The 53,107-nt window shown below is 62.8% G+C and carries 45 protein-coding genes and 1 pseudogene (1 of these 46 running past the window's edge); 24 read left to right on the top strand and 22 right to left on the bottom strand.

The annotated features are described in order from the left end of the window. Positions 1–58: 58 nt before the first annotated feature. Together BQ8794_RS12145 and BQ8794_RS12140 are read right to left on the bottom strand one after the other, a co-directional pair. Positions 59–1,855, bottom strand: coding sequence for an acyl-CoA dehydrogenase (locus BQ8794_RS12145; protein ID WP_077377373.1), 1,797 nt, complete (start codon positions 1,853–1,855; stop codon positions 59–61). 296 nt (positions 1,856–2,151) lie between these two features. Next, positions 2,152–2,613, bottom strand: coding sequence for a MerR family transcriptional regulator (locus tag BQ8794_RS12140; RefSeq protein ID WP_077377370.1), 462 nt, complete (start codon positions 2,611–2,613; stop codon positions 2,152–2,154). 478 nt (positions 2,614–3,091) lie between these two features. On the opposite strand from BQ8794_RS12140, the gene BQ8794_RS12135 reads away from it, so the two are divergent. The 4 genes and pseudogenes from BQ8794_RS12135 to BQ8794_RS12120 all read left to right on the top strand — a co-directional run. Next, positions 3,092–7,087 carry a peptidoglycan-binding protein gene (locus BQ8794_RS12135; protein ID WP_077377367.1) on the top strand — a complete coding sequence of 1,332 codons (3,996 nt, stop codon included), beginning with the start codon at positions 3,092–3,094 and terminating at the stop codon, positions 7,085–7,087. A gap of 191 nt (positions 7,088–7,278) precedes the next feature. After that, positions 7,279–8,202, top strand: a complete 924-nt coding sequence (locus tag BQ8794_RS12130) for a sulfite exporter TauE/SafE family protein (RefSeq protein ID WP_077377364.1) — start codon at positions 7,279–7,281, stop codon at positions 8,200–8,202. Beyond that, entirely contained in the window at positions 8,202–8,993 is a 792-nt protein-coding gene (locus BQ8794_RS12125) for a TIGR02186 family protein (protein ID WP_077377361.1), read from the top strand. Before BQ8794_RS12130 ends, BQ8794_RS12125 begins: the two co-directional genes overlap by 1 nt. 108 nt (positions 8,994–9,101) lie before the next feature. Beyond that, positions 9,102–10,355, top strand: a pseudogene (locus BQ8794_RS12120) (Hsp70 family protein); the annotation flags it as partial. Between the two features lie 8 nt (positions 10,356–10,363). Here BQ8794_RS12120 and BQ8794_RS12115 read toward each other — a convergent pair. Then, positions 10,364–11,266, bottom strand: coding sequence for a LysR substrate-binding domain-containing protein (locus tag BQ8794_RS12115; protein ID WP_077377358.1), 903 nt, complete (start codon positions 11,264–11,266; stop codon positions 10,364–10,366). 279 nt (positions 11,267–11,545) lie between these two features. On the opposite strand from BQ8794_RS12115, the gene BQ8794_RS12105 reads away from it, so the two are divergent. The 3 genes from BQ8794_RS12105 to BQ8794_RS12095 are packed head-to-tail and all read left to right on the top strand — an operon-like array spanning position 11,546 to position 16,155. Next, positions 11,546–14,479 (top strand): molybdopterin oxidoreductase family protein, encoded by a 2,934-nt coding sequence (locus tag BQ8794_RS12105; protein ID WP_077377352.1) that lies wholly within the window; start codon positions 11,546–11,548, stop codon positions 14,477–14,479. Continuing rightward, on the top strand, positions 14,476–15,210 hold the full coding sequence (locus tag BQ8794_RS12100) for a 4Fe-4S dicluster domain-containing protein (RefSeq protein WP_077377349.1): 735 nt from the start codon (positions 14,476–14,478) through the stop codon (positions 15,208–15,210). Before BQ8794_RS12105 ends, BQ8794_RS12100 begins: the two co-directional genes overlap by 4 nt. A 9-nt stretch (positions 15,211–15,219) precedes the next feature. Continuing rightward, positions 15,220–16,155: a dimethyl sulfoxide reductase anchor subunit family protein gene (locus BQ8794_RS12095; protein ID WP_077377346.1), complete on the top strand. Its 936-nt coding sequence runs from the start codon at positions 15,220–15,222 to the stop codon at positions 16,153–16,155. 6 nt (positions 16,156–16,161) lie between these two features. Here BQ8794_RS12095 and pdeM read toward each other — a convergent pair whose 3' ends face one another. The 6 genes from pdeM to BQ8794_RS12065 all read right to left on the bottom strand — a co-directional run bounded on the left by pdeM (position 16,162) and on the right by BQ8794_RS12065 (position 22,935). Next, on the bottom strand, positions 16,162–16,878 hold the full coding sequence (gene pdeM, locus BQ8794_RS12090) for a ligase-associated DNA damage response endonuclease PdeM (protein WP_077377343.1): 717 nt from the start codon (positions 16,876–16,878) through the stop codon (positions 16,162–16,164). Next, on the bottom strand, positions 16,875–19,397 hold the full coding sequence (locus BQ8794_RS12085) for a ligase-associated DNA damage response DEXH box helicase (RefSeq protein WP_077377340.1): 2,523 nt from the start codon (positions 19,395–19,397) through the stop codon (positions 16,875–16,877). Before BQ8794_RS12085 ends, pdeM begins: the two co-directional genes overlap by 4 nt. A 247-nt stretch (positions 19,398–19,644) precedes the next feature. Continuing rightward, positions 19,645–20,010 (bottom strand): endonuclease domain-containing protein, encoded by a 366-nt coding sequence (locus BQ8794_RS12080; RefSeq protein ID WP_077377337.1) that lies wholly within the window; start codon positions 20,008–20,010, stop codon positions 19,645–19,647. A 189-nt stretch (positions 20,011–20,199) separates the two neighbouring features. Further along, positions 20,200–21,060, bottom strand: coding sequence for a C40 family peptidase (locus tag BQ8794_RS12075; RefSeq protein WP_077377335.1), 861 nt, complete (start codon positions 21,058–21,060; stop codon positions 20,200–20,202). 93 nt (positions 21,061–21,153) lie between these two features. After that, a complete protein-coding gene (locus BQ8794_RS12070; RefSeq protein WP_023802155.1) occupies positions 21,154–21,504 on the bottom strand; it encodes a MarR family winged helix-turn-helix transcriptional regulator in 351 nt (116 codons plus the stop codon). 66 nt (positions 21,505–21,570) lie between these two features. Then, positions 21,571–22,935, bottom strand: a complete 1,365-nt coding sequence (locus BQ8794_RS12065) for a leucyl aminopeptidase family protein (protein ID WP_077377332.1) — start codon at positions 22,933–22,935, stop codon at positions 21,571–21,573. Positions 22,936–23,057: 122 nt separating this feature from the next. Here BQ8794_RS12065 and BQ8794_RS12060 point away from each other — a divergent pair, with 122 nt between their 5' ends. Continuing rightward, positions 23,058–23,879 (top strand): tetratricopeptide repeat protein, encoded by an 822-nt coding sequence (locus BQ8794_RS12060; RefSeq protein ID WP_077377542.1) that lies wholly within the window; start codon positions 23,058–23,060, stop codon positions 23,877–23,879. 113 nt (positions 23,880–23,992) lie between these two features. Here BQ8794_RS12060 and BQ8794_RS12055 read toward each other — a convergent pair whose 3' ends face one another. The 9 genes from BQ8794_RS12055 to BQ8794_RS12015 form a co-directional block, all read right to left on the bottom strand. After that, positions 23,993–25,009: a type II secretion system F family protein gene (locus tag BQ8794_RS12055; RefSeq protein ID WP_077377329.1), complete on the bottom strand. Its 1,017-nt coding sequence runs from the start codon at positions 25,007–25,009 to the stop codon at positions 23,993–23,995. Between the two features lie 12 nt (positions 25,010–25,021). Continuing rightward, on the bottom strand, positions 25,022–26,035 hold the full coding sequence (locus BQ8794_RS12050; RefSeq protein WP_077377327.1) for a type II secretion system F family protein: 1,014 nt from the start codon (positions 26,033–26,035) through the stop codon (positions 25,022–25,024). 29 nt (positions 26,036–26,064) lie between these two features. Next, on the bottom strand, positions 26,065–27,576 hold the full coding sequence (locus BQ8794_RS12045; protein WP_077377324.1) for a TadA family conjugal transfer-associated ATPase: 1,512 nt from the start codon (positions 27,574–27,576) through the stop codon (positions 26,065–26,067). Between the two features lie 29 nt (positions 27,577–27,605). Beyond that, positions 27,606–28,889 carry a CpaE/TadZ family protein gene (locus BQ8794_RS12040; protein ID WP_077377321.1) on the bottom strand — a complete coding sequence of 428 codons (1,284 nt, stop codon included), beginning with the start codon at positions 28,887–28,889 and terminating at the stop codon, positions 27,606–27,608. A 26-nt stretch (positions 28,890–28,915) separates the two neighbouring features. Further along, entirely contained in the window at positions 28,916–29,638 is a 723-nt protein-coding gene (locus BQ8794_RS12035) for a CpaD family pilus assembly protein (protein WP_077377318.1), read from the bottom strand. A gap of 14 nt (positions 29,639–29,652) precedes the next feature. Further along, complete coding sequence (locus BQ8794_RS12030) at positions 29,653–31,194, bottom strand: type II and III secretion system protein family protein (RefSeq protein ID WP_077377315.1); 1,542 nt, start codon at positions 31,192–31,194, stop codon at positions 29,653–29,655. After that, positions 31,191–32,003 carry a Flp pilus assembly protein CpaB gene (cpaB, locus tag BQ8794_RS12025; protein WP_077377312.1) on the bottom strand — a complete coding sequence of 271 codons (813 nt, stop codon included), beginning with the start codon at positions 32,001–32,003 and terminating at the stop codon, positions 31,191–31,193. Before cpaB ends, BQ8794_RS12030 begins: the two co-directional genes overlap by 4 nt. 224 nt (positions 32,004–32,227) lie before the next feature. Then, positions 32,228–32,746, bottom strand: coding sequence for an A24 family peptidase (locus tag BQ8794_RS12020; RefSeq protein ID WP_077377309.1), 519 nt, complete (start codon positions 32,744–32,746; stop codon positions 32,228–32,230). 155 nt (positions 32,747–32,901) lie between these two features. After that, a complete protein-coding gene (locus tag BQ8794_RS12015; RefSeq protein WP_077377306.1) occupies positions 32,902–33,072 on the bottom strand; it encodes a Flp family type IVb pilin in 171 nt (56 codons plus the stop codon). A 344-nt stretch (positions 33,073–33,416) separates the two neighbouring features. On the opposite strand from BQ8794_RS12015, the gene BQ8794_RS12010 reads away from it, so the two are divergent. From BQ8794_RS12010 to BQ8794_RS11955, 12 genes are all read left to right on the top strand, one after another. Continuing rightward, complete coding sequence (locus tag BQ8794_RS12010) at positions 33,417–33,839, top strand: pilus assembly protein N-terminal domain-containing protein (protein ID WP_077377304.1); 423 nt, start codon at positions 33,417–33,419, stop codon at positions 33,837–33,839. A 154-nt stretch (positions 33,840–33,993) separates the two neighbouring features. Continuing rightward, positions 33,994–34,551, top strand: a complete 558-nt coding sequence (locus BQ8794_RS12005) for a TadE/TadG family type IV pilus assembly protein (RefSeq protein ID WP_077377301.1) — start codon at positions 33,994–33,996, stop codon at positions 34,549–34,551. A gap of 36 nt (positions 34,552–34,587) precedes the next feature. Continuing rightward, positions 34,588–35,208 (top strand): TadE/TadG family type IV pilus assembly protein, encoded by a 621-nt coding sequence (locus BQ8794_RS12000; RefSeq protein WP_077377298.1) that lies wholly within the window; start codon positions 34,588–34,590, stop codon positions 35,206–35,208. A 249-nt stretch (positions 35,209–35,457) separates the two neighbouring features. Next, the gene (locus tag BQ8794_RS11995; RefSeq protein ID WP_077377295.1) at positions 35,458–36,696 is read left to right on the top strand and encodes a phosphopentomutase; all 1,239 of its coding nucleotides are present in this window, start codon (positions 35,458–35,460) and stop codon (positions 36,694–36,696) included. Beyond that, complete coding sequence (mutM, locus tag BQ8794_RS11990; protein ID WP_077377292.1) at positions 36,689–37,591, top strand: bifunctional DNA-formamidopyrimidine glycosylase/DNA-(apurinic or apyrimidinic site) lyase; 903 nt, start codon at positions 36,689–36,691, stop codon at positions 37,589–37,591. Before BQ8794_RS11995 ends, mutM begins: the two co-directional genes overlap by 8 nt. Before the next feature lie 82 nt (positions 37,592–37,673). Further along, on the top strand, positions 37,674–38,447 hold the full coding sequence (locus BQ8794_RS11985; protein ID WP_077377289.1) for an enoyl-CoA hydratase: 774 nt from the start codon (positions 37,674–37,676) through the stop codon (positions 38,445–38,447). A 203-nt stretch (positions 38,448–38,650) separates the two neighbouring features. Next, positions 38,651–38,917, top strand: coding sequence for a 30S ribosomal protein S20 (gene rpsT / locus BQ8794_RS11980; protein ID WP_077377539.1), 267 nt, complete (start codon positions 38,651–38,653; stop codon positions 38,915–38,917). Between the two features lie 922 nt (positions 38,918–39,839). Next, on the top strand, positions 39,840–41,312 hold the full coding sequence (gene dnaA, locus BQ8794_RS11975; RefSeq protein ID WP_244554924.1) for a chromosomal replication initiator protein DnaA: 1,473 nt from the start codon (positions 39,840–39,842) through the stop codon (positions 41,310–41,312). Between the two features lie 323 nt (positions 41,313–41,635). Further along, on the top strand, positions 41,636–42,754 hold the full coding sequence (gene dnaN, locus BQ8794_RS11970) for a DNA polymerase III subunit beta (protein WP_077377283.1): 1,119 nt from the start codon (positions 41,636–41,638) through the stop codon (positions 42,752–42,754). 176 nt (positions 42,755–42,930) lie between these two features. Beyond that, positions 42,931–44,082, top strand: coding sequence for a DNA replication/repair protein RecF (recF, locus tag BQ8794_RS11965; RefSeq protein ID WP_077377536.1), 1,152 nt, complete (start codon positions 42,931–42,933; stop codon positions 44,080–44,082). A gap of 91 nt (positions 44,083–44,173) precedes the next feature. Continuing rightward, positions 44,174–44,929 (top strand): molybdopterin-synthase adenylyltransferase MoeB, encoded by a 756-nt coding sequence (locus tag BQ8794_RS11960; protein WP_077377280.1) that lies wholly within the window; start codon positions 44,174–44,176, stop codon positions 44,927–44,929. 3 nt (positions 44,930–44,932) lie between these two features. Beyond that, positions 44,933–45,415: a GNAT family N-acetyltransferase gene (locus BQ8794_RS11955; protein WP_077377276.1), complete on the top strand. Its 483-nt coding sequence runs from the start codon at positions 44,933–44,935 to the stop codon at positions 45,413–45,415. Positions 45,416–45,443: 28 nt separating this feature from the next. Here the strand turns inward: BQ8794_RS11955 and BQ8794_RS11950 are convergent, their stop codons facing one another. Then, positions 45,444–46,445, bottom strand: a complete 1,002-nt coding sequence (locus tag BQ8794_RS11950; protein ID WP_077377273.1) for a 2-hydroxyacid dehydrogenase — start codon at positions 46,443–46,445, stop codon at positions 45,444–45,446. A gap of 158 nt (positions 46,446–46,603) precedes the next feature. Here BQ8794_RS11950 and BQ8794_RS11945 point away from each other — a divergent pair, with 158 nt between their 5' ends. Beyond that, positions 46,604–47,161: an SH3 domain-containing protein gene (locus tag BQ8794_RS11945; RefSeq protein WP_077377533.1), complete on the top strand. Its 558-nt coding sequence runs from the start codon at positions 46,604–46,606 to the stop codon at positions 47,159–47,161. Between the two features lie 76 nt (positions 47,162–47,237). On the opposite strand, the gene irrA is transcribed toward BQ8794_RS11945, so the two are convergent. Further along, entirely contained in the window at positions 47,238–47,669 is a 432-nt protein-coding gene (gene irrA, locus BQ8794_RS11940; protein ID WP_077377270.1) for an iron response transcriptional regulator IrrA, read from the bottom strand. A 230-nt stretch (positions 47,670–47,899) separates the two neighbouring features. Here irrA and fabA point away from each other — a divergent pair, with 230 nt between their 5' ends. From fabA to fabI, 3 genes are all read left to right on the top strand, one after another. Beyond that, on the top strand, positions 47,900–48,418 hold the full coding sequence (gene fabA, locus BQ8794_RS11935) for a 3-hydroxyacyl-[acyl-carrier-protein] dehydratase FabA (protein WP_023802127.1): 519 nt from the start codon (positions 47,900–47,902) through the stop codon (positions 48,416–48,418). Positions 48,419–48,546: 128 nt separating this feature from the next. After that, complete coding sequence (fabB, locus tag BQ8794_RS11930; RefSeq protein ID WP_077377267.1) at positions 48,547–49,767, top strand: beta-ketoacyl-ACP synthase I; 1,221 nt, start codon at positions 48,547–48,549, stop codon at positions 49,765–49,767. A 12-nt stretch (positions 49,768–49,779) separates the two neighbouring features. After that, the gene (fabI, locus tag BQ8794_RS11925) at positions 49,780–50,592 is read left to right on the top strand and encodes an enoyl-ACP reductase FabI (RefSeq protein WP_077377262.1); all 813 of its coding nucleotides are present in this window, start codon (positions 49,780–49,782) and stop codon (positions 50,590–50,592) included. Between the two features lie 40 nt (positions 50,593–50,632). Here fabI and BQ8794_RS11920 read toward each other — a convergent pair whose 3' ends face one another. After that, complete coding sequence (locus BQ8794_RS11920) at positions 50,633–51,646, bottom strand: class I SAM-dependent methyltransferase (protein WP_077377259.1); 1,014 nt, start codon at positions 51,644–51,646, stop codon at positions 50,633–50,635. A gap of 167 nt (positions 51,647–51,813) precedes the next feature. Then, on the bottom strand, positions 51,814–53,107 hold the 3' portion of the coding sequence (gene pnp / locus BQ8794_RS11915; protein WP_077377256.1) for a polyribonucleotide nucleotidyltransferase. 854 nt of this gene lie beyond the right edge of the window; only the last 1,294 of its 2,148 coding nucleotides appear in the window; its start codon lies beyond the right edge, outside the window; the stop codon is at positions 51,814–51,816.

Genomic DNA, 53,107 nt, shown 5'->3' with positions numbered 1-53,107 from the left:
CTGGAATCCTCCCGGCCCTTCGGGCCACCCTCCCCTCGAGGGGGAGGGAAAATCGAGCTTAGAACGCTTCCGCCGGCAGCGCCATTAGCGTGTCCGCGCCGCTGGAGATGCGGGCGAGGTGCGCCGACGTTTCCGGCATGATCCGCTCCATGAAGAAGCGCGCCGTCACCAGCTTGCTGTCATAGAAGGCCGAAGAACCATTGGCGCCATTCGCCAATTTCGTCCCAGCTGCCTTGGCCATCTGCGCCCACATGTAGCCCAGCGCCACCAGGCCGAAGAGATGCATGTAATCGGTCGAGGCGGCACCGGCGTTGTCGGGCTTGGCCATGCCGTTCTGCATCAGCCACATCGTCGCCGCCTGCAGATCGTTGAGGCCCTTCTTCAGCGCCCTGGTGAAGGGCGCCATCTTCTCGTCAGTGCGGTTCTCCTCGCAGAACTCGCCGACCTCCTTGAAGAACGCCTGCACGGCGCGGCCGCCATTCAAGGCCAGCTTGCGGCCGACGAGGTCAAGCGCCTGGATGCCGTTGGCACCCTCATAGATCATGGCGATGCGGGCATCGCGCACGAACTGGCTCATGCCGTGCTCTTCGATATAGCCGTGCCCGCCGAACACTTGCTGCGCCATCACCGCGTGGTCGAAACCCTTGTCGGTGAGCACGCCCTTGACCACCGGCGTCATCAGGCCGGTGTAGTCGTCGGCGGCCTGGCGGTCCTTGTCGTCACTGGCGCGGTGGGCGATATCGGACTTGATCGCGGTCCACAGCGCCAGTGCGCGGCCGGCCTCGTTGAAGGCCTTCATGGTCATCAGGCTGCGGCGGATATCGGGGTGGACGATGATCGGGTCGGCCTTCTTGTCCGGCGCCTTCGGCCCAGATAGCGAGCGTCCCTGCAGGCGATCCTTGGCATAGGACACAGCGTTCTGGTAGGCGACCTCCGACACAGAAAGCCCCTGCAGCCCGACGCCGAGCCTCGCTTCATTCATCATCGTGAACATGGCTTTCAGCCCGCCATTCGTCTCGCCAAGCAGCGTGCCTTGTGCCTCGTCATAATTCATGACGCAGGTCGAATTGCCATGGATGCCCATCTTATCTTCGATCGAGCCGCAGGAGACGGTGTTCTTCTCGCTAGGATTGCCTGATGCATCGAGCTTGAGTTTCGGCACGATGAACAGCGAAATGCCCTTCACGCCTTCCGGCGCGCCCTCGATGCGGGCCAGCACCAGGTGGACGATGTTGTCCGACATGTCGTGCTCACCGGCCGATATGAAGATCTTCTGGCCTGAGATCCTGTAGGTGCCGTCGCCGTTGGGAACCGCCTTGGTGCGCAGCAGGCCGAGATCGGTGCCGCAATGCGGCTCGGTCAGGTTCATGGTGCCGGTCCAGACGCCTTCGACCAGCTTCGGCAACCAGATCGCCTTCTGCTCGTCGGTGCCGTGGGTAATGATCGCGGCGATCGCGCCCTGCGTCAGGCCGGGATACATCATCAGCGACATGTTGGCCGAAATCATATATTCGGCGACCGCGGTATGAACCGCGTAAGGCAGGCCCTGCCCACCGAACTCCACAGGTGCGGCTAATCCCATCCAGCCGCCCTCGCGATATTGGTCGAAGGCCTCCTTGAAGCCTGCCGGCGTCGTCACCGAGCCATCGTCATGGCGCACGCAGCCTTCCATGTCGCCAACGCGGTTCAGCGGCTGCATGACATTTTCAGCGAGCTTGGCGCCCTCCGCGAGGATGGCCTCGACCACGTCCAGCGTCGCGTCGGAAAATCCGGGAAGATTGGAATAGCGCTGGTAGCCCAGCATTTCGTTCAGCACAAACAACGTGTCCTGGACCGGCGCCCTGTAGATCGGCATGCGTTTCCTCCACCATGCGGCCTTGACCCCGAATCCCCAATGTGAAGTCAGAGGGGCATGCGGACCAATGTTCAGGTTGGAATAGCAAACGTTGACGTTTGCGTAAACGTCAATTTTTTGATGCGACAAATTATCCCCGCCGCTCGCTCACAAGCGTAACGGCGCTGGCCGTAGCCAGTCCGAACAGATTGAAAAAAATTCGTCCCGACGCAGCCGCAAGACAACAGAAAGAGCCGCGCAGCCAAGGCCCACGCGGCTCTCTCCCATAAGGCCGTTAACCGGAAGCCGGCGAAGAATTATCCGGCGACGCTGGCCTGCGGCGCCGAGCGTTCGCTCAGCATCTGACGCACCGCCGCCATCGAGTTGCTCAACTCGTTGATGGCATCGTCGATCAGCGCCCGCTGTTTCCGCAGACGGGCAAGCTGCTTTTCCGACTTGTCGAGCGTCAGCCGCAACTGCTTGGTGTTGGAGCCGGTTGGGTCATACAGATCCATCATCTGCTTGACGTCGCGCAGCGAGAACCCGACCTTGCGGCCGAGCAGGATCAGCTTCAGCCGCGCCTTGTCGCGGCGCGTGTAGAGACGGGTAGAGCCGTCGCGCTGCGGATTGAGAAGGCCCTTGTCCTCGTAGAAACGCAGCGTACGCAGCGTTACTCCGTATTTCTTGGCCATCTCGCCGATGCGGACAAGATCCTCGCCGGCTTTATCGGACATGTCATTGGTATTGGCCGCGGCTTCGCCGGGCGAAACAAGTTTCATGGTCACTGGCTTTCCCCATCTGGTGGCGCCGCGGTTCTGGACCGTGCGTCGCCTGAGTCGAAGCGGGGGCGTGCTTCCACTCGTGGTTTCAACAAACAAATCGCAAACGGCACAGTCTTGCACCCTTACGTTTACGTCAATTCTATAGCGATAGCCGCCTCACGAAGCAAGGGGGCGTCGTGCGGGAGGAACTTTTTGCCGCATCCGCCAGCGCATGGCCCGGCGGCGCTTCAGGCGCTCGTCAACAACGTTGTAACTTCTTAAGCTTGGTTAACGCGTTGTTTACCACGTTGGGCGAAATGTGCGCATGTCGGTTACCCGTGTTTATCCTGTAGCGAATTTTTTCACGGTTTTTCGGAGCGGGGTGAACCCCGGGAAGCTGGTCTTCCACCGCAGCAAAGCCGCGCGGCCTTCGTTTCCGGCAGGACTTTGGGAACACTGGTCACAAAGCCAGCAGTGAAACTGAACGGGCGCATCGATGAACAGCAAGCGGTCCTATCTCGATACACTCAACGCCGGCCGGCAGCGTAGGCCGTACACCACGCTTGAACAGCTCAACCGTTCCCTGGAAACGCTGGAGCAGCGGCTGGAGCGGACGCGCGAGGACTTGAGCGAACGTCCCGATCTGCGCCGACCGGGCGCGGAGCCGCGCTATGCCAGCGCCCGGCCCTATGAGGATCCGCGCCCGGCGCAGCCGCCGAAAAGCCCGGAGCCGGGTGCCTTTGACCAGAATTACCAGGCGATCGCCCGCGACATCGACCGCGTACGCGGCCAAGAAGACGGCGTCGCCGTGGTCGGCAAGATCGCCGGCGAATTGCGCGGCCTGCGCGAGGAACTGCGCCACCAGATGACCGCCGGCCTGCAGCGCGAATTCGAAGCGCTGCGCAACGACATCGAGCGGGCTTTCCAGGCAAGCACCCAGCCGGGTGGCCAATCGGCGGGAGGCAAAGGCAGCGCCGAACTCGGCGTCGAGTTCGAGCGGCTTTCCGGCGCCATCCAGTCCCTGGCCGAAAAGAGCGACGACAGAAGCGTCAACATGCTCCGGCTCGATCTGGAGCAGGTCAAGGCCGCGCTCGACACATTGGCGCGCGAGGAGAGCGTGCAGGCGGTCGGCCGCCGCTGGGACGAATTCGACCGCCGCTGGACCGCGTTCGAGGATCGTGTCGATGCCGATCAGCGACAGCGGTCGGACGCACCCGGTCTTTCGATGCTGACCGAACGGCTTGAACAGATCAGCAATGCTGTCAACAATCTGCCGGAATCGCTGTCGCTGCGTTCGCTCGAAGAGAAGGTCCGCACGCTTGCCGGCGCGGTCGATCATTTCGCCCGCCAGCAGGACAGTCTCGGCAGCAGCACATTCGCAATGATCGACGAGCGGCTGGACGAGATTTCCCGCGCCATCGTCGCCTCGACCGTCGCCGCGCAGGCCAATTCATTCGACCCCGAAGCATTCGAGCGTATCGAGAAGCGGATCGCCTCGCTTGCCGAACAGATCGAGGAAGTGACGCAAGTCCACCCCAGCGGCGAGGTTATCGACCGCCTCAACATGCTGTCGAGCCGGATCGACGATCTTGCCAGCCGGGCCAATTTGCCTGAGCAGGCGATGGAGCGTCTCGACAAGCAGATCGCGCTTATTGCCGACAAGATCGACCGGGCGCCTGCCATGCCGGACGCCGACTATATCTTCCAGGGGCTGGAACAGCGTTTCGACGTGCTGGCCGGTATGATGGAGCGCCGCCAGGGCGACGCGATCGAACAAGGCAACATGCTGTTTCGCGATCTCGAGCGCCGGCTGGACGAAGTTGCCGACAGGCTGGACCAGCGCATGCCGCAGATCGACGGGGCCGGCATCATGGACGCCCTCGACGCCCGCTTCAGCGCGCTGACCAAGCGCCTGGAGACTCGCGTTCCCGATCACGCAGGTGAAGCGGCGATCCGTGGCCTGGAAAGCCGGCTCGAAGACATTTCAATCCGGCTGGATTCATCCGCGGCACAAGTCGCCGGCATCGACCCGGCCCTGATCCGCAGCCTGGAAGCGCAGGTCGCGGGCCTGTCGGCGCATCTTTCGAAACCCGGCGCGCCACTGCCGGAATTGGAGGATATCAGCCCTCGTCTCAACGAAATCGAGAAGTCGCTGGCTGGCACCCGCGATTCCATCCTCAGCGCGGCGCGCGAGGCAGCCGAGAGCGCCGTCCGTTCGTTGGCGGGCTCCAGTGCCAACACGGCGGCCGTCTCTGGCCTCGCCCAGGATCTGAAGACGCTCGAAGCACTGACGCGCCGTTCCGACGAGCGCAATTCGAGGACCTTCGAAGCCATCCACGACACGCTGCTCAAAATCGTCGACCGGCTGGGCTCGCTGGAAACCGACGAGCCGACCGACGCTGTGAGCGAACTTCTGAATACGCAACCGGCCGAGCCGGACAGCTGGCGCCGCGTGCGATCGTCAAAGATGGCCGTACGTGACGCGCCGTCCATGGACATCGACCAGCCATTGCCGCTGACGGAAGACCTGGCCGACCTCGACAGCCATGTCTCTGCCATGATCAGCGATGAACCAGGTTCGCGTAGCGAACCGGGCACGCGTGGCGAACCGGGCACGCGTGGCGACCTGGGCACGCGTACGCCGGCCGAAGCCGCCGCGGCCGCGGCCATGGCGGCGCTTGGCTCGGACACGGCGGAAAAAAGCCAGCCGACCGGCGCCCGGAAGTCGATGCTCGGCGGACTGGCGCGCGCCTTCAAGGCCAAGAAGGAGACAATCGTTCCACCGCTTGCCGGCTCCGCGCCTGATGTCGAGTTACCGATCGCCGATCTCGACGAGCCGCTGGACCCGAAGGTCGCCAACCGGCCGCTGGAGCCCGGCTCCGGCCCACCTGACCTCAACGCCATCATGAAGCGCGTGCGCGACGAACGCGGCCCGCCCGTCAGGGCCGGCAATGCCGATGCATCGAAATCCGACTTCATCGCCGCAGCCAGACGCGCGGCGCAAGCGGCCGCTGCCGAGGCCGACGCTCTCAAGCGGCAATCGACGATGAGGGGGCCGGTAAAGGCGCTCAGGATCGGCGACTTGCTCAAGGCGCGACGCAAGCCGATTCTGATGGCAGCCGCCGCGGTCATGCTGGCGCTCGCCGGCCTGCAATTGGGCAAGGCCTTTGTCTCCGACCCGGTCGAAATGGCCAGCAACGATACGGCGCCCATGGCGGCCGCGCAGCCAGCGGAAACCGCAACGAACGGTACCGTCAGCGAGCCGAAGACGGACGCACAAACCGCAGGGGATAGCGCACCAGACCACGCCGTCCGGCAGGCAGAGCCATCCGAATCGGTAGCCGAGGACGACATGCCGGCGCAGGCCGGCATCGCCACGCCGTCGGATAACGAAATATCGGCGGATGCCGAAACGCCGATGGACTCAGGGTCCGCGGCCGAGCCTGTTCCTGCACCAATGGCTTCAACGACGTCGCCCGATCCGGCGGCGGCAGATGCGACAGCTTCGGCACCTGCGGACCCGACGGCTGCGGACGCCGAACCAATGGCCACGGAGCCGGACGCCACCCCCGCGACCCGGGACATGACCGGCACGGTCACACCCGCGGATGCTTCGACGGCAGCGGCCACTGCCAAGATCGACATTCCAGCCGATGCCGGCCCGGCTGCCTTGCGTGACGCAGCGGCCGGCGGCGACGCCAAGGCACTGTTCGAGATCGGCTCGCGTTACGCCGAATCGCGCGGCGTCAAGCAAGACATGGCAGCGGCCGCCAAATGGTACGAGAAATCAGCCGAGCTCGGCTTCGCACCGGCGGAATACCGCATCGGCAACTTCTACGAGAAGGGCACCGGCGTCGCCCGCGACGTCAAGAAGGCGAAGACCTGGTACCAGCTCGCCGCCGAGCAGGGCAACGCCAGCGCCATGCACAATCTCGCCGTGCTCTTCGCCATGGCGGCGGACGGCGTGACCGACAATGAATCGGCCGCGCACTGGTTCCAGGCCGCCGCCGATCTCGGCGTCAAGGACAGCCAGTTCAATCTCGGCATCCTGGCGGCGAAGGGCGTCGGCATGAAGCAGAATCTCGAAGAGTCCTACAAATGGTTCGCGCTCGTCGCCAAGACCGGCGACAAGGATGCGGCGGCAAAGCGCGACGAGATCGCCAAGGCGCTCAAGCCCGAGCAGCTCGAACGCGCACGCGCCGCCACGGAGCTGTGGAAGGCAAAGCCGCTCGATCCTGCGGCCAATTCGGCCGATATTCCCGAATCGTGGCAGGACGGCACGCCGCAGACGACCGCCAGCGTCGACATGAAGAAGGTCGTTCAGAACATCCAGCGCATTCTCAACAAGAACGGCTATGAGGCCGGCAATGACGACGGCGTGATGGGCCAGAAAACCAAGGATGCCATCATGGCTTTCCAGACCGACAACGACCTGAAGCCTACCGGCACGGTCGACGAAAAGCTGGTCAAGGCGCTGCTTGCGCGCAAATAACGTCGGATGCGTCGTTTCCGCGACGCCTTTGCCACACATTTGCCTGTTAACTGATTGAGTTGTTTTTTGTTTCGGCGACGTGGCGAGGTTTGACTTCGCCGCCCGGCCGGCGCAAGAACGAGACAGGCTTTTTGGCCCGAATGCCCGCAACGGTTGCATTCGTCGAGAGGCAAACTGATCGAGACTGACGGGTGGGCATCTATCTCCCGATCGCGGAAATTTCCGTCAACATCTTCGTGCTGCTGGCCATGGGCGCGGCGGTGGGTTTCCTTTCGGGCATGTTCGGAGTGGGCGGCGGCTTCCTGATCACGCCGCTGCTGATCTTCTACAATATACCGCCGGCGATCGCGGTCGCCACCGGCGCCAACCAGGTCATCGCCTCCTCCTTCTCCGGCGCGTTGTCGCACGTGAAGCGCGGCACACTCGACTTCAAGCTCGGCGGTGTGCTTTTGGCCGGCGGCATCGTCGGCTCGACCGGCGGCATCTTTGTCTTTGGCTTCTTGCGCCGGCTCGGCCAGCTCGACCTGTTCATCTCGCTGCTCTATGTCGTGCTGCTCGGCACTGTCGGCGGGCTGATGCTGGTCGAGAGCGTCAATGCGCTGCGCGCCACGCGCAGCGGCGCGGCACCGGTGCTGAAGAAATCCGGCCAGCACAACTGGATCCACCGCTTGCCGCTGAAGATGCGGTTCAGGGCCTCGAAGCTTTTCGTCAGCGTCATCCCGGTGCTCGGCCTCGGCGCCGGCATCGGTTTCCTGTCGTCGATCATGGGCGTCGGTGGCGGCTTCATCATGGTGCCGGCGCTGATCTATCTCTTGAAAGTGCCGACCAACGTCGTCATCGGCACCTCGCTATTCCAGATCATCTTCACCTCGGCCTACACCACGCTGGTCCATGCCACCACCAACCAGACGGTCGACGTCATGCTCGCCTTCCTGTTGATGGCGGGCGGCGTCGCCGGCGCGCAATACGGCGCCAAGGCCGGCCAAAGGCTGCGCGGCGAGCAGCTCAGGGCGCTGCTCGCACTGCTGGTGCTGGCGGTTGCCTTCCGGCTCGCCATCGATCTGTTCGTGACGCCGCCCAGCCTCTATTCGCTGTCCGGCGTGGATCCGACCTGATGGCGGGCTTTAGGGCGTTCCTGGCCGTTGCCTCGCTGTCGCTGTTCGCCGCCTCGTCACCGGCAAGAGCGCAGACGCGGGTTACCGAAAACATCCAGATCGGCCTGTCCACCGACTATGTCTCAATCACCGCCGGGTTTTCCGGCGCCGACCTTACCATCTTCGGCTCATTGGAAAATGCCGACCCGCGTGTCGCCCGCCAAGGGCGCTACGACATCGTCGTCGTGCTTGAGGGTCCGGCCCGGAAGGTCGTCGTGCGCCGCAAGGACAGGGTGCTCGGCATCTGGATCAATCTGGAGTCCGAGACCTTCAAGAATGTGCCGGTGTCCTATTCGGTGGCGACGACGCGCCCGCTGCAGGACGTCACCGACCCCAACAGCTACAAGCAACTGTCGCTCGGCGCCGCCAACATCTACATGCAGCCGGCCGACGGTGACGACAGTCCGGCGACCATCCAGGAATTCACCGCGGCGCTGCGCGAGCGCAAGACGGCTACCGGCCTCTACAGCGTGAATGTCGGCGGCGTGCAGTTCCTGTCGCAGAACCTGTTCCGCGCCACCGTCAGGCTCGCCCCCAATGTTCCGGTCGGCACCCACAAGGCCCGTGCGTTCCTGTTCAAGAGCGGCCTGTTCATCAAGGAAAGCTCCGCCCAACTCGAAATCCGCAAATCCGGTTTCGAACAGTCGATCTTCCGCGTCGCCCACGATTATTCTTTCCTGTATGGCGTCTTCGCGGTGTCGTTGGCCATGCTCACAGGCTGGCTCGGAAGGCTCGTCTTCCGGAAGGATTAAACTCTTTCAAAAGGCGGTTCCCCTTTCTACGCTCCTGGGTTAGACCGCGACCCCGGCCCGGCCGAACACCGGCTGTCGCTCCCCAAATCAAAAATACAGGGCTTTGCGATGCGACCAGCATTCGGCGGTATCGACTTCGGCACTTCGAATTCCACCGTCGGCGTGATCAGGAACGGGCAGCCGCGATTGGTGGCGCTGGAAGACGGCGAGGTGACGCTGCCCAGCGCGGTGTTCTTCAATTTCGAGGACAACCGCACCTATTTTGGGCGCCGCGCCATCGCCAACTATACCGACAGTATCGAAGGTCGCCTGATGCGCTCGCTGAAGAGCGTACTCGGCGGTACGCTGGTCCATGAAAAGACGCGCATCAAGACCCGATCGATCGCCTTCACCGAAATCATCGGTTTGTTCGTCGGTCACCTCAGGAGAAGGCTGGAAGAGGATGCCGGCGACGTGGTCGAGAGCGTGGTGCTCGGTCGTCCCGTACAGTTCGTCGACGACGATGCCGAGGCCGATGCCAAGGCCGAAGGTGAACTCGAAAACGCGGCCCGCACCCAGGGCTTCAAGCATATCGCTTTCCAGTTCGAGCCGATCGCGGCGGCGCTCGACTACGAGCAGAAGGTGACGCGCGAAGAACTGGCGCTGATCGTCGACATGGGCGGCGGCACGTCCGACTTCTCGATCGTGCGGGTCTCGCCGCAGCGCGCCCGCTCCCTCGATCGCAAGGACGACATTCTGGCGAGCCGAGGCATCCACATCGGCGGCACCGACTTCGACCGGCTGTTGAGCATCGCCCACGTGATGCCGCAACTCGGCTACCTCTCGCCGACCAAGGACGGCAAGCGCAACTTGCCGGCCAGCTACTTCATCGACCTGGCGACATGGCAGCGCATCAATCTGGTCTACACCGCCCGCGCGATGACGCATCTGCGCCAGATCCGCTACGAGGCGGACCGCGCCGACCTGGTCGACCGCTTCATCCACATCGTCGAGCATCGTTACGGGCACGCGCTGGCCGCTTTGGTCGAGAGGGCCAAGATCGAGCTGACGGAGCAATTTTCTGGTGATGTCGTAGTCGCGCTGCCCGGGGCGAAGTTCGCGGCAGAAATTACGCGCGCAGGGCTCGACGACACGATCGCCAGGGATATCGAACGGGTTGCCGCGACGGTTGGTGAGACCATCCGCAACGCGCAGGTGAAACCGTCCGACATCTCCGCGGTGTTCCTGACCGGCGGATCGACCGCCATCCCGCTGGCAAGGCAGCAGATATTGGCCTTGGTGCCGCAGGCGTCGGTCATCGAAGGCGATATGTTCGGCTCGGTCGGGCTTGGGCTGGCACTCGATGCGCAGCGAAAATTCGGTTGCCCGGTCTACCCGTGGACGGTCTCGCCGGCCTTCGCGCCCAGATGCGCCTTGAGCGCCATCTGGGCCAGACTTGCCTGCCGGTCACGATGCGTGATCATCGCGAAATCGCGCTTCGGCAGATCGATCGACACGGACCGCAAGCTGCCTTCGGCAACCGCGCGTTCGACGACGAGCTCCGAAATGATGGTGGCGCCGGCGCCGGCCTCGACCGCCTGACGGACCGCCTCGTTGCTTGGCAGCACCAGGAATATCCGCAGGTCCGCGAACGAGATCCCTTCGCGGCGGGCAAGATCTTCCAGCACCTCGCGCGTGCCCGATCCGCCTTCCCTGATGATCCAGCGGAGTTCCCTGATGTCGGGATGGCCGCGCGAGACTTCGGCGATCTCGGGATGCGAATGCGCCACGACCAGCATCAGGCGATCCACATCGACCTTGGCGCGCCGCAATATGTCGGATTCAGTGCGCCCCTCGACCAGGCCAAAATCAGCCGTACCGTCGAGTACGGTGGTCTCAACCTGTCTGGTGTTGCCGATGGTCACGCTCAGCCTGACGGCGGGATAGGCCTCGTGGAAGGAGGCCAGCCGGCGCGGCAGCCAATAGCTGGCGATGGTCTGGCTGGCGGCGATGGAAAGGCTGCCGGTGATCGTCTGCGAGACGTGCTCCAGCACGTCGTGGGCGGCAGCCGCCCGTTCGAGCACGGCCTTGGCCTCGGGCAGGAACCTGCGCCCGGTCTGCGCCAGCTCGATGTTGCGACCGACCCGGTTGAACAGCTGGACGCCATGCTGCTGTTCGAGCGAGCGAATGGCGGCCGAGGCGGCCGACTGGGAAATGCCCAGCAGTTCGGCCGCCTTGGTCATGTGGCCCCGTTCGGCGACAGCAACGAATATCCGCAGTTGGTCCAGGGTCATGCGGAGGATTAAGAAACATATTCGATTGGAATTACAAGAGCAAATTGTTAGACGGATCGATTGCTTTGTTCTAATTTTCCCGGCGGAGTTGGAAAAAAATCGCGGCCAACTTGCAACGGGTAGAAAAGTGATCGGGCGGTTCAAATCCTTGTTTGCCCATTGGACCCGCGGTCTGCGGCGTCGGCTTGCCGGCGACCGTTATCATCCGGAAGAACACTACATGCGCGGCCCCGGGCCGAAGACGAGAGCCAAATTCGCAGACCGAAAAAGCGCCGGAACATGAACCACGGACCGCTGCGCGGCGCCAATTCCGCACCGTCCCAACGGTCGCTTGCCGACACCCGCGCGCCCGACGAGGGTGATGGCGTCGATACCTCGCCTGACGTCTCCGACAGCATCGCCAAGACCACCTGCTACATGTGCGCCTGCCGCTGCGGCATCGACGTCCACATCAAGGACGGCAAGGTCCGCTACATCAACGGCAACAAGGACCATCCGGTCAATCGCGGCGTGCTGTGCGGCAAGGGCAGCGCCGGCATCATGCAGCACTACAGCCCGGCCAGGCTGAAGAAGCCATTGCTGCGCAGCGGTCCGCGCGGCTCGGGAGAGTTTCGCGAGATCGAGTGGGAGGAAGCGTTTTCCATCGCGACGGAACGGCTTTCAAGGATACGCCGCACCGACCCGAAGAAACTCGCCTTCTTCACCGGGCGCGACCAGTCGCAATCGTTGACCGGCTGGTGGGCGAGCCAGTTCGGCACGCCGAATTTCGCCGCCCATGGCGGCTTCTGCTCGGTCAACATGGCGGCCGGCGGGCTCTATACGATCGGCGGCTCGTTCTGGGAGTTCGGCGAACCCGACTGGGACAACACCAAATACTTCATGCTGTTCGGCGTCGCCGAGGACCATGATTCCAATCCGATCAAGATCGGCCTCGGCAAGCTCAAGGCGCGCGGCGCCAAGGTGGTCTCGATCAACCCGTGCCGTACCGGCTACAACGCCATTGCCGATGACTGGATCGGCATCCGACCCGGCACCGACGGCCTGTTCGTATTTGCTCTCATTCATGAGCTGCTGAAGGCCGGCCGCGTCGATCTCGATTATTTGCTGCGCTACACCAACGCCCATGTCCTCGTCATCCAGGAGCCGAATGCTGCCGATGACGGGCTGTTTACGCGCGACAGTGGCGGCAATCCGCTGGCCTGGGACAGGCTGGCTAAAGTCTGCGTCAGCGCCACCGATAATGGTGCAAAGCCGGCGCTGACCGGCAACTTCCAGGTCGATGGCCGCCGCTGCGTTCCGGTCTTCCAGCTCGTTGCCGACCGTTATCTGCAGGAGAGCTATTCTCCCGATGCGGTCGCCGAACGTTGCGGCGTTGCCGCCGACACCATCCGCCGCATCGCCGCCGAACTGGCGCATGTCGCCTTCGAGCAGGCGATCGAACTGCCGGTGGCGTGGACCGACTGGGCCGGCCGCCAGCACGAGACGATCAAGGGTCGGCCGGTGTCGATGCACGCGATGCGCGGCATCTCGGCCCATTCGAACGGTTTTCACACCTGCCGCGCCATCCACCTGCTGCAAGTACTCCTGGGTACGGTGGACGTGCCCGGCGGATTTCGCTTCAAGCCGCCCTATCCGCGGTCGGCGCCGCCGGGGCCGAAGCCGGCGGGCAAGGACATCAGGCCGATGACGCCGCTCGAAGGCATGCCGCTCGGTTTCGTCTGCGGACCGGACGATCTGCTGGTCGACGACGTCGGCACGCCGATCCGTATCGACAAGGCCTATTCCTGGGATGCGCCGCTGGCAGCACACGGGCTCATGCACACGGTCATCCGTAACGCCTGGGCCGGCGATCCCTACAGGATCGATACGCTGATGATGTACATGTCCAACATGGCCTGGAACTCGTCGATGAATACCGTCGAGACGATGGCGATGCTGACCGATATGGATGCGTCAGGCGAGTACAGGATCCCGTTCATCATCTATTCCGACGCCTATTATTCCGAGACCGTGCCGTTCGCCGATCTCGTGCTTCCCGACACCACCTATCTCGAGCGTCATGACTGCATCAGCCTGCTCGACCGGCCGATCAGCCATGCCGATGGACCGGGTGACGCCATCCGCCATCCCGTCGTCGAGCCGAACCGCGACGTCCGCCCGTTCCAGACGGTGCTGATCGAGCTCGGCGCGCGGCTCGGCCTGCCCGGCTTTGTCGACGACGACGGCTCGGCCAAATACCGCGACTATGCCGATTACATCGTCAATCATGAGCGCACGCCGGGCATCGGCCCGCTCGCCGGCTGGCGCGGCAAGGACGGAACTTCGATCGGCAAGGGCGAACCCAATCCCGACCAGCTTCAGCGCTACATCGACAATGGCGGCTTCTGGCACCACGATTTTGCGGTCGACCAGCGCTACTACAAGATGGCCAACCGCTCGTACCTCGACTTCGCCGAGACTATGGGTTTTATCCCGAAGGCCGAGCCGATCGTGTTCCAGCTCTATTCCGAGCCGATGCAGCGGTTTCGCCTCGCCGCGCGCGGCCATGGGAGGGTGCTGCCGCCGGAGGCGGAGCGCAGCCGCATCGAGACCTATATGGACCCGCTGCCGTTCTGGTACACGCCCTTCGAGGAGGCGGCTGTCGACCTCGAGAAATACAAGCTGCACGCGCTGACGCAGCGGCCGATGCACATGTATCATTCCTGGGGCTCGCAGAATGCCTGGCTCAGGCAGATCACCAGCCAGAACCGGCTGTTCGTGCACAGCCAAACCGCCGCCGGCCTCGGCCTTGTCGATGACGACTGGGTGTGGATCGAGAGCATCAACGGCAGGGTCAAGGGACAGATCAAGCTGGTCGACGGGGTCAACGTGGACACGGTGTGGACCTGGAACGCGATCGGCAAGCGGCGAGGCAGCTGGGGGCTAAAGGACGACGCGGCCGAATCCAACCGCGGCTTTCTGCTCAACCATATCATCGGCGACCAGACTTCTGCCGATGCCAACGGCAAGCGCTACTCGAATTCCGATCCGGTCACCGGCCAGGCGGCATGGTTCGATCTGCGCGTCCGTATCGTCAAATGCGCGGCTGAAGAAGCCGGCTTCACCGAGCCGCAGTTCGAGCGCTTCCGGCAGCCGCCGCATTTCGAGCCCTCGCCCGACAAGCTCAGTTTCGGCGCCGAGTTTCGCCGGGCAAGAGAGGCTTCCAGATCATGACCTGCCTTCCCGCCCATACCGACAAGAAGCTCGGCCTGGTCATCGACCTCGACACCTGCGTCGGTTGCCAGGCCTGCGTTACCGCCTGCAAGGAATGGAACACCGGCGGCCACATGGCGCCGCTGACCGACATCGATCCCTATGGCGGCGATGCCGACGGGGTCTGGTTCAACCGCGTGCACAGCTATGAGCACCTGACGGAGATGGGTGGGCGCACGGTCAATTTCCCACGCTCCTGCCTGCATTGCGAAACACCGGCCTGCGTCACCGTCTGCCCGACCGGCGCCTCCTACAAACGGGCCTCGGACGGCATCGTGCTGGTCGACGAAGACAAGTGCATCGGCTGCAAATTATGCAGCTGGGCCTGCCCTTATGGCGCGCGCGAATTCGATACCGATGTCGGCGTGATGAAAAAGTGCACGCTGTGCGTCGACCGCATCTACAACGACAATCTGGCGGAAGAAGACCGCGTGCCGGCCTGCGTCGCCGCCTGCCCAACCAGCGCGCGGCACTTTGGCGATCTCGGCGACCCGGCATCGGCGATCTCGCAACTGGTGGCCGAGCGCGGGGGTGTCGACCTGATGCCCGAACTCGGCTATCAGCCGACCAACAAATATTTGCCGCCGCGCGCCCACACGCAGCGCGCCGTATCGGTGCCGGCGCCGCCGCTCGAACCGGTGCGGGCCGAAGGCGGTTTCCTCGGCTGGGTCGACCGCATGCTTTCGCATTGATCAGCATCCATGCATCCAGCCTTCTCCGTCGTCTTCTTCACCACTGCCACGGGCGCCGGTTACGGCCTGCTTGCGCTTCTCGGCGTGCTGGCCGGTCAAGGATTTGTCCCGCCTGACTTCTGGCTCGGTCTCGTCGGCATGGGGCTGGCTCTCGGCCTGATCTCGGCCGGCCTGTTGTCGTCGGCCGGCCATCTCGGCCGACCAGAACGCGCCTGGCGAGCGTTCTCGCAATGGCACAGTTCATGGCTGTCGCGCGAAGGCCTTGCCTCGGTCGCGACCTTCGTGCCGGCAGGATTGTTCGCCGTCGGCTGGGTGTTCCTCGGCCGCACAAACGGCTGGGTCGCCGTCGCCGGGCTGCTGGCTGCGGTCGGCGCGGTCGCCACCGTCTGCACCACGGGCATGATCTACGCCTCGCTGAAGCCGATCGCCCAGTGGCACAGCCGCTTCACTTTGCCCGGCTACCTGATCTTTTCGGCGATGAGCGGCAGCGTGCTTCTCAACGCGTTGCTGCAGGCTTTCGCCCTCGGCTCGACTATCGTTCTGGCAGGTTGCGTGCTGCTGACCTTGCTCGGCTGGGGCTGGAAACTGGCAAATTGGCGCTACAATGACAGGCTGGAAATCCCGACCAACGCCAACACCGCGACCGGACTTGCCGGCGGTACGGTGCGGTCGCTGGAATGGCCGCACACCGAGGAAAACTACCTGCTCAAGGAGATGGGCTTTCGCATCGCGCGCAAGCACAAGGCGCGGCTGCGCCAGATCACGCAACTGCTGGCCTTCGCTCTGCCCGTCTCGCTGCTGATTGCCGCGTTCGGCTTGCCATGGCCCTATGCGGCGGTGCTGTCGGCACTCGCCACATCAGCCCAATTCGCCGGCATGCTGGTCGAACGCTGGCTGTTCTTCGCCGAAGCGAAACACACCGTCACCCTCTACTATGGCCGGTAGAGCAGCTCAGCCTGGTCGCAGCATCGCGTGGGAAATGGCGAAGATGCGCTCCGTGCCGAGCATATAGGCCATCAGCGTTTCGCGACGGAACAGCCCGGCATAGGCGCGGTCGAGCACATTGAGGGAGCCGGTATAGGCGCCAAAGGCCGGCATGACCATGCGGCCGCCGTCGCCGGCAAAGCAGCGCCGTCGCACCGAGCGGCCTTGCTGCACGATGCGGGCGCAAGGGTGAAGATGACCTGATACCTCGCCTTCCACTCTCACCGCCGAAGGCTGGTGCCGGAATACGAGAGAGCCTATGGCCAGTTCGCGCACCGTCTCGCCGGGCAGGGCGGCCGGCGCATCAGGATCATGGTTGCCGGCAACCCAGAACCAGTCGCGGCCGGCCATCAGCGCTTCCAGGCGTTCGCGAAAGCTTGCATGCATGCGCGCCGCGCCGCCGCCGTCATGAAAGCTGTCGCCGAGGCTGATGACGATCGCCGGCTGATAATCGGCAATCACCGCCTGCAATCGCAGCAACGTCGCACCGGTATCATAAGGCGGGATCAATGTACCGCGCCGTGCCAGCGACGAACCCTTTTCCAGATGCAGGTCGGACACGGCCAGAAGCCGAAGCTCGGGAAAATAAAGCACGCCGCGCCGATCGCAGATCGCACGCTCGCCGGCGATGCCGATAGGATCGGCATCCGCCAGGAGCGCAGTCATGGCGAGTGCGAATGTCATTTCGTCCCCATGGCCTCCTCGACCAGCGTTGCCGCATCCATCAGCAGCGTATCATCGGCCTCGCCATGCACCGGCATCTTGCCGATCTCGAGCATGATCGGCACGGCGAGCGGCGAAATCTGCTCAAGATGCTTATGCACGATTCGTCCCTGGATACGCGAGAGCATCTCGGCAAGTCTGCTGACATCCAGCAGACCCGTGGCCGCGTCGGCACGCGTCGCCTGCAGCAGGATGTGGTCGGGCTCATGGCTGCGCAGAACGTCGTAAATAAGGTCGGTCGAGACGGTGACCTGACGGCCGCTCTTCTCCTGGCCGGGATGACGTTTTTCGATCAGTCCGGAGATGAGCGCGCAATTGCGGAAAGTGCGCTTCAAGAGCCAGCTGTCGGCCAGCCAGGCTTCGAGATCGTCGCCCAGCATGTCCTGGTCGAGAAGCGCGGCCAGCGACGGTTTCTTCGCCCGCAACATCCTGCCCATATCGGCCAGCGACCATATGGCAAGCGCATAGTCGGTGGCGACGAAGCCGAGCGGCCTGGCTCCCGCCCTGTCGAGGCGGCGGGTAAGCAGCATGCCGAGCGTCTGGTGCGCCAGCCTGCCCTCGAACGGGTAGGCCACGAGATAGTAGCGGTTGCCGCGCGGAAAGGTCTCGATCAGCAGGTCGTCGCGTTTCGGCAGCACCGATTTGTCGGCCTGGAAGCGTAGCCAGTCGGCGACCTGTTCCGGCAGCTTCTTCCAGCGCTGCGGGTCGTCCAGCATGATGCGGACCTGTTCGGCGAGGTAAGTCGAAAGCGGGAATTTGCCGCCGCCATAATAGGGCACCTTGGCGTCGCTGCCGGGCGCATTCGACACGAAGCATTCATTGTCGCGGATGCCCCCGAAGCGCAGCACCTTGCCGGCGAACATGAAGGTATCGCCATGCGTCAGCGTTTCGAGGAACGCCTCCTCGATCTTGCCAAGAACCCGGCCGCCGCGCGAGGCAGAGCCTTTGCTGCCGGCCTTGATATAACGCACGTTGAGCGCCGGCACCTCGATGATGGTGCCGACATTCAGCCGGTACTGCTGGGCGATCCGAGGATTGGACACGCGCCACAGCCCGTCCTTGTTCAGGCGGATGCGAGCGTAGCGCTCGTAGTTCTTCAGCGCATATCCGCCGGTGGCGACGAAGTCGACGACACGATCGAACGTCAGCCGATCAAGACTGGCATAGGGCGCGGCGGTTCGCACTTCCTCGAACAGGTCATCGGCATGAAAAGGCGCGCCGCAGGCGCAACCCAAGACATGCTGCGCCAGCACATCGAGCCCGCCATTGACCAGCGGCGGCGTGTCCTGGGCACCGAGATAATTGGCGTCGAGCGCCGCCCGGCATTCCAGCACCTCGAACCGGTTGGCCGGAATCAGGATCGCCTTCGACGGCTCATCCATGCGGTGGTTGGCGCGGCCAATGCGCTGCGCCAGCCGGCTCGCGCCCTTCGGCGCGCCGACATGCACGACCAGGTCGACGTCGCCCCAGTCGATGCCGAGGTCGAGCGTCGACGTGGCGACGATGGCACGCAAGGCATTCTCGCCCATGGCTTTTTCGACGCGCCGGCGCTGGGCGACGTCGAGCGAGCCGTGATGCAGCGCGATCGGCAAAGTGTCCTCATTGACCCGCCACAATTCCTGAAACAACAGCTCGGCCTGGCTGCGTGTGTTGACGAACAGCAGGGTCGTCTTGTGTCGCTTGATCTCGCTATAGATCTCCGGTGTCGCGTAGCGGGCCGAATGTCCGGCCCAAGGAACATGCTCTTCCGAGTCAAGAATGGAGATCTCTGGCTTGGCGCCGCCAGTGACGACGATCAATTCGGCCATGCCGCCCGGTGGGTTCTGGCTGACCAGCCAGCGCCGCAATTCGTCCGGCTCGGCGACCGTCGCCGACAGGCCGATCGTCTGCAAGCCGGGAACAAGGGATCGCAGCCGGGCCAGCCCGAGCGACAGGAGATGCCCGCGCTTCGACGTCACCAAAGAATGCAGTTCGTCAAGCACGACATAGCGCAGATCCTCGAAGAAGCGCCTGGCGTCGGGCGCAGCAATCAGCAGCGCCAGTTGCTCGGGCGTGGTCAGGAGGATGTCGGGCGGGGCCAGCTTCTGCCGCTGGCGCTTGTGCGCGGGCGTGTCGCCGGTGCGCGTCTCGATGGTGAGCGATAGACCGATCTCTTCCACCGGCTTGCCGAGATTGCGCTCGATGTCGACGGCCAGCGCTTTCAGCGGCGAGATGTACAGCGTGTGAATGCCGCGACGCGCCTGCCCCGGTCTTCTCCCTGGCCGCCCGGCCAGCTCGGTTAGTGAAGGCAGAAACCCGGCCAGCGTCTTGCCGGCGCCGGTCGGTGCGATCAGCAGGACCGATTGCCCGGCCTGGGCAGTCGCCAGCAATTCCATCTGGTGGGCGCGCGGCGACCAGCCTCTTTGCGCAAACCATTTGAGGAATGGCTCGGGCAAGCGCACGGCGGCATTCTGTTCGGCGAGGCGCGGCTGCTCTGTCACCCGCCAGAGGTAGCGCGGCGCCGCGCAATCGCCAAGAAGAATCGGAACAAAGGGTGATCGAGTGCGGTTTTTCCTTCTCCCCCACAAGGAGGCCTTCGCACGCGAAGAAGCGCGACCGGTGTGAGGGGTTGCGCATGAAGGATTAAGATTGGCGAAACCGCCAATGACGGCCAATCTCCCCCCTTGTGGGGGAGATGTCCGGCAGGACAGAGGGGGGCGCTGTCCAGGGCGCTGTCCCGCCGGCGTATCAAGTCGCGCCGGCGAGCCCCGCCTCGATGACGATTTGCTGGCAGACATTGTCGATGTCACAAATGATGTCGTCGTTCCAGAAGCGCAGGATGGTCCAGCCATCCCGTTCCAGACGCTTTGTCCTCGCCTCGTCGCCTGCATTGGCGTCGGCATGCTGCGAACCATCGACTTCGACGATGGGCTTCTTGTCCGGGCAAGCGAAGTCGACGATGTAACCGGCGATCGGAAATTGTCTCCGGAAGCCAAGCCCCATCAACCGATGCGCGCGAAGCTCGTTCCAAAGCTTCAGTTCGGCGTCGGTCATCGCCTTGCGCATCGACTTGGCATTTGCGCGATTTCGCGGAGGCAGTGGCGTGTGAGGCATCGTCAATGCTCGGTCCCAATTGAGGTTGGCGCTCTACGGCGCCCCCCTCTGTCCTGCCGGACATCTCCCCCACTTGGGGGGAGATCGGCCGTCACCTTTGATTTCGCCAAATCGCCAACCTCGAAAAAGAGGCGCTATCGGCGGAACTGCTGATCTCCCCTCGTAAGGGGAGAAGGTAAGCGGTTTCATTCACGGCCGCCGAAACCCTGTTGGACCGCCATAGAGATAGCCGATGCGGGCGACGGCTTGCCTGAACCCTTCACGCGAGACCAGCATGGTGTGGCCGTTGGCGTGGATCATCGTTTTTGGGTCGGTCATGACAGCGACATGGCCTTTCCAGAACACCAGGTCGCCGCGCCGCAACCCGGCAAAGTCCGGACCCGGGTCGAGCGGCTCGCCGATGGTCGCCGCCTGCATATCGGAATCGCGCAGCACTTGCCTGCCGGCCATGTGCATCGCCAATTGCACGAGACCGGAACAATCGATGCCGAAGCCTGAGGCGCCGCCCCACAGATAGGGCGTGCCGAGAAAAGCCTCCGCGACAGCGACATAGTCGGTAGCCGGCTCTCCCAGAGGCCTGAGATGGCCTGATATGATAGCCTCGCCGGACGGCAGCAGCGCATAATGCGTGCCGCGCGTTTCGGCTGCGCCGGTCACCGTCACCGCCGATCCCATCGAAAGTTGCCCGCTCAGCGGAAGCCGCAAATCCGGTCCCGGATAGAGGAAGGTTCGCGGCACCGAGACGACATGGGTGGGCGCATGGTCCCGTCCGCCCAGCACGGTGTCGGCGACATAGCCGACATAGCCGTCGCGCTCCGACTGGATCCAGGCCCAGCCTTCGGCATCTTCGAAGACGAGGACGTCATCACCGAACAGAAGCTGCGTGTTGACGCCGGCATCCGGCCGCGGCGCTTTGCGGATGTCGGCCACTGCGGCTGAAATCCGCGCTGGCCGCCCGGCGACGAAGCGATCGGCGGCGACCTCGCCTTTCAGCCTGATATCGGCGAGATCGGAACGGAAGGCGTGAAGGCGGGCATCCCTGGCGGTCAAATCGGCAACTCGGCTCTGGCTTGGTGTTGGAGCATGATCCCTTCCGAAAACGGTGCTGCTTTGCTTCGCTGACCAGCGGTTCGGGATCCTGCTCTAGATGGGCAATTCCTGGGCCCTGGCGATGATAACATCGCCGAAGCGCTCGACAAAGAGAGCACCTTCTACGGTTCGCTTGACCAGCACGTTGCGCTTGTCGAGCTCATCGCGATGGCGCGAAACCAGCTTCATTGCGCCCATCGTGTCGAGCGCCCGGGTGATCACCGGCTTGGTGACATTGAGCCGGGCGGCGAGCCCGCGCACCGTATGCGGCGGTGGATCGAGATAGATCGTGAACAGGATCGCCGTCTGGCGCATGGTGAGGTCCGGCGCGTCGTCGCGCACCTGATACAGCATCACCTGCTGCCACAGTCGCAAGGCCTGACTCGGGCGCATCGAAATCGACATCCGGCCAGAATGACGGCAAATTGTTTCGGTTCCGTTTCAGTCACGAGCATGTCCTGCACCGCAGCGTCAGGCGTAGCGTTTCGAGATGACCCTTTCCAGCGCGCGGATGCCTTGCGCCTCGCCGCCGGCGAGACCGTACGGACGATCGGACGGGTTCCAGGCGAAGATGTCGAAATGCGCCCAGGCGGCGGTCTTCTCGACGAAGCGCTTGAGGAAAAGCGCCGCGGTGATCGAGCCGGCGAAACTGTCTGACGTGACATTGTTGATGTCGGCGATCTTCGACGACAGCTTTGCGGCATAGGGTTTCCACAGCGGCATGCGCCACAGAGGATCCTCGACTGCGACGGAGGCCGCAGCGAGGTCGGAGGCCAGCGCTTCATCGCCGGTGTAGAACGGCGGCAGATCGGGTCCGAGCGCGACGCGAGCAGCCCCGGTCAAGGTCGCCATGTCGATCAGCAGCTGCGGCTCGTCGTCGTCTGCCAGTGCCAAGGCGTCCGCCAGCACCAGCCGTCCTTCGGCGTCGGTGTTGCCGATCTCGACGGTGATGCCCTTGCGGCTCACCAGCACGTCGCCGGGCCGGAAGGCGTTGCCGGCAATCGAATTTTCGACCGCCGGGATCAGCACACGCAGCCGGACCTTCAACCCGGCGGCCATGATCATCGAGGCGAGGCCCAATACGTTGGCCGCGCCACCCATGTCCTTCTTCATCAAGAGCATGCCCGAGGACGGCTTGATGTCGAGACCACCGGTGTCGAAGCAGACGCCCTTGCCGACCAGCGTCACCTTCGGGCCGTTCTTCGGTCCCCAAATCAGGTCGATCAGCCGCGGTGCGCCGACGGAAGCGCGGCCGACCGCATGGATCATCGGGAAATTCTTCTTGAGCAGGTCGTCGCCCTTGGTCACCGACACTTCGGCGTCGTAGGTCCCCGCAAGCGCCCGAACTGCATTCTCCAACTCGTCAGGTCCCATGTCGCTGGTCGGCGTGTTGACCAGATCGCGCGTCAGGAAAACACCATCGACGATGCGGCGAACATAAGCCCCTTCAGCGCCGGGCGGCAGCGAAAAACGCAGCGTCTTGCCAGGCTTTTTGCCGTAGCGGGTGAAGACATAGCCGCCGAGCGCCAAAGCGATCGCCGCGATTTCCGGCTCGGCCAGTGTGGAGGCGAAATGCCAGTCGCCTTCGGGCAAGGCTCTCGCCAGTGCGCCGATGGCAAGCGCGCCTTCGCCGTCGCCCGTGCCGAACAGGGCTCCGGTAAGCGCGCCGCTTTCGTCGGGCAGGATCAGCGTCCTCCCGGCCTGACCGGAAAAGCCGTTGGCCTTGGCCCAGGCGAGCGAGGAGGAGGCAAGCCCTGCTGTATCCAGTCTATCCTTCGCCACCAGATGAACCGGCAGTGTGGTCTTCAGTTCTCTCTCGATGAGTTCGACTGTCATTCGATGGTCTCCGGCTTCCGAGTCGGCGCGTTTTAACTATCCGTTAGGGTTAACAGAATATTTCTGCGGGAGGGAAGATGGCCACGTAATAGCCAATTTGACGAATGGAGGCCTTGGTGCAGATGCCGACCAACAGCATGACGAACGCCAGGGGGAAGCGGCTGATCACCACGGCGTTCATAATAGCGCTCGCGGCCAGCGTTGCAGGCTGCGGAACCAGCAAGTTGACGACCGGCTCGATCGGACGCCCCAGCGGCAAACCCTTGGAAACCATGTCGGCCGGCGAGTTGCACAAGGCGACGATCGCGCTGGGTCAGTCCTACGCCAAGAACCCCAACGACAAGCGGATCGCGACGAATTATGCGGCGGCGCTGCAAATGGATGGCGACGCCGACCAGTCGCTCGCCGTGATGCGCAAACTGGCGATCGTCCTGCCGAAAGACCGCGACGTGCTCGCCGCCTATGGCAAGGCACTTGCCGCCAACGGGCAGTTCGAGCCGGCGCTTGACGCGGTGCGCCGCGCGCAGACACCGGAATATCCCGACTGGAAGCTGGTGTCGGCGGAAGCCGCTATTCTCGACCAGCTTGGCCAGAGAGACGAGGCGCGCCAGAATTACCGCAAAGCGCTTGACCTCAAGCCGAACGAACCTTCGATCCTTTCCAATCTCGGCATGTCCTATGTGCTGGAAGGTGATCTGCGCACCGCTGAAACCTATATGCGCTCGGCCGCCCAGCAGCCGAATGCCGACAGCCGCGTCCGCCAGAACCTGGCGCTGGTCGTCGGCCTGCAGGGCCGTTTCGACGAGGCCGAGAAGATCGCCTCGCAGGAGCTCTCGCCCGAACAGGCGCAGGCGAACGTGACTTACCTTCGCCAGATGCTCGCCCAGCAGAACGCCTGGAGCCAGCTCAAGGACCAGGACAAGACAAAGCCTGCCACCAACTGACCGCACCACGTCCCGGCGCCGAACCGGCCAGTTCCTGTGACACTCATCGGCATGCTGGACCAAAAAGCCGCGTTGCATCAGCACCGCGGCTTTTCTCATGCATTGCTGCCTGGCTATTGGCTGCTCGATGTCGGCTGGTCGCCGAAGATACCGCGCTCGCTCACCTGGATGCCGGCGGGCCCCAGAATGATGGCGAACAGCACCGGCAGGAAGAACAGGATCATTGGCACAGTGAGCTTCGGCGGCAAGGCCGCGGCCTTCTTCTCGGCGGCGTTCATGCGCATGTCGCGGCTTTCGCCGGCAAGCACGCGCAGCGCGTGCGCCACCGGCGTGCCGTAGCGCTCGGCCTGGACCAGCGCCTGCGACACCGACTTGACCGATTCCAGGCCGGTGCGGCTTGCAAGGTTCTCGTATGCCTGCTTGCGTTCCTGCAAGTAGGAAAGTTCGGCATTGGTCAGGATGAACTCTTCGGCAAGCGCCACCGACTGCGCGCCGATCTCGTCGGCGACCTTACGAAACGCCGCCTCCACCGACATGCCGGATTCGACGCAGATAAGCATCAGATCGAGCGCGTCCGGCCACGCCATCTGGATCGACTGCTTGCGCTTGGTGGCGCGGTTGTTGACATAGAGCACCGGCGCGTAAAAACCCGCATAGGCGACGACGACACAGACGAACAACTTGATGACAGGCGGCTGCTCCGGCAACCCGCCGAGCACGAACAGATAGATCGCAGCCAGGGCAAAACCGACAAAGGGCAGGATCAGACGGAAGAAAAGGAAACGCGTCAACGGATTCTGCCCGCGGAAGCCAGCCACCTTGAGTTTCTGCAAGGTGCCTTCATCGGCCAGGGCACGCCTCAAATCCAGCCGGTCGACAACATTGCGCATGCCGATCGACTGTTCCTCGCGCAGGCCCTTGCGGCGGCGATCGGCCTCGAGGGCAAGCCGCGCACGCTGCTTGGCGCGCAGTTCGTCGCGCTCCAGCGCCACCGATTTCATGCGCGCCTTGAGCTGATTTCCGCCAAAGGCAGGCAGCAGCGTGAACACGGTCGCAAACACCGCGATGCCGACCAGCAGGGCAATCAGAAATGCCGGATCGGTAAGGGTTTTGACGACGTTCTCAGTCATGCGCTCGAAATCCTAAACTTCGAAGTTCATCATCTTGCGCATCACCAGGATGCCGATCGACATCCAGGCCGCGGAGCAGCCGAGGATCAGATTGCCGACGCTGGTGGTGAACAATGGCATGATGTAGTTCGGGCTTGTCAGGTAGACGAGAAAGGCGACGACGAAAGGCAAGGCGCCGATGATCACCGCGGACGCCTTCGCTTCCATGGACAGCGCCTGGACCTTGGCCTTCATCTTCTTGCGGTCGCGAAGCACGCGCGAAAGATTGCCCAGAGCCTCGGAAAGATTGCCGCCGGCCTGGGACTGGATCTGGATGACGATGCCGAAGAAGCTCGCCTCGGTGCACGGCATTGTCTCGGCCATGCGCATGCTGGCGTCGGGGATCGACAGGCCCATCTGCTGCGAATCGATGATACGGCGGAACTCGGTCTTGACCGGTTCGGGGGATTCATTGGCGATCAGGCGGACGGCGTCGTTCAGCGGCAGGCCGGATTTGACCGCACGCACGATGATGTCGAGCGCGTTCGGGAATTCGTTGAGGAACGCCTTGACCCGGCGGGCGCGGCAAAACGAAACGAACCAGCGTGGCAGGCCGAGGCCGCCGACCAGCAGCGCACCCGGCAAGACAAACAACGGCGCGCCGAAGAAATAGGCAAGAAACGTCAGGACGGCGCCGCAAACCGCCGAGTAGAAATAGAAGCGCTCGAGCGAGACCTTCATGCCCGCCTGACGGATCTGGGCTTTCAGTGGCGGCTTTTTGACGTTGCCCTGGTTGGCTTTTTGCTTCTGTTCGAGGTCCTTCAGTGAATCCTGAACCGATTTGCGCCGCTTGGCCGCTTCCGCCACGCGATCGCGCGAAGCCTTGACGACGGCACCATCCGTCTCGGCGGTCTTGATCGTTTCAAGCCGCCTGCCGACCTGCTTCTCGGCGCTGATCCGGTTGAACAGAAAAGCATAGGCGACCGCGCCGGCGCTGAAGCCGGCGAGCACGATGACTGCCAACACGGTGCCGTCAATTCCAAACATCGGCCTTGGCTCCTACGCCTCCAAATTCATCAGTCAGCGCGTTTCTCCATTGCCTCGAGCGCATTGGCGAGGCGCTGTTCCTCGCCATAGTAGCGGGCGCGCTCCCAGAAATGTGGACGACCGATGCCTGTTGAAACGTGCTCGCCCAGCAGCCTGCCGTTCGCGTCCTCGCCTTTGATGTTGTAGAGAACGATGTCCTGCGTGATGATGACGTCGCCCTCCATTCCGATCACCTCGGTGATGTGAGTGATGCGCCGCGATCCGTCGCGCAGGCGTGCGGCCTGGATGATCACGTCCACGGAACCGACCACGATTTCACGCACGGTTTTCTGCGGCAGCGTGTAACCGCCCATCGCGATCATCGATTCGATACGGTTCAGGCATTCGCGCGGGCTGTTCGAGTGGATCGTGCCCATCGAGCCGTCGTGGCCGGTGTTCATCGCCTGCAGAAGATCGAACACTTCAGGTCCGCGCACTTCGCCGACGATGATGCGCTCGGGCCGCATGCGCAGGCAGTTCTTGACCAGATCGCGCATGGTCACCTCGCCCTCGCCCTCGAGGTTGGGCGGGCGGGTTTCCAGACGCACGACATGCGGCTGCTGCAGTTGCAGTTCGGCCGAGTCCTCGCAGGTGATGACGCGTTCCTCGCGGTCGATATAGTTGGTCAGGCAATTGAGCAGCGTCGTCTTGCCCGAGCCGGTACCGCCTGAAATGACGATGTTGCAGCGGACGCGGCCAATGATCTTGAGAATCTCGGCGCCGTGCGGCGAAATGGCGCCGAACTTGACCAGCTGGTCGAGTGTCAGCTTGTCCTTCTTGAACTTGCGGATGGTGAGCGCGGCGCCGTCGATGGCGAGCGGCGGCGCGATGACGTTGACACGGGAGCCATCGGGAAGGCGCGCGTCGCAGATTGGGCTCGATTCGTCGACGCGGCGGCCAACCTGGCTGACGATACGCTGACAGATGTTGAGGAGCTGTTGGTTATCGCGGAAACGAATGCCGGTCTGCTCGACCTTGCCGTTGACCTCGATATAGACGTCCCTGGAGCCGTTGACCATGATGTCGGCGATGTCGTCGCGGGCGAGCAACGGCTCCAGCGGCCCGTAACCGAGCACGTCATTGCAGATATCCTCGAGCAGTTCTTCCTGCTCGGCGATCGACATCGCGAAATTCTTGATCGCGATGATATCGTTGACGATGTCGCGGATTTCCTCGCGTGCGCTTTCGGGATCGAGCTTGGCGAGTTGCGACAGGTCGATGGTGTCGATGAGCGCGGCAAAGACCTGGCTCTTGGTGTCGTAATAGGTTTCGCTCTTTTGGCGCTGGAGCTTTTTCGGCTCCGGGGCCAACGGCGGCGCCTCGACCGCACGGCGCACGGGCGCAGCAGACGCGCCAAGCGTGCCAGATGGCGGCGGCGGTGCGGGTTTGGCAAGAACCGCCGTTTCCGCAGGTTTTGCCGCCGGCGCGGCAGGCGCAGGTGCCGGCTGACGGAATTCCGGGGTGAACCGGTTGCCGTCGTCGCTGCCTCTTTTACCAAACATGATCGATTACCAAATCCGCTCCGGAAGCATCACTTCTTGCCGCGCGAGAGCTTGCCAAGGAGGTTGCCGAGGCCCGCTTTCTTTCTTGCCTTGATTTCGCTGCGCCCGGTCAGCACATGCGCAATCTCGTTGATCGTGCCGACAACCAGGTTCTTGGCATCCATTTCGCCGAGCATGCGCCCGTTGTTGGCGGCGTTTCCGAACAGCAGCGGCTCGAAAGCAATGACCGACATCGGCGACAGGCCGAGCGAGTCGGCGAAGTCGGATGACGAAATCTCCGGGCGCTTTGGCACGCCGGCCTGATTGATGATCAGCTTCGGCGGCGGATCGTTCGGGCGAAGCCGTTTGAACATGTCGGCCAGATTCTTGGTATTGCGCAGATTGGCCAGCTCCGGCGTCGCCGTGATCACGATCTCGTCGGCTTTGACCAGTATGTTCTTGGTCCAGCCTGTCCAGATGTGCGGAACATCGAGCACCAGAAGCGGCACGCTGCGCTGGGCGGTGTCGATAAGCTGCGTGAAAGCGTCTGGATCGAAATCGTAGACCCGATCGAGCGTTGAAGGCGCTGCAAGCAGCGACAGATGCTCGGCGCACTGGGCAAGCAGCCGATCGAGATAGACCTCGTCGAGGCGCTCCGGTGAGAAAACGGCTTCGGCAATGCCTTGCGCCGGATCCTGGTCGAAATTGATGTTGGCCGTTCCGAAAGCCAGGTCGAGATCGGCGACAACCACTTCGGACTTGAACAGCGACGACATCGCCCAGGCCACATTGTGGGCAATGGTCGAGGAGCCGACGCCACCCTTGGCGCCGATGAAGGCGATCGAGCGGCCGATCGGCTCGGCTTCCGGATCAACGAAAATCGTCGATATAACGCTGACGATATCGGCCATCGACACCGGCGCGATGACATATTCGGAAATGCCGGAGCGGATGAGCTCGCGATAGAGCCCGACATCGTTATAGTGGCCGATGACCACGACCTTTGAGGTCGGATCGCAATATTCGGAGAGCTGCGTGAGTTGCTCGAGCAATTGCTTCGGCTCGCTGCGCGATTCCAGCAGGATCAGGTTCGGTGTCGGCGCCGATTGGTAGAACTCTATGGCGGTGGCGACGCCGCCCATATGAACCTTCAAATGGGCCTTCGCCATGCGACGATCCTCGCCGGCGCGCTCGACCGGATTGGCAACGCCCTCGGTCTCGCAAAATGCCTGAATCGAGATGCGCGGAATCGGCCGCAACGCCCGCATGGCGGCGATGTCCTGCTGCGAGATTTCGCCGCCATCTATCCCCGTGTCGTAGGCTAGATTGCTCATGTCCGCGTGCTCCAACCTGCGATCGATCAGTAGTCGACTTCTGTTGCCGGGATCGGCGAATAGAACGGGGCGTTTTGATAGCCATCAATGACGACGTCACGCCTTTCGGCATCTATGGGGGTCTGTTTACGCGGCCCGAGCAGATCGGTCGGATTTGCCATCTGGGCGGCAAGATTGTTCTGATACGAGCAGCCGAAATCGGCATAGTGCTTGTTTTCCGAGGTCTGCAGCAGGTCTTCAGGCCAGCGTCCGCATCTGTCGGTCTGCGCCTTCACCGAGACATAGGCGACGCGGATCGGCGCAGACGCTTCGGCCGAAACCGACTGGTAGGTGGTGATGACGATCCGGTTCCGGCTGATGCCGCTGGCAATCGCAAGTCTGGCGAAATCGCGACCGGCCGCGGTCGCGGCGATCTCGTTGGCCGAACCGCTCGGGATCGAGATCGTCAGGGTCGGAGCGGCGCTCTTGTCATAGCCATCCAGGAAGCCCAGAAGCGTGTCGCGCTGTGACCCGGTCATGCCGCGATCGCCGGCGCCGACCGGAAGGTCGATCTTCAGGTTCTTCTCAGCAATCACGATCGGATGGTTGGTGCGATAGTCGTCCGGAACAGCGCCGACCGTGATGCTGTCCCGGTTGGCGCAGCCCGCCAGCAGTGCCGCAACCGCCAGGACCGGAATGGCCGGCCGGTAGATCCGCGAACGGCCGGACCGCGCCGCTGCGGTGATCGTCCTCAACGCTGACTGAGACATGTCCGCTTCCCCGCTTACTTGTAGATGAAGCCGACAACGCCGTGGTAACGGCCGTTGGGCTTGTCGGTTTGCATGGTGCCGTAGACGCGATTGACACGGCCTAGGAACATGCCGGCGCCATCGCTGGCGGCGTTGAAATTGTCGTCCGGCTTGGCAAGGGCGTTGCGCGTCACCGGCTTCACCAAATAGGGCGTGATGATGATGACGAGCTCCGTCTCGTTGCGAACGAAATCCCGGCTGCGGAACAGCGTGCCGAGCACTGGGATCTTGGTCAGCCCGGGCAGCCCGGCGACCGCCTGCCGGATGTCGTCCCGAACCAGGCCGGCGATCATCATCGAACCGCCGGAAGGCAGTTCAATGGTGGTGTCCGCCAGTCGCTTGCGGATCGACAGCAAAGTGGTGCCGGGCAAGTCGCCGGCCGCTTCGAGCACTGTGGCGCCTTCCGTCGTAGGCTCCGAAACCGACGTCCTCACTTTAAGGCTGATGCGGCCCGCCGAGAGCACGACCGGCTGGAATTCGAGGCCAATTCCATATTCGAGCTTTTCGTTGCTGTAGGTAACCTGGCCCGTTATGTTGTCTTCTGAAACGTTGCTCGTCCGGCTTGTGATGAGATTGAATTCGCCGCCGACTTTGAATGTCGCTTTTTCGCCTGAAACCGCGGTCAGCGTCGGCTCGGCGAGTGTCTTCATGACGCCGCTCTGCTCCATGGCATTGATATACGCCTGAAGTCCGTTTCCGAGCGCATCACCCAGCTGTAAGTTGGAGTACTGCGAAATCGGCTTGCCCAGGCCATAAGGAGGAGAACTCATCGCGCCGAAGGAGAAGCCGTCGCTGCTGCCCTTGCCGATCAGGTTGACGCCGAGTTGCTTCATCACCGAGCGGCTGACCTCGGCCACCGTCACCTTCAGCGTCACCTGATCGTCGCCGATGATCTGCAAGAGGTTGACGATCTGGCTGACGCGACGCTCGGAATCCGGGTTGTCGATGTCGACACCGGATTCGGCCGAGCCGCCGGAGGCGGTCTGTGAATATTGTCCCGTGGTCGCTTCACCGCCGGACACGAAGATGGTGGCCAGATCGACCGCGCGCTTGGCATCCAGGGGAGTGTCCACGGTTCCGGTCAGGACGACGTTGTCGTTCAGCAATTCGACAGTGATGGCCGATGATGGGATGAAGCGTCTGATATAGTCTTCCAGTCCGGCGACGTCGCGTTCGACCGCCAGATCCAGGCTGACGATCTGTTCGCCATTGGGGCCGAAGACGAAGATGTTGGTGTCGCCCACCGCCTTTCCGAAGAGATAGATGCGCCTGGCGGTGCGGGTCACCGCATCGGCGACCGCCGGGTTGGCGACCAGTATATCATAGGCATCGCTCGGCAGGTCGATGACCACCGATTTGTTGAGACCGAGCTTGACGCGCTGGGTGGCGGTCGAAGCCGACACCTCGGCGTTCCTGCTTGCCGCATTCGCCTCGAGGAGGCCATGTGCATTCGATCCAAGCAGGAACAGGCCGATTGCCGCAGCCAGTGTAACCGGCAGTCCAGCGTTTAGCCTCATTGCCTTGCTCCCACTTCGGACACTTCGCCCGACTTGATCAGGCGCACTGTTCCGCGCCGCCCATTGCCGGAAACAAGATAGTCGGCCTCGCCCAAATTCTTCTCCTGGGTGTCGCTGATCGACCGCAGCGCCAATGTCAGCCGATCCGCCATCTGCTGGGCGACGGTGATGATTTCCGCCTGCTGCGATGTCAGTTCCAGCGTCGCGGTCTGGCCGACCCTGGTCCTCTTGCCTTCCTCGTCCTCCTGGATGGTCTGGTCGATTGCCAGGACGCGAATGTTCTTGAGGATGGTTTCGGTCGTAAAGCCGCTGCCGCCGGCCGCGGCATCGGCTCTGCGGGTCATGATGACGTCGACGAAATCATTGGGAAGTATGAAGCCGCCGGCCGACGTGTCGGCCGATACGGCTGTAGCGACGGCCCGCATGCCGGAGGGCAGGATCGACGACATGAAGCTCTGTCCCTCGCCGATCAGCTTGGAGCGCCGCAGCGGCTCACCGGCATACATCGCCACACGGGCGACGCCGCCTTTCAGCTTCTCCAGCGCATCGGGCTCCGCGGCGCGGGTGATGAAATTCGCGTTGATGCCATCGGCCGGCCAGGACTGCCAACTGATGTTGTTCTCCAGCGGACTGCCCATCGGAACGTCGCCGGACAGGACAAGCACGTCCTGCAGCGCGATTGCCGGCGCCTCGGGGCCGGATTCGACGATTTGAGGCGGCGGCGCCGTGGCCATGTTTTTTGCGACATATCCTGCGCCACCTGCCGCGGCCACCGCCACGCCCAGAATGATCAGTCGGGATGCTGGCATCTGTCCGAACCTCGTCCTTGGCAAACAACCTCGCCAAGCCGGACCATGCAGCGGCAATCGTCAAAACAAGGTTAATTTAATACTTACGATCGTGATTAATTTAAGGTTTACATAAATTTGAGGCATCCGGCCCGGCCAGCAAAAAAGGCGGCCAAGCCGCCTGCTCCAAGGCCAAATCGAATAGTAGAAGTCTGGTCTGACGGGGAAAGCCGGCGGCGAGAATATTAAGCCGCCAGCCTTGCGAGTGCCCACGCCATCAATGGCGAGTTCGGAAAGGTGAGCAGGCCGCCAACGCCAAGCGCGATGCCATAGGGAACGCCGGTCGTCTCCTCGGCGAAGTGGCGTAAAAACCGGTTATGGCTTGTGACGGCTGCAAGCGGCGATTTCCGATAGACGAGGATGGCGAGCGTCAGCAGGCCACCAATGAATGTCGAGACCACGAGATATTCGACGAGATGGATGTTCAGCCCCATCCAGACGGCGCTGGCGGCCAGCAGCTTGGCGTCGCCGCCTCCCATGCCGCCGAGCGCGAACAGACCGAAGGTTACGGCGAGAACCAGGCCGCCGGCGGCAAAATGCCAGCCATAGGTTGCCCAGTCCGTGCCGGTCAGCGGCGCAACCAGGGCGAAGACGGCCACAAGCAGCACCGGCACGCGATTGGCGATCGTCATCGACAGCATGTCGGAGATCGCGGCGAAAAGCATGCAGAAGGGAAAGACAACGAAGATCAGGGCTTCAAGCATTGGCGCGGCGCCTGTGGTCGAACTGTGCCTGCTCTCAGCCTAGGCATGTTCGATTAACGATTGATGAGGCTGCGAGCTGAAAATCTGCCGGTACGACGAAACAGGGCCGCCAGTGAGGCGGCCCTGTTCTGGAAAACGCCGGACTTCGTGATCTGCTACGAATTGTTGACCGACGTGGCGATCCCGTTGAACTTCGCGTTCAGAGCGTCGCCCAGCGAGCCGGCGCCGACCATGATGGCGAGCGCGATAAGAGCGGCGATCAGACCGTATTCGATGGCGGTCGCGCCGGATTCGTCCTTCACAAAACGTGCAATGAGATTAGACATTCGAGAGCTCCTACTCCAGGTGTTACAGCAATTCCGTCAACTTCTCTGGTGGCTGATCGGATGCTGCCAATCTATGGAGAAGCTCTTTCGATCGGCTTAATAAACAGCCTTACCGATTCCTTTCCGGCTTCAATGACATTGCGTGGTTAACCGTAGACTAAGTGACGCCGAAGGATCCGACAGGCACGTCGGCCTCGAAAGCGCAACGATTGCAGAGAAGGGCGGCCCGCTCCAGGCGATCAAAGCGCCGAGCCCGACGTCTCCACGGCTCTCCTCAGCTTAACCGTTGCTTCACCAATCTCGTTCATGTTCCGTTGAGCAATTTGCCGCCGTGGAGCGCTTCAATGACCGGGCTGAGATCGTCCTTTCCGATTGCCGCGCTGCTTGCCGCCACGGCTCTTGTCGTGCCGGCCAAGGCTGGCGCCGGCATCGAGGTCACGATGAACCAGGCGAAGATCGTCAAACTGTCGCGTGCCGCCGATACGATCGTCGTCGGCAATCCGGCGATCGCCGACGCCTCGGTGCAGGATGCTTCGACGATCGTGCTGACGGGCAAGGGCTTCGGCGTCACCAATCTCGTCGTCCTCGATCAGGAGGGCCGTCCGATCGTCGACGAGCAGATCACCGTCGTGCGACAGGACGCGTCGTCGGTGCGCATCTATCGACGCGCCGAAATACAGACCATGTCGTGCACGCCGTATTGCGAAAGCTCGTATAAAAGCGACGCGGAAAAGGCCTCGGAAGCCGAGATGAGCGCCAGCCAGTAAGCGACCGACTGTTTCGTCTCGCCGAAAATGCCGCTTTGGTTAGCGGCCTGCTAAAACCTTCCGGCCGAATCTATCGATCATCCAAACCGCACTTCAATGGGTTTGCGCTAATGCTGCCTCCGACACCCCCCTTGAGGATCGGCAGGCACGGGACATGAGCAAAGCAGGACGATCAAGCTTTTCCGCGCGCTTTCTTGGCGACCGGCGCGGCAGCACCGCTCTGGAGTTCGCGATGCTTGCGGTGCCGTTTGCGCTCCTCGTCTTTGCCATACTGGAGAGCTGCATTTCATTTGCCGGGCAAGAGGTGATGGCCAATATCACCGACGATGTCGCGCGCCAGCTACGAACGGGCCAAGTAAGGCAGGCGAACGTGACCGAGGCGACGCTGAAGACCATGATCTGCAGCCGGCTGGAGATCATGGTCGCCAAGGACTGCCCCGGATTGGAAGTGGATCTGCGCGCCTATCCGAGCTTCGCCGCCGCAGCCCAGGCGGGCTTCAAGATCCAAGACGGCGAAATCGCGCTGACCGGCACGACCCCCGCGACTTTTACGGTATCCCCAGGCTTGGCTGAATCGATAAACATGCTGCGGGTTTTTTACAAATGGCCCGTCATGACCGATTTCATGGCCAAGTCGATGGCCAATCTGAAAGACGGTAACACGCTGCATTTCGCATCGATGACCTGGAAGAACGAGCCGTTCGACGACTGAAAAACGCAAACCTCTGCGTGGGAAAAGGACTAGAGCATGGGGCGTGCGGGGGCACATATGGGAATCGCTGGGATCTGCACGAAAGCCATCCGGTTCTGCCGCGATCGCCGCGGTGTCGCCGCGGTTGAGTTTGCCTTCATCGTGCCCGTCCTGCTGATCATGTACTTTTTGACCATGGAAGCCTCGCAAGCCATCGAGACCAGCAAGAAGGTCAGTCGCATCGGCAGCATGGTGGCGGATCTCGTCACCCAGCAGCAGACCATCACGCCAGCCGAACTCGATGCAATCATGCAGATCGGCGACTCCACCCTTCAGCCGTACAACCGATCGACCCCGGAAATCACCATCACCGCAATAAAGGTCACGAATGAGCCGACGCCGCGGGTGCTGGTCGCTTGGTCACGCAAGATGGTCGGCGGTGCCTTCAGCGCCGGCGCCGCCGAGAACTCCGTCACCACGGTAGAACCGACGCTCAACGTCAAGGGCACGTTTCTCATTCGCGTCGAAAGCAATCTCGCATACGAGCCGATCATCACCTGGTCGGCGGACAGTGAAAAGCGGCTTGGCTTTAGTTCGGCTTTCAACTCGATATCGATGGGCGAAACTTATTATCTCAGGCCCCGCAGGAGCCCGACGATTACCTGCGACACCTGCTGAAACGACGGCACCCGACTCCGATCGCCATTGCTGTCGGTCGTTTGCCTGACACTGTCGCACGATGGCTGCGGATCCTTCAACGCATGTAGCATGTGAGTTCCCGCTCGTTTTTCGTCGATCCACGCCGATGCCGGCGATAATTCTACCATCGCGCCCGGTCTTGCGAACAGCGCTGGTTCCGAATTGCCAATGCCCGCACGGCCGCCTATGTCTGGTCGGACAGACAAACGATAATAATGAACCCCTGCAATGGCGCGCGCCTTCCTTTTTGTTCTCGATTCCTTCGGCATCGGCGGCGCGGCCGACGCCGAGCGCTATGGCGACACCGGTTCCAACACATTCGGACACATCGCTGGAGCCTGCGCGGAAGGCCGGGCGGATCGCGAGGGGCTGCGCAAAGGCCCGCTTTTCGTACCCAACATGCTCTCGCTCGGTCTGGGCCACGCGGCGAAAACAGCGACAGGATTCTGCTTCGACAGCGGCGGCAAGGCCCTGCTTGCCTCCGCCTTCCACGGCGCGGCGCAGGAGATTTCGAGCGGCAAGGACACGCCGTCAGGCCATTGGGAAATCGCCGCCTTGCCGGTCCGCTTCGACTGGGGCTATTTCCCGGACACGGTTCCCGCCTTTCCAGCCGAGCTGACCGAAGCGATCATCCGCGAAGGAGAGGTGCCGGGCATTCTCGGCAATTGCCATGCTCCGGGCACCGAGACCATCGAGCGGTACGGCGAGGAGCATGTCCGCACCGGCAAGCCGATCTGCTACACTTCGGTCGATTCCGTCCTGCAGATCGCCGCGCATGAAGTTCACTTCGGCCTGGAACGGCTCTACGAATTCTGCAAGGTGGTGCGCAGGCTGGTCGATCCGCTGAACATCGGACGGGTGATCGCACGGCCTTTCATTGGGGAAACCGCCGCCAGCTTCGAACGGACGCACAACCGCCGGGACTATTCGGTGCCGCCGCCCGAACCGACACTGCTCGACCGGCTGACGGCGCGCGGCAGCCGGGTCATCGCGATCGGCAAGATCGGCGACATCTTCGCCCATCGCGGCATTTCGGAAGTGCGCAAGGCCGCCGGCAACATGGCGATGTTCGACAAAGCGCTCGGCGCGATGGATGACGCGGGCGACGGCGATCTCGTCTTCGCCAATTTCGTCGATTTCGACACCGAGTTCGGCCATCGGCGCGACGTTGCCGGCTATGCCGCCGCCCTCGAGGCCTTCGACCGGCGGCTGCCGGAGGCGCTTGCACGGCTCAAGGCAGGCGACCTTCTCATCCTCACGGCCGACCATGGCAACGATCCGACCTGGCACGGCACCGATCATACGCGCGAACGCATTCCGGTGATCGGCACCGGACCAGGCTTTGGCGGCGACATCGGGCTTAGAACGACGTTCGCCGACATCGGTGAAACCGTCGCCGAGCATCTTGGGTTGGCACGCGGCCGTCACGGCACCTCCTTCTATAAAGAGATAGGCGGCCATGCCTGAGTTGCCTGAGGTCGAAACGGTGCGGCGGGGCCTGCAGCCGGTTCTGGAAGGCGCCCGCATCGCCCGCGTCGAGGCGCGCCGGCCCGATCTGCGCTTTCCGTTTCCCGAAAAATTCCTGGAGAGGCTGACCGGCAAGACGATTACGGCGCTCGGCCGCCGGGCCAAATACCTGACGATGCATCTCGAAGGCGGTCCGGTGCTGATCTGCCATCTCGGCATGTCGGGTTCGTTCCGCATCGAAACGTCCAATGACACGCCCAATAGCAGCGAAATGCTGGGCGCGTTTTATCATGAGCGCCCGAAGAGCGCGGTGCACGACCATGTCGTCTTCCATATCGTCTCTCCCCAAGGCGCCCGGTCCCGGGTGACCTTCAACGATCCGCGCCGTTTTGGCTTCATGCTGTTTTCCGAAGGAGCGCCTGACACGCATCCGATGCTGGCGGGGCTTGGCGTCGAGCCGACAGGCAATGCGTTGGACGGCGAGCTGCTCGCCTCGCTGCTGAAAGGCCGGAAGTCGCCGCTAAAGTCAGCACTTCTCGATCAGCGGCTGATCGCCGGGCTCGGCAATATCTATGTGTCGGAGGCGCTGTGGCGTGCCGGCCTGTCGCCGTTGCGCGAGGCGGGTACCATCGCAAAGCCGGGAAAGAAGGCCAAACAGCAGCGCGACGCCCTGGCCGAAGCAATCCGAGCGGTGATCGCTGATGCGATCGCCGCCGGCGGATCGTCGCTGCGCGACTATGTGCAGACCGACGGGTCACTGGGCTATTTCCAGCATTCGTTCGCGGTCTATGATCGCGAGGGCGAGGCCTGCTCCAAGCACGGCTGCGGCGGCCATATAGAGCGCATCGTGCAAAGCGGGCGTTCCACCTTCTATTGCCGGAGCTGTCAGTTGTGACTTAGGTGCGGGTGTGAGCCAGGTGCCGGGTGTGAGTTGGACGCCTGCCGCAAGTCAGATGACCGAGTGAGGAGATACAGTCATGGCTTATGAAACGATTATCGTGGAAACCCGCGGCAAGGTCGGGCTGATCACGCTGAACCGGCCGAAGGCGCTCAATGCGCTGAACTCGCAGGTCCTGGCGGACGTGGTCGCGGCCGTGAACGGCTTCTGCGCGAATGCCGACATCGGCGCGATGGTCATCACCGGCTCCGAAAAAGCCTTCGCGGCAGGTGCAGACATCAAGGAAATGCAGGCGATCTCCTATGTCGACGCCTATGTGCAGGATTTCTTTATCGGCTGGGAAGAGCTCACCCGGGCGCGCAAGCCTGTTATCGCGGCGGTGGCCGGCTACGCGCTCGGCGGCGGCTGCGAACTGGCGATGATGTGCGATTTCATCATCGCCGCCGACAACGCCAAGTTCGGCCAGCCCGAGATCACGCTCGGCGTCATGCCGGGCATGGGCGGATCGCAGCGCCTGACGCGTTTCGTCGGCAAGTCGAAGGCGATGGACATGTGCCTGACCGGACGGATGATGGATGCGGCGGAAGCCGAGCGTTGCGGCCTGGTGTCGCGTGTCGTGCCCGCCGGCGAGCTGCTCGAGGAGGCGTTGAAGGCGGCGGCCAAGATAGCCGATTTTTCGCTGCCGTCAGTGATGATGGCGAAAGAGGCCGTCAACCGCGCCTATGAAACGACACTGGCCGAGGGGCTGCGGTTCGAGCGCCGGCTGTTTCACTCATTGTTTGCGCTCGATGACCAGAAGGAAGGCATGGCGGCCTTTGTCGAGAAGCGGAAGCCAAATTTCTCGAACCGGTAGCCAAATTTCTCGAACTGGTAGATGGGGACGACATCGGCCGGAAGCGAGCGACAGCAGCGGCCAAAAAGAAGGCGAAGCAGCGTTGACGTGCCGGAAAAGCTGAACTATAAGCCGCACCAACCGAGGCGGCCCTGTGGCTGCCCGTTTGTTTTTTGCGCCTTGCGGCATCCCGCATGCGCCCACCAGATCAGAAGAGAGGCATCATGGCCAATACCTCCTCGGCCAAAAAGGCAACGCGCAAGATCGCCCGCCGCACGGCGATCAACAAGAACCGCCGCTCGCGCGTGCGGACCTACATCCGCCAGGTCGAAGAGGCGCTCGCCTCGGGCGACAAGGCTGCCGCGCAGGCTGCTTTCAAGGTGGCTGAGCCGGAATTGATGCGCGCCGCGAGCAAGGGCGTGGTGCACAAGAATACGGCATCCCGCAAGGTGTCCCGCCTGGCCCAGCGCCTCAAGGTGTTGTCGGTCTAATATACCTTTACTAAACTTGTCGTTTTCAGACCCGGCCGCTCGTGCCGGGTTTTTTCGTTTGCCGGCAAGTACTTAAAAAGAAAGCCCGCAAGCAACACTCCGCACGATTTCGAAGCTCGAAATGCTTTGCCGGCATATACATGCCGGCTGACAGGCGCAGCGGCTGAAAGCGTTCATGGCGAAAATCTCAACTGTCGAAAATCACCTTTATCTTTCAAAAGGTTGCGGACGGTCATCCACAGCTTGTTCACATCAGGTGCGAGGGATGAGGGACAATTGTCTGTCAAGAAAATTATTTCATAAAATTTCGGGCGGTGTGACCTTTTTCACATTCTCCGGAAAAGGGTTTGAATCACAATGGGTTTGTCAAAACAAGCCAGTGCAACGCAGGCTTCGAACCCGGTTGCGCTAACCACATTCCTTAAAAATCCGTTAGTCGTGGCCTTGCCCTATCCACAGCGATTTCGCTAAGGTCTGTCTATCGAGAGGGACGGGCCGTTGGCCCTTAACCCAGCCCAGCCTGAATCGGCCAGCACAAAAGTGGCAGAATTCATGACGCGGATCATCTCCGCGTACGGGTTTGGTTTGCCTTTTCGATACGGTAGGGGAATGGCGTAATTGTACATGGCAGATCAATGACGCGCCGGCGTTTCGCCGGGCGGATTTGTATTGCCCTGACATGACCAAAGCGGGCTGGCTCCGAGGAGCCGGCGCCGGTTCCCTGACAATGAGGCGACATCATCTGCCGGCGGCGGCGATGGTGTCGCTGCGAGGACACGGTCGCCGGAAACATGGATGCAGGAGGCGCATTCCCGGCGGAAAAAGGTACAAAAGGACAAGGAACTCGATCATGCAGAGCGGCATCGAAAGGGAGCTTACGGGCGACCTCCCATTCCCTGGGACCTTAACCGGAGGGGACGCCATGTCGGCTTCCATCGACGCGGAACAAAAGTTCGACCGGGTCAAGGCCCAGTTGAAAGCGCGTCTGGGAACCGAAGTCTATTCGAGCTGGTTTGGGCGCATGAAGGTCGCCGAGGCGTCCCGGGGCATTGTCCGCATCTCGGTGCCCACCGCCTTCCTGCGCTCGTGGATCAACGGCCACTACCTCGACCTCATCGCCGAGCTGTGGAAACACGAGGATCCTGAAATCCTCAAGATCGAGATCGTCGTGCGCACCGCTACCCGTCCGGGGCGCAACGGCGTAGAGCCCGAAGTGGCGCCGGTCCGCAAGATGACCAGGCAAGCGCAAACGGCGCTGGCCGCGGGAACAGCGGCCCCCGGCAGGGTGGAGCGGGTACCGGCACCTCGCCCGGGAATGCCTGCCGAAACCGAGTTCCGGCACAATGTGCTCGGTTCGCCGCTTGACCCGCGCTACACGTTCGGCTCCTTCATCGAAGGTCCGTCAAACCGGGTGGCCTTCGCCGCCGCCAAGGCGGTGGCGGAATCGCAGTCGAGCGCGGTGCGCTTCAATCCGTTGTTTCTGCACGCGACGGTGGGGCTGGGCAAGACGCACCTGCTGCAGGCGATCGCGGCGGAATCGCTGAAGCAGAATCCGAAATCGCGCGTCGTCTATCTCACGGCCGAATATTTCATGTGGCGGTTTGCCACCGCGATCCGCGACAACAATGCGCTGACGCTGAAGGAACAATTGCGCGACATCGACCTCCTCATCATCGACGACATGCAGTTCCTGCAAGGCAAGTCGATCCAGCATGAATTCTGCCACCTGATCAACATGCTGCTCGACAGCGCCAAGCAGGTGGTGGTCGCCGCCGACCGGCCGCCGTCGGAACTGGAATCGCTGGAGCCCCGCGTCCGCTCGCGCCTCAACGGCGGCGTCGCGCTCGAAATGTCGGCGCCGGATTTCGCCATGCGGATCGGCATGCTCAAGCTGCGCCTTGCCACCGCCAAGGCCGACGATGCATCGCTTGACATCTCGGAAGAGATCCTCAACCATGTCGCTCGCACGGTGACCGGCAGCGGGCGTGAACTCGAAGGTGCGTTCAACCAGCTTCTGTTCCGCCAGTCGTTCGAACCGCAGATCACCATCGACCGCATCGACGAGATCCTCGGCCATATCTATCGTTCGGGCGAGCCGAAGCGGGTGCGCATCGAGGACATCCAGCGAATCGTCGCGCGCCACTACAATGTGTCGAAGACGGAACTTCTGTCCAACCGGCGCACCCGCACCATCGTCAAGCCGCGGCAGGTCGCCATGTACCTGTCGAAGGTGATGACACCGCGCTCCTTGCCGGAGATCGGGCGGCGTTTCGGAGGCCGCGATCACACGACGGTGCTGCATGCCGTGCGCAAGATCGAGGATCTTTCAGGCGTCGACAACACGCTGGCGCAGGAGCTCGAACTGCTAAGAAGACTGATCAACGATCAGGCCTGACCGGCCCGAAAAAAACAAGGCGTGTCGCGTTTGGGTGGCTGCGACGCGCTTGAAATTCTTGTTTTTATGCATGTTGTTGCCGCACAACCTCTGCACACCCTCGGGTCAGTCCGAGGGCATGCTTTTGGGCGACAAGCATTGGCTTGCGGGCTTGCCCAGTTTTACACTAGGAAAGCCCGTGTAACCGCCACGAACCGGTAGCGCGGGCTTGCGTTCACGGGTTTTTTCCTGTCAGTTTGTGCAGATTCTGAGCCTGTTCAGACCTTTCGCGGGTTGCCGCTTGCCGGAGACCCGCTCATTCATTCAAGCGAGCCTGTTTCGTCATGCGTGTTATCCTGGAACGGTCAAATCTCCTGAAGTCGCTCAACCACGTTCATCGCGTGGTCGAGCGGCGCAACACCATACCGATCCTGTCGAACGTGCTGCTGAGCGCCGAAGGCGCCACCCTTGAAATGAAGGCGACCGACCTCGACCTGGAGGTGACCGAAGCCACGTCCGCCAAGGTCGAGCGCGGCGGCGCGACGACGGTTCCGGCGCATCTGCTCTACGACATCGTGCGCAAGCTCGCCGACGGCGCGGAGGTCATGCTGAAGACCGACGAGGACGGCAACGCCATGACGGTGACCTCGGGCCGCTCGAGCTTCCGTCTCCAGTGCCTGCCGCAATCCGATTTCCCGGAGCTTTCGGCCGGATCGTTCTCGCATATCTTCCGGCTCGATTCGGTCGCGCTCAAGGGCCTGATCGAGAAGACCCAATTCGCCATCTCCACCGAAGAGACGCGCTACTACCTGAACGGCATCTACCTGCACACGCATGACGCCGACGGCAAGCTGAAGCTGCGCTCGGTGGCGACCGACGGCCATCGGCTGGCGCGCGCCGAGATCGACGCGCCGGCAGGATCGGAAGGCATGCCGGGCATCATCATTCCACGCAAGACCGTCAGCGAATTGCAAAAGCTTGTCGACGACCCCGATGTCGCCGTGACCACCGAACTGTCCGACACCAAGATCCGCTTCACCATCGGCAGTGTCGTTTTGACCTCGAAGCTGATCGACGGCACCTTCCCGGACTATCAGCGGGTGATCCCGACCGGCAACGACAAAAAGCTGATCATCGACCGCCAGAGTTTCGCCGCCGCCGTCGACCGCGTCTCGACCATTTCGTCCGAACGCGGCCGGGCGGTGAAGCTTTCGATTGGAGAAGGCCAGGTCACGCTTGCAGTCAACAATCCGGATTCAGGCAGCGCCACCGAGGAACTGGCCGCGGATTATTCGTCCGACGCGATCGAAATCGGCTTCAACGCCAAATATCTGCTCGACGTCGCCGCCCAACTGACCGGCACGGAGGCAAAATTCATGCTGGCGGATGCCGGCTCGCCGACGCTGATCCACGACATGGCCGACGAAACCACGCTCTACGTGCTGATGCCGATGCGGGTCTGATGCATGTCGCGCAAAAGCGTGCCCTCGGGCTTGAACCGAGGGTGTGCAGCGGTTTTGCGATAATGACATGCATAACAACAACCTAACCCGGGCTAAAGCGCGTCGCATGAGGCTGGTCAAACGCGGCGCGCTTTAGGCCCGAACGAGGCCATCTTGCTGTCATGACCGGAGTTGCGATGCAGCCTGAGCGCGACCAGCCAACTCATATAAGTAATCTGTCGCTTACCAATTTCCGCAATTACGCAACACTGTCGATCGGGCTCGATCCCGGGGCCGTGGTGTTTTCCGGTGACAACGGCGCCGGCAAGACCAATCTCCTGGAAGCGATTTCGCTGCTGACGCCGGGGCGCGGCCTACGCCGAGCCCCTTATGCCGATGTGGCACGCGAGGGCGGCGATGGTGGCTTCGCGCTGCATGCCCGGCTCGATGGACCTGACGGCCCGGTCGAGATCGGCACCGGGATTTCGGGCGGCGACAACGTGGGCGATGGCGGCCGGCGAGTGCGGATCAACGGCGCGGCCGCGCGCTCGGCCGACGATATGCTCGAATGGCTGCGCGTCGTCTGGCTGACGCCGGCGATGGATGGTCTGTTTTCTGGCCCGGCCGCCGACCGGCGGCGCTTCCTCGACCGCCTGGTGCTGGCGATCGATCCCGGCCACGGCCAGCGCGCGCTCGACTATGAAAAAGCGATGCGCGGCCGTAACCGACTGCTTACGGAAAATTCACGCGACGGCGCCTGGTTCGATGCGATCGAGACGCAGATGGCCGAAACCGGCGTGGCGATTGCCGCGGCACGTGCCGAACTGGTGCGCCTGCTCGCCGCCATGATCGACAGGCTGCCGGGCGACGGCCCGTTTCCGCAAGCCGATATCGGCCTGTTCGGCGAACTGGAAGGCGAGGTCGCCAACTCGCCAGCGGTCGATGTCGAGGAACGGTTTCGCCGCACCCTTGCCGAAGGCCGTGATCGCGACCGCGCCGCCGGGCGCACGCTCGACGGTCCACACCGTTCGGATCTCGTGGTGCGGCACCGGCAAAAGGCGATGCCGGCCGAACTCTGCTCGACCGGCGAGCAGAAGGCGCTGCTGGTCGGCATCGTGCTGTCGCATGCAAGGCTGACGGGCGAGATGTCCGGCATGACGCCAATCCTGCTGCTCGATGAGATCGCAGCACATCTCGACGGCGGCCGACGCGCCGCACTGTTCTCGATCCTGGAAGAGCTGAACTGCCAGGCTTTCATGACGGGAACCGACGCGGCGCTGTTTTCCAGCCTCAAGGGACGGGCGCAGTTCCTGACGGTTGACCACGGCACGGTTGGGCCAACGGTCTAGATCTTTGTTCATACATGTCGTTATCCCAACTGCTTTGGGCGACATGCATTAGCCCCCTGACAAGATTTTTCCCTCACTATATGGTCCGGCGATGACCACAGCCGCCCTCACCGACGAAGAACTTGAACGCTACGCCCGCCACATCGTGCTGCCCGAAATCGGCGGGGCCGGCCAGCAGAGGTTGAAACGTGCGCGGGTTCTGGTCATCGGCGCTGGCGGGCTGGGTGCGCCGGTGCTCGAATATCTGGCGGCCGCCGGCGTCGGCACGCTCGGCATCATCGACGATGACACTGTCTCACTGTCAAACCTGCAAAGGCAGGTGATCCACGGCACCGACACAGTCGGCATGGCGAAAACCGGCAGCGCCAAGGCGGCGATCGCCCGCATCAACCCCCACGTCGCCGTGGAGGAGCATAATCTCAGGCTGACGGCGGACAACGCCCCTGCCCTCGTCGCCCGCTATGATGTCGTCGTCGACGGCTCCGACAATTTCGAGACACGTTATGCCGTGGCCGACGCCTGCGCGGCGGAAAAACGACCATTGGTGCATGCCGCTGTCGGCCGCTTCGACGGCTCGGTGACGGTACTGAAACCGTTCGAGACCGGCACGGATGGCAGGCCGAATCCGAGCTATCGCGATCTTTTCCCCGAGGCGCCGCCGCCTGGACTGGTGCCGTCCTGCGCCGTCGCCGGCGTGCTCGGCGTGCTGACCGGTGTTATCGGCACATTGCAGGCCATGGAGGCGATCAAGCTGATCGCCGGCATCGGCGAGCCGCTGGTCGGCCGGCTGCTGCTTTACGATGCGTTGGCGGCGCGCTTCGACACGATCCGCTACAAGAGCAGCTAGATTTTGGGCAGCCTGGTTTCCGTCGCGCAGCTTCCGGCCGATTTCGACCGTTGGGACGAGGTGCTGGCGCTGATCATGGGCGCCTTCGCTGCCATGAACGGCGTCATCGATCCGCCATCCTCGGCGCATCGGCTCACGGTCGAAAATCTCCGGGACAAGGCCCGGCAAGAGACGGGCTTTGCGGCGCTGAAGGACGGCAGGATTGTCGGCTGCGTTTTTGTCCTGGAGCGGGCCAGAGATTTCTATGTCGGAAAGCTCGCGGTCGAACCGGACTTTCAGGGACAAGGCATCGCCAGGCGGCTGATGCAAGCTGTCGAGGACCTCGCGCGCAACCGCGGCAAGCCTGCGATCGAACTTCAGACGCGGATCGAACTGACCGGAAATCACGCGGCCTTTGCCCGCCTTGGCTTTCGCGAAACGGAACGGACGGCGCACAGAGGCTATGACCGACCGACCTCGATCACCATGCGCAAGGTGCTTTCGTAAGTCTGCGCTGACTTAAGATGGCAGCCGGTCACGTCCGCAGCGGCAGTACGCGATCCGGCGGCCGATGGCCATCGAAGAAGGCGCGGATGTTGATGATCACCTTCTCGCCCATGTCGATCCGGCCTTCGAGCGTCGCCGACCCCATATGCGGCAACAGCACGACCTTGCCCTTGGCGGCGAGCTTTAGCAATTTGCTGTTCAGCGCCGGCTCATGCTCGTAGACGTCGAGCCCGGCGCCGGCGATCTTGCCGTCCTGGATCAGCTTGACCAGAGAGTCCTCGTCGATGATGTCGCCGCGCGCCGTGTTGACGATGTAAGCGGACGGTTGCAGAAGCGCCAGCCGCCGCGCCGAAAGCAGATGGAAGGTCGCCGGCGTCGACGGACAATTGACCGATATGATGTCCATGCGGGCTAGCATCTGGTCGAGGCTTTCCCAATAAGTCGCCTCCAGTTCGTCCTCGACCGCGGACAGCACGCGATGGCGGTTGTGATAGTGGATCGACAGGCCAAAGGCCTTGGCCCGCCGGGCGACGGCGGTGCCGATGCGGCCCATGCCGACAATGCCGAGGCGTTTGCCCCAGATACGCCGGCCGAGCATCCAGGTCGGCGACCAGCCGGCCCATTTCTTGTCGCCGGTCAGCACATTGGCGCCTTCCGCCAGCCGCCGCGGCACCGCCAGCATCAGCGCCATGGTCATGTCGGCGGTATCTTCTGTCAGCACGTTCGGCGTGTTGGTGACGGTAATGCCCTTCTTCGCTGCTGCCGCCACGTCGATCTTGTCGACGCCGTTGCCGAAATTGGCGATCAGCTTGAGGTTGTCGCCGGCCTGGGCGATCAGCGCCGCGTCGACATGGTCGGTTATGGTCGGCACCAGCACGTCGGCTTCCTTGACCGCCGCGACCAATTCCGGCTGCGTCATCGGCCTGTCTTCGACATTCAGCCGGGCGTCGAACAGCTCGCGCATGCGGGTCTCGACCGGGTCGGGCAGCTTGCGCGTTATGACGACGAGGGGCCTTTTTCTGCCTACCATTGTTTCCTCGAACCCGACCTCGTTGAGACCTCTTTAACCAAGACAGGCGAAACTGGAGGCCGGTCGCGGTGCCAGTTCTCCATGTAACAAGAGGTTCCGCCGAAGACAAAGAAAAAGGGGCGCCAAGGCCGATGAGCCGGCGCCGAAAGGGAACGAAAGTGTCTGGTTTCGCGTCGCTCCGCCTGGCCCTCAGCGCAGCATTTCTCGGCGCTCTGCTTTATTCCCCGGATGTGGCGGCACAGAATGCGGCAGCACCGACCCAGAGCGTCACGCTCGGGCCGAGCGGCCTGCCGTTGCCGCGCTTCGTCAGCCTGAAGGCTGGCCGCGTCAACTCTCGCGTCGGACCAGGCGTCAACTATTCCGTCGACTGGATGTATATGAAGCCCGGCCTGCCGATGGAGATCATCCAGGAATTCGACACCTGGCGTCGTGTGCGCGATGCCGACGGCTCGGAAGGCTGGATCAACCAATCGCTGCTTTCAGGTCGCCGCACGGCGATCGTAGCACCCTGGCAGCGCGGCAAAGATGCCCGAATCAACCTACTCGACGACCCGCAAAAGGACGCCAGCATCGTCGCAATCATCGAGCCGGGCGCCATGGGCACGATCAAGTCCTGTGACGGCCAGTGGTGCGAAATGACCTTCAATGGCCACACCGGCTGGCTCGCCCAGTCGCTGGTCTGGGGCGCCTATCCGGGCGAACGGGTAAAGAACTGACCTCTTTCTTGTCGGTTCGGGATCATGAGAGGCCGATACAGGCGAGACGGTATCTCGCGGCCTCATGAAACGCCGATCACTCGCAGCGTTTCGGGCGCAGCCTCACCACGATATCGACATTGGCGATCTCCATGCCCTCCGGCGGCTCCGGCAGGTTGGAAACCGTGACAGGACCGCTGGCGATGTCGAAGATCCTGTTTTCGCCCTCAATGTAGAAATGATGGTGATCGGAGGTGTTGGTGTCGAAATAGGTCTTCGACCCCTCGACGGCCAGGATGCGCAGAAGGCCCGCCTGGGTGAATTGATGAAGGGCGTTGTAGACGGTGGCGAGCGATACCGGCACGCCGGCGGAGATCGCCTCCTCGTGCAGTTCCTCGGCCGACAGATGGCGGTCGCCTTTGGCGAAAAGCAGATCGGCCAGCGCAATGCGCTGGCGCGTCGGCCTCAGGCCAGCTTCGCGAACCCGCTTGTCCACAGCGTCATTTTCCTTCCGGCAGCCCAGATCCATCTATCCGTCCAAGCTCAAGTTTCGCCTCAAGACCTGTCCAGAACGGCAAAAAACGATACTGGACATCCCCCGACATATATTCTGTCGGCCGAATACGATCAATAGCGCGCATTGACCCCGGCAGGCGGGCAGGTTAAGCGCAAACGCCGGTTTCCGGCCGGAAATAGATTGTGTTAGGAAACCAACGACAAGGGCGCGCTACCGCCCGGACGATTAGGGGGACGAGATTGATGGCGGTTTCGAAATCCAGCTACGATTATGAGGAACTGCTTGCCTGCGCCCGCGGCGAGCTGTTCGGACCTGGAAACGCCCAGCTCCCCTATCCGCCGATGCTGATGTTCGACCGCATCACCGAAATCAGCGAGACGGGCGGCGCCTTCGACAAGGGCTTCATCCGTGCAGAATTCGACATCAAGCCGGACCTGTGGTTTTTCGCCTGCCACTTCATCGGCAACCCGATCATGCCGGGGTGCCTGGGCCTCGACGCCATGTGGCAACTGACCGGATTCTACCTCGGCTGGCTCGGCGAGCCGGGCAAGGGCATGGCGCTGTCGACCGGCGAAGTGAAATTCAAAGGCATGGTGACGCCGTCGGTCAAGAAGGTAGAATATGGCGTGGATTTCAAGCGCGTGATGCGCGGCCGGCTGGTGCTGGGTATCGCCGATGGCTGGCTGAAGGCGGATGGCGAACCCATATACGCAGCAACGGATCTCAAGGTGGGTCTGTCCAAGCAATCGGCCGCCGCCTGACCGGCGCCTGCGCAGCGCCGCGAGTCCGCGGGAGGCGCAAAGGAAGCTGTAGAACTTAATTTGCGCATCCTTGTCCGGCAGGTTTCGGTCCGGCAGGTTTCGGGTTCATGCGCTGGAAGGAGTTGCGAATGAGACGGGTCGTAGTGACAGGCCTCGGCATCGTGTCGTCGATCGGCAACAATGCCAACGAGGTGCAGGCCTCGCTCCATGATGCCAGATCAGGCATCAGCCACTCCGATTCCTTCGCCGAACACGGCTTCCGCTGCCAGGTCTGGGGAGCGCCGACGCTCGACCCCTCGGCGCTGATCGATCGCCGCGCCATGCGCTTCCTGTCGCAAGGTGCGGCCTGGAACCATGTCGCCATGGACCAGGCGATCGTGGACGCTGGACTTGGCGAGAACGACATCACCAATGAGCGCACCGGCATCGTCATGGGATCGGGCGGACCATCGACCAGAACCATCGTCGAAGCCGCTGAAACCACGCTCAAGAACGGCAGCCCCAAGCGCATCGGCCCGTTCGCCGTGCCGAAGGCGATGTCGTCGACCGCTTCGGCGACGCTCGCCACCTGGTTCAAGATCCACGGCGTCAATTATTCGATCTCTTCGGCCTGCTCGACCTCGGCGCATTGCATCGGCAATGGCTACGAACTGATCCAGTGGGGCAAGCAGGACATGGTCTTCGCCGGCGGCCATGAGGATCTCGACTGGACGATGTCTGACCTGTTCGACGCGATGGGCGCCATGTCCTCCAAGTTCAATGACCGGGCATCGGCTGCCTCGCGCGCCTATGACGTCGATCGCGACGGCTTCGTCATTGCCGGCGGCGCCGGCGTGCTGGTCCTGGAAGAGCTCGAGCACGCCAAGGCGCGCGGCGCAAAGATCTACGCCGAGGTCGTCGGCTATGGCGCGACCTCCGACGGCTACGACATGGTGGCGCCCTCGGGCGAAGGCGCGGTGCGCTGCATGCGGCAGGCGCTGGCGACCGTCTCTTCGCCGGTCGACTACATCAACACGCACGGCACCTCGACGCCGGTCGGCGACTCCAGGGAAATGGGCGCGATCCGCGAGGTGTTCGGCGACAAGATGCCTTTCATCACCTCGACGAAATCGCTGACCGGCCACTCGCTGGGTGCGGCCGGCGTGCAGGAATCGATCTACTCGATCCTGATGATGCAAGGCGGCTTCATCGGGGAGAGCGCCCACATCGAGCAGCTCGATCCGGAATTCGAGGGTATGCCGATCGTGCGAGAGCGCATCGACGATGCCAGGATCGACACTGTCTTGTCCAACTCGTTCGGTTTCGGCGGCACCAACGCAACGCTGATTTTCCAGCGCTATTCCGCATAAGGACTGCCAGCCATGGACGGATTGATGAAGGGCAAGCGCGGGCTTGTCATGGGTGTCGCCAACGACCATTCGATCGCCTGGGGCATCGCCCGGAAACTGTCCGAACATGGGGCAGAACTCGCCTTCACCTATCAGGGCGAAGCCTTTGGGCGCCGCGTCAGGCCGCTCGCCGACAAGCTCGGCTCCTCGCTGGTCGTCCCTTGCGACGTCGAGGACAGCGCATCGGTTGCCGCTACCTTCGAGACCTTGGGCGAGGCCTGGGGCGGGCTGGACTTCGTCGTCCACGCCATCGGCTTTTCCGACAAGAACGAGCTGAAAGGCCTTTACGCCGACACCAGCCGCGACAATTTCGTCCGCACCATGGTCATCTCCTGCTACTCCTTCACCGAGGTCGCCCGCCATGCGGCCGCGTTGATGAAGGGCAGCGGCTCGATGATCACGCTGACCTATGCCGGTTCGGTCCGCGTCATGCCGAACTACAACGTCATGGGCGTCGCCAAGGCCGGGCTTGAAGCCAGCGTCCGCTATCTCGCCAACGACTACGGCCCGCGCGGCATCAGGGTGAACGGCATATCCGCCGGACCGGTGCGGACATTGGCCGGCGCCGGGATTTCCGACGCACGCCACATGTTCTCCTACCAGCAGCGCAACTCGCCGCTGCGCCGCACAGTGACCATCGACGAAGTCGGTGGTTCGGCGCTCTATCTGCTGTCCGATCTGTCGTCGGGCGTCACCGGCGAAATCCACTATGTCGATTCCGGCTACCATATCGTCTCGATGCCGGCGCTCGACGAGCTGAAGCGGACCGACAGCGGACGGGAATAATTCGGCCGCAAAAGATGCCTTGGTCCCCGTGACCCCGGTTTCAGCGGCGCGCCGCGAAAACCTTGAACATGCCGTCGCGGGCGATCTCGGCATGGCTGGAGAAGGCGGCCGCCAGCACCGGCTCGTAGGGAAGCTGGCGGTTCGCCACCATGAACAGCCGCCCGCCCGGCTTCAGCGCCTTTGCCGCGGCGCGGATCATGCCGGCGCCGATCTCGGGCTCGGCCGCCCGGCTGCGATGGAAGGGCGGGTTCATGGCGACGGCGTCATAGCGCCGCTCGACCGGCTCGCTCAAAAGATCGATCCAGAAGAAATCGGGTTCCGCCGCTGCATTGCCGATATTGCCTTTGGCCGCCTCCAGCGCATCGAACTCGGCCTCGTAAAGATCGAGCGCCGATATGCCAGGTGAGCGGGCGGCGACCTCGGCCGCCACATAGCCCCAGCCGGCGCAGAAATCGGCAACGCTGCCACGCAGGTCGCCGGGCAGGTTGTCGACCAGCAATCTCGAACCTGCATCGATCTTGTCGAAAGAAAACATGCCTGGTGCGGTGCGGAACCGATCCTCGACCAAAAGGGCTGGATTGGCGGCGCGAAGTGCCGCTGCGACCGCAGCATCGGCAGGTCGATGAAACCAGAAGGCGATGCCGTGATGTTTCGGCAAATGGCCATCGAGCGGCACAAGCTCGTCGATGCGCTTGCGCAGGCTGGCAATGCCGTCGTCCTTGGCGCCGGCGACGACAATCGATCCGCCCGGCCTGACACACTCAACCGCCTCGGCGATGCGCAATTCGTTCTGCCCGCGATGACGGCTGGCAAGCACCAATGCCGCATCGAAACCTTCGCCCTCCAGGCGCGGCGTGACGGTGAAACCGGCCCCCTGCAGCGCGCGAAAATGCGGCCGAAAGCCTTGCACCAGATGCAGTGCTGCATCAAAACCTTCGGGCAGGCGGAAGCCCGGCTCAGCGCCCAGAAAGAGGACACGCTCGCCCTTACGCGGCAAGGAAACAGCCTCGGCCTCGAACGGATGGAACAGTGTCTTCAGCGGCTCGGCGGACATTTTTCGATCTCGAAGTGCAGCTGGATTGCTTTTGAAACGAAACGGGCGCGACCTTCCGGCGCGCCCGCTTCAACTGTGCTGCTTCGCATCAGCTCGGAAAGCATGATGCGGACATTAAGGCTTTAGAGCTTTGTGCGTCCAATTGGACGCACGTCGCTCTAAATCGCTCAGGCGGCGTCTTCTTCGCCGTCGGTCTTCTTGTCGCGGGCGATTTCCTTGCCGGTGGTCTGGTCGACGACCTTCATCGACAGGCGGACCTTGCCGCGTTCGTCGAAGCCCATCAGCTTGACCCAGACCTTGTCGCCTTCCTTGACGACGTCGGAGGTCTTGGCGACGCGATCATTGGCGAGCTGCGAGATGTGGACGAGGCCGTCACGCGGACCGAAGAAGTTGACGAAGGCGCCGAAGTCGGCGGTCTTGACGACCGTGCCCTCGTAGATCTCGCCGACTTCCGGCTCGGCGACGATGGTGTGGATCCACTTCTTCGCCGCCTCGATCTCCTTGGCGTTGGAAGAAGCGATCTTGACCGTGCCGTCGTCCTCGATGTTGATCTTGGCGCCGGTCTTTTCGACGATCTCGCGGATGACCTTGCCGCCCGAGCCGATCACGTCGCGGATCTTGTCGGTCGGGATGTGCATGACCTCGATGCGCGGCGCGAATTCGCCGAGTTCGGCACGCGCGCCGGACAGCGCATGGCCCATTTCGCCGAGGATATGCTGGCGGCCGTCCTTGGCCTGGTCCAGCGCGATCTTCATGATCTCCTCGGTGATGCCCTCGATCTTGATGTCCATCTGCAGCGAGGTGATGCCATTGGCGGTGCCGGCAACCTTGAAGTCCATGTCGCCGAGATGATCCTCGTCGCCGAGAATGTCGGAAAGGACAGCGAAGCGCTCGCCTTCCTTGATCAGGCCCATGGCAATACCGGCGACTGGCTTGGCCAGCGGCACGCCGGCATCCATCAGCGCCAGCGAGGTGCCGCAGACGGTGGCCATCGACGACGAACCGTTGGACTCGGTGATCTCCGAAACAACGCGCAGCGTATAGGGGAACTGGTCTGATGTCGGCAGCATCGGGCGGATCGCGCGCCAGGCGAGCTTGCCGTGGCCGATTTCGCGGCGGCCGGGCGATCCCATGCGACCGGTTTCACCGACCGAATAGGGAGGGAAGTTGTAGTGAAGGAGGAACTTCTCCTTGTACATGCCGGTCAGCGAATCGACATACTGCTCGTCCTCGCCGGTGCCGAGCGTGGCGACGACCAGCGCCTGGGTCTCGCCGCGGGTGAACAGCGCCGAGCCGTGGGTGCGCGGCAGGACGCCGACTTCTGAGACGATCTTGCGAACCGTTTTCAGGTCGCGGCCGTCGATGCGCGAACCGGTATCGAGGATGTTCCAGCGCACGACCTTGGCCTGGAGCTCCTTGAATACGGTGCCGATCTGCTCGGACGTATACTTGGCTTCTTCG

This window comes from Mesorhizobium prunaredense, assembly GCF_900156895.1.
GTDB lineage: Bacteria > Pseudomonadota > Alphaproteobacteria > Rhizobiales > Rhizobiaceae > Mesorhizobium > Mesorhizobium prunaredense.
Note: the sequence above shows the minus strand (reverse complement) of the source record. Positions and strands in the feature narration are given on the sequence as shown.

Excerpts from the sequence above, each read along its gene's own strand:
- BQ8794_RS12145 (WP_077377373.1), bottom strand. The coding sequence starts at position 1,855 with ATGCCGATCTACAGGGCGCCGGTCCAGGACACGTTGTTTGTGCTGAAC.
- BQ8794_RS12140 (WP_077377370.1), bottom strand. The coding sequence starts at position 2,613 with ATGAAACTTGTTTCGCCCGGCGAAGCCGCGGCCAATACCAATGACATG.
- BQ8794_RS12135 (WP_077377367.1), top strand. The coding sequence starts at position 3,092 with ATGAACAGCAAGCGGTCCTATCTCGATACACTCAACGCCGGCCGGCAG.
- BQ8794_RS12125 (WP_077377361.1), top strand. The coding sequence starts at position 8,202 with ATGGCGGGCTTTAGGGCGTTCCTGGCCGTTGCCTCGCTGTCGCTGTTC.
- BQ8794_RS12115 (WP_077377358.1), bottom strand. The coding sequence starts at position 11,266 with ATGACCCTGGACCAACTGCGGATATTCGTTGCTGTCGCCGAACGGGGC.
- BQ8794_RS12105 (WP_077377352.1), top strand. The coding sequence starts at position 11,546 with ATGAACCACGGACCGCTGCGCGGCGCCAATTCCGCACCGTCCCAACGG.
- BQ8794_RS12100 (WP_077377349.1), top strand. The coding sequence starts at position 14,476 with ATGACCTGCCTTCCCGCCCATACCGACAAGAAGCTCGGCCTGGTCATC.
- BQ8794_RS12095 (WP_077377346.1), top strand. The coding sequence starts at position 15,220 with ATGCATCCAGCCTTCTCCGTCGTCTTCTTCACCACTGCCACGGGCGCC.
- pdeM (WP_077377343.1), bottom strand. The coding sequence starts at position 16,878 with ATGACATTCGCACTCGCCATGACTGCGCTCCTGGCGGATGCCGATCCT.
- BQ8794_RS12080 (WP_077377337.1), bottom strand. The coding sequence starts at position 20,010 with ATGCCTCACACGCCACTGCCTCCGCGAAATCGCGCAAATGCCAAGTCG.
- BQ8794_RS12070 (WP_023802155.1), bottom strand. The coding sequence starts at position 21,504 with ATGTCGATTTCGATGCGCCCGAGTCAGGCCTTGCGACTGTGGCAGCAG.
- BQ8794_RS12065 (WP_077377332.1), bottom strand. The coding sequence starts at position 22,935 with ATGACAGTCGAACTCATCGAGAGAGAACTGAAGACCACACTGCCGGTT.
- BQ8794_RS12060 (WP_077377542.1), top strand. The coding sequence starts at position 23,058 with ATGCCGACCAACAGCATGACGAACGCCAGGGGGAAGCGGCTGATCACC.
- BQ8794_RS12055 (WP_077377329.1), bottom strand. The coding sequence starts at position 25,009 with ATGACTGAGAACGTCGTCAAAACCCTTACCGATCCGGCATTTCTGATT.
- BQ8794_RS12050 (WP_077377327.1), bottom strand. The coding sequence starts at position 26,035 with ATGTTTGGAATTGACGGCACCGTGTTGGCAGTCATCGTGCTCGCCGGC.
- BQ8794_RS12045 (WP_077377324.1), bottom strand. The coding sequence starts at position 27,576 with ATGTTTGGTAAAAGAGGCAGCGACGACGGCAACCGGTTCACCCCGGAA.
- BQ8794_RS12040 (WP_077377321.1), bottom strand. The coding sequence starts at position 28,889 with ATGAGCAATCTAGCCTACGACACGGGGATAGATGGCGGCGAAATCTCG.
- BQ8794_RS12035 (WP_077377318.1), bottom strand. The coding sequence starts at position 29,638 with ATGTCTCAGTCAGCGTTGAGGACGATCACCGCAGCGGCGCGGTCCGGC.
- BQ8794_RS12030 (WP_077377315.1), bottom strand. The coding sequence starts at position 31,194 with ATGAGGCTAAACGCTGGACTGCCGGTTACACTGGCTGCGGCAATCGGC.
- cpaB (WP_077377312.1), bottom strand. The coding sequence starts at position 32,003 with ATGCCAGCATCCCGACTGATCATTCTGGGCGTGGCGGTGGCCGCGGCA.
- BQ8794_RS12020 (WP_077377309.1), bottom strand. The coding sequence starts at position 32,746 with ATGCTTGAAGCCCTGATCTTCGTTGTCTTTCCCTTCTGCATGCTTTTC.
- BQ8794_RS12015 (WP_077377306.1), bottom strand. The coding sequence starts at position 33,072 with ATGTCTAATCTCATTGCACGTTTTGTGAAGGACGAATCCGGCGCGACC.
- BQ8794_RS12010 (WP_077377304.1), top strand. The coding sequence starts at position 33,417 with ATGACCGGGCTGAGATCGTCCTTTCCGATTGCCGCGCTGCTTGCCGCC.
- BQ8794_RS12005 (WP_077377301.1), top strand. The coding sequence starts at position 33,994 with ATGAGCAAAGCAGGACGATCAAGCTTTTCCGCGCGCTTTCTTGGCGAC.
- BQ8794_RS12000 (WP_077377298.1), top strand. The coding sequence starts at position 34,588 with ATGGGGCGTGCGGGGGCACATATGGGAATCGCTGGGATCTGCACGAAA.
- BQ8794_RS11995 (WP_077377295.1), top strand. The coding sequence starts at position 35,458 with ATGGCGCGCGCCTTCCTTTTTGTTCTCGATTCCTTCGGCATCGGCGGC.
- mutM (WP_077377292.1), top strand. The coding sequence starts at position 36,689 with ATGCCTGAGTTGCCTGAGGTCGAAACGGTGCGGCGGGGCCTGCAGCCG.
- BQ8794_RS11985 (WP_077377289.1), top strand. The coding sequence starts at position 37,674 with ATGGCTTATGAAACGATTATCGTGGAAACCCGCGGCAAGGTCGGGCTG.
- rpsT (WP_077377539.1), top strand. The coding sequence starts at position 38,651 with ATGGCCAATACCTCCTCGGCCAAAAAGGCAACGCGCAAGATCGCCCGC.
- dnaA (WP_244554924.1), top strand. The coding sequence starts at position 39,840 with ATGTCGGCTTCCATCGACGCGGAACAAAAGTTCGACCGGGTCAAGGCC.
- dnaN (WP_077377283.1), top strand. The coding sequence starts at position 41,636 with ATGCGTGTTATCCTGGAACGGTCAAATCTCCTGAAGTCGCTCAACCAC.
- recF (WP_077377536.1), top strand. The coding sequence starts at position 42,931 with ATGCAGCCTGAGCGCGACCAGCCAACTCATATAAGTAATCTGTCGCTT.
- BQ8794_RS11960 (WP_077377280.1), top strand. The coding sequence starts at position 44,174 with ATGACCACAGCCGCCCTCACCGACGAAGAACTTGAACGCTACGCCCGC.
- BQ8794_RS11950 (WP_077377273.1), bottom strand. The coding sequence starts at position 46,445 with ATGGTAGGCAGAAAAAGGCCCCTCGTCGTCATAACGCGCAAGCTGCCC.
- irrA (WP_077377270.1), bottom strand. The coding sequence starts at position 47,669 with ATGGATCTGGGCTGCCGGAAGGAAAATGACGCTGTGGACAAGCGGGTT.
- fabA (WP_023802127.1), top strand. The coding sequence starts at position 47,900 with ATGGCGGTTTCGAAATCCAGCTACGATTATGAGGAACTGCTTGCCTGC.
- fabB (WP_077377267.1), top strand. The coding sequence starts at position 48,547 with ATGAGACGGGTCGTAGTGACAGGCCTCGGCATCGTGTCGTCGATCGGC.
- fabI (WP_077377262.1), top strand. The coding sequence starts at position 49,780 with ATGGACGGATTGATGAAGGGCAAGCGCGGGCTTGTCATGGGTGTCGCC.
- BQ8794_RS11920 (WP_077377259.1), bottom strand. The coding sequence starts at position 51,646 with ATGTCCGCCGAGCCGCTGAAGACACTGTTCCATCCGTTCGAGGCCGAG.